Annotated in this window: 57 protein-coding genes (2 of these 57 only partly in view); 25 read left to right on the forward strand and 32 right to left on the reverse strand. The window is 39.9% G+C overall.

All coding sequences use genetic code 11. The features are described 5' to 3' along the window. Positions 1–1,754, forward strand: partial view of a phosphoenolpyruvate carboxylase gene (locus tag BMX11_RS00715; RefSeq protein ID WP_090879829.1) — the 3' portion only. It extends 832 nt beyond the left edge of the window; 1,754 of the gene's 2,586 nt are visible here — the last part of the coding sequence; its start codon lies beyond the left edge, outside the window; its stop codon occupies positions 1,752–1,754. Between the two features lie 470 nt (positions 1,755–2,224). Here the strand turns inward: BMX11_RS00715 and BMX11_RS00720 are convergent, their stop codons facing one another. From BMX11_RS00720 to BMX11_RS00740, 5 genes are all read right to left on the reverse strand, one after another. After that, positions 2,225–2,473, reverse strand: coding sequence for a DUF6952 family protein (locus BMX11_RS00720; RefSeq protein ID WP_090879832.1), 249 nt, complete (start codon positions 2,471–2,473; stop codon positions 2,225–2,227). Continuing rightward, complete coding sequence (locus BMX11_RS00725) at positions 2,473–2,781, reverse strand: thioredoxin family protein (RefSeq protein ID WP_090879835.1); 309 nt, start codon at positions 2,779–2,781, stop codon at positions 2,473–2,475. The genes BMX11_RS00720 and BMX11_RS00725 overlap by 1 nt, the downstream gene beginning before the upstream one ends. A 14-nt stretch (positions 2,782–2,795) precedes the next feature. After that, a complete protein-coding gene (locus tag BMX11_RS00730; RefSeq protein WP_090879839.1) occupies positions 2,796–3,428 on the reverse strand; it encodes a peroxiredoxin in 633 nt (210 codons plus the stop codon). Between the two features lie 315 nt (positions 3,429–3,743). Then, entirely contained in the window at positions 3,744–6,125 is a 2,382-nt protein-coding gene (locus BMX11_RS00735; protein ID WP_175474435.1) for a S9 family peptidase, read from the reverse strand. A 152-nt stretch (positions 6,126–6,277) separates the two neighbouring features. After that, positions 6,278–7,468 carry a hypothetical protein gene (locus BMX11_RS00740; RefSeq protein WP_090879842.1) on the reverse strand — a complete coding sequence of 397 codons (1,191 nt, stop codon included), beginning with the start codon at positions 7,466–7,468 and terminating at the stop codon, positions 6,278–6,280. Positions 7,469–7,571: 103 nt separating this feature from the next. Here BMX11_RS00740 and BMX11_RS00745 point away from each other — a divergent pair, with 103 nt between their 5' ends. The 3 genes from BMX11_RS00745 to BMX11_RS00755 are packed head-to-tail and all read left to right on the forward strand — an operon-like array spanning position 7,572 to position 10,003. Next, a complete protein-coding gene (locus BMX11_RS00745) occupies positions 7,572–8,969 on the forward strand; it encodes an aldehyde dehydrogenase family protein (protein ID WP_090879845.1) in 1,398 nt (465 codons plus the stop codon). A 37-nt stretch (positions 8,970–9,006) separates the two neighbouring features. Then, positions 9,007–9,540: a YfiT family bacillithiol transferase gene (locus BMX11_RS00750; RefSeq protein WP_090879848.1), complete on the forward strand. Its 534-nt coding sequence runs from the start codon at positions 9,007–9,009 to the stop codon at positions 9,538–9,540. Then, positions 9,527–10,003: a DUF6265 family protein gene (locus BMX11_RS00755; RefSeq protein ID WP_090879851.1), complete on the forward strand. Its 477-nt coding sequence runs from the start codon at positions 9,527–9,529 to the stop codon at positions 10,001–10,003. Before BMX11_RS00750 ends, BMX11_RS00755 begins: the two co-directional genes overlap by 14 nt. Here BMX11_RS00755 and BMX11_RS00760 read toward each other — a convergent pair whose 3' ends face one another. From BMX11_RS00760 to BMX11_RS00795, 8 genes are all read right to left on the reverse strand, one after another. Beyond that, a complete protein-coding gene (locus tag BMX11_RS00760) occupies positions 10,004–10,723 on the reverse strand; it encodes a heavy-metal-associated domain-containing protein (RefSeq protein WP_090879854.1) in 720 nt (239 codons plus the stop codon). Between the two features lie 97 nt (positions 10,724–10,820). Beyond that, positions 10,821–11,588, reverse strand: coding sequence for a 4,5-DOPA-extradiol-dioxygenase (gene ygiD / locus BMX11_RS00765; RefSeq protein WP_449421132.1), 768 nt, complete (start codon positions 11,586–11,588; stop codon positions 10,821–10,823). 113 nt (positions 11,589–11,701) lie between these two features. Beyond that, entirely contained in the window at positions 11,702–12,295 is a 594-nt protein-coding gene (locus tag BMX11_RS00770; protein ID WP_090879860.1) for a YceI family protein, read from the reverse strand. A gap of 101 nt (positions 12,296–12,396) precedes the next feature. Beyond that, a complete protein-coding gene (locus BMX11_RS00775) occupies positions 12,397–12,957 on the reverse strand; it encodes a helix-turn-helix domain-containing protein (RefSeq protein ID WP_090879863.1) in 561 nt (186 codons plus the stop codon). Then, on the reverse strand, positions 12,957–13,454 hold the full coding sequence (locus tag BMX11_RS00780) for a DUF3347 domain-containing protein (RefSeq protein WP_090879866.1): 498 nt from the start codon (positions 13,452–13,454) through the stop codon (positions 12,957–12,959). Before BMX11_RS00780 ends, BMX11_RS00775 begins: the two co-directional genes overlap by 1 nt. Before the next feature lie 6 nt (positions 13,455–13,460). Beyond that, on the reverse strand, positions 13,461–14,273 hold the full coding sequence (locus BMX11_RS00785; RefSeq protein WP_090879869.1) for a hypothetical protein: 813 nt from the start codon (positions 14,271–14,273) through the stop codon (positions 13,461–13,463). Between the two features lie 2 nt (positions 14,274–14,275). After that, positions 14,276–14,812 carry a heavy-metal-associated domain-containing protein gene (locus tag BMX11_RS00790; protein ID WP_090879872.1) on the reverse strand — a complete coding sequence of 179 codons (537 nt, stop codon included), beginning with the start codon at positions 14,810–14,812 and terminating at the stop codon, positions 14,276–14,278. 108 nt (positions 14,813–14,920) lie between these two features. Then, complete coding sequence (locus tag BMX11_RS00795; RefSeq protein WP_090879875.1) at positions 14,921–15,322, reverse strand: HYC_CC_PP family protein; 402 nt, start codon at positions 15,320–15,322, stop codon at positions 14,921–14,923. A gap of 93 nt (positions 15,323–15,415) precedes the next feature. Here BMX11_RS00795 and BMX11_RS00800 point away from each other — a divergent pair, with 93 nt between their 5' ends. The 3 genes from BMX11_RS00800 to BMX11_RS00810 all read left to right on the forward strand — a co-directional run bounded on the left by BMX11_RS00800 (position 15,416) and on the right by BMX11_RS00810 (position 18,198). Next, a complete protein-coding gene (locus tag BMX11_RS00800; protein ID WP_090879878.1) occupies positions 15,416–16,144 on the forward strand; it encodes a peptidylprolyl isomerase in 729 nt (242 codons plus the stop codon). A 12-nt stretch (positions 16,145–16,156) separates the two neighbouring features. Next, positions 16,157–16,924: an exodeoxyribonuclease III gene (locus tag BMX11_RS00805; RefSeq protein WP_090879880.1), complete on the forward strand. Its 768-nt coding sequence runs from the start codon at positions 16,157–16,159 to the stop codon at positions 16,922–16,924. A gap of 287 nt (positions 16,925–17,211) precedes the next feature. Continuing rightward, positions 17,212–18,198: a formimidoylglutamase gene (locus tag BMX11_RS00810; protein ID WP_090879884.1), complete on the forward strand. Its 987-nt coding sequence runs from the start codon at positions 17,212–17,214 to the stop codon at positions 18,196–18,198. A gap of 10 nt (positions 18,199–18,208) precedes the next feature. Here the strand turns inward: BMX11_RS00810 and BMX11_RS24195 are convergent, their stop codons facing one another. From BMX11_RS24195 to BMX11_RS00860, 10 genes are all read right to left on the reverse strand, one after another. After that, positions 18,209–18,367 carry a hypothetical protein gene (locus BMX11_RS24195; RefSeq protein WP_175474436.1) on the reverse strand — a complete coding sequence of 53 codons (159 nt, stop codon included), beginning with the start codon at positions 18,365–18,367 and terminating at the stop codon, positions 18,209–18,211. Positions 18,368–18,373: 6 nt separating this feature from the next. After that, positions 18,374–18,937, reverse strand: a complete 564-nt coding sequence (locus tag BMX11_RS00815) for a 5-formyltetrahydrofolate cyclo-ligase (protein ID WP_090879887.1) — start codon at positions 18,935–18,937, stop codon at positions 18,374–18,376. Between the two features lie 181 nt (positions 18,938–19,118). Beyond that, on the reverse strand, positions 19,119–19,679 hold the full coding sequence (gene efp, locus BMX11_RS00820; RefSeq protein ID WP_090879891.1) for an elongation factor P: 561 nt from the start codon (positions 19,677–19,679) through the stop codon (positions 19,119–19,121). Positions 19,680–20,780: 1,101 nt separating this feature from the next. After that, the gene (gene efp, locus BMX11_RS00830; protein WP_090879896.1) at positions 20,781–21,341 is read right to left on the reverse strand and encodes an elongation factor P; all 561 of its coding nucleotides are present in this window, start codon (positions 21,339–21,341) and stop codon (positions 20,781–20,783) included. A gap of 404 nt (positions 21,342–21,745) precedes the next feature. Continuing rightward, on the reverse strand, positions 21,746–22,360 hold the full coding sequence (locus tag BMX11_RS00835; RefSeq protein WP_090879899.1) for an ABC transporter ATP-binding protein: 615 nt from the start codon (positions 22,358–22,360) through the stop codon (positions 21,746–21,748). 18 nt (positions 22,361–22,378) lie between these two features. Further along, a complete protein-coding gene (locus BMX11_RS00840; protein ID WP_090879902.1) occupies positions 22,379–22,834 on the reverse strand; it encodes a GNAT family N-acetyltransferase in 456 nt (151 codons plus the stop codon). A gap of 35 nt (positions 22,835–22,869) precedes the next feature. Continuing rightward, positions 22,870–23,655: an acyl-ACP--UDP-N-acetylglucosamine O-acyltransferase gene (lpxA, locus tag BMX11_RS00845; RefSeq protein ID WP_010599175.1), complete on the reverse strand. Its 786-nt coding sequence runs from the start codon at positions 23,653–23,655 to the stop codon at positions 22,870–22,872. Then, positions 23,655–25,067: a bifunctional UDP-3-O-[3-hydroxymyristoyl] N-acetylglucosamine deacetylase/3-hydroxyacyl-ACP dehydratase gene (locus tag BMX11_RS00850; RefSeq protein WP_090879904.1), complete on the reverse strand. Its 1,413-nt coding sequence runs from the start codon at positions 25,065–25,067 to the stop codon at positions 23,655–23,657. The genes lpxA and BMX11_RS00850 overlap by 1 nt, the downstream gene beginning before the upstream one ends. Next, positions 25,057–26,133: a UDP-3-O-(3-hydroxymyristoyl)glucosamine N-acyltransferase gene (lpxD, locus tag BMX11_RS00855; RefSeq protein ID WP_090879907.1), complete on the reverse strand. Its 1,077-nt coding sequence runs from the start codon at positions 26,131–26,133 to the stop codon at positions 25,057–25,059. The genes BMX11_RS00850 and lpxD overlap by 11 nt, the downstream gene beginning before the upstream one ends. A gap of 122 nt (positions 26,134–26,255) precedes the next feature. Next, positions 26,256–27,479 carry an HD domain-containing protein gene (locus BMX11_RS00860; protein WP_090879910.1) on the reverse strand — a complete coding sequence of 408 codons (1,224 nt, stop codon included), beginning with the start codon at positions 27,477–27,479 and terminating at the stop codon, positions 26,256–26,258. Between the two features lie 110 nt (positions 27,480–27,589). On the opposite strand from BMX11_RS00860, the gene porX reads away from it, so the two are divergent. From porX to BMX11_RS00880, 4 genes are all read left to right on the forward strand, one after another. Continuing rightward, positions 27,590–29,143: a T9SS response regulator signal transducer PorX gene (gene porX, locus BMX11_RS00865; RefSeq protein WP_090879913.1), complete on the forward strand. Its 1,554-nt coding sequence runs from the start codon at positions 27,590–27,592 to the stop codon at positions 29,141–29,143. Positions 29,144–29,270: 127 nt separating this feature from the next. After that, on the forward strand, positions 29,271–29,693 hold the full coding sequence (gene tsaE, locus BMX11_RS00870; protein WP_090879916.1) for a tRNA (adenosine(37)-N6)-threonylcarbamoyltransferase complex ATPase subunit type 1 TsaE: 423 nt from the start codon (positions 29,271–29,273) through the stop codon (positions 29,691–29,693). A gap of 66 nt (positions 29,694–29,759) precedes the next feature. Beyond that, positions 29,760–30,989, forward strand: a complete 1,230-nt coding sequence (locus BMX11_RS00875) for an alanine dehydrogenase (RefSeq protein ID WP_090879919.1) — start codon at positions 29,760–29,762, stop codon at positions 30,987–30,989. An 18-nt stretch (positions 30,990–31,007) separates the two neighbouring features. Beyond that, a complete protein-coding gene (locus tag BMX11_RS00880; protein ID WP_090879922.1) occupies positions 31,008–31,691 on the forward strand; it encodes a M15 family metallopeptidase in 684 nt (227 codons plus the stop codon). Here the strand turns inward: BMX11_RS00880 and BMX11_RS00885 are convergent. The 3 genes from BMX11_RS00885 to BMX11_RS00900 all read right to left on the reverse strand — a co-directional run bounded on the left by BMX11_RS00885 (position 31,686) and on the right by BMX11_RS00900 (position 35,698). Next, complete coding sequence (locus BMX11_RS00885; protein WP_090879925.1) at positions 31,686–32,186, reverse strand: phosphoglycerate mutase family protein; 501 nt, start codon at positions 32,184–32,186, stop codon at positions 31,686–31,688. The two genes, BMX11_RS00880 and BMX11_RS00885, sit on opposite strands and share 6 nt — an antisense overlap. A gap of 1,101 nt (positions 32,187–33,287) precedes the next feature. Next, positions 33,288–34,352 carry an aminotransferase class I/II-fold pyridoxal phosphate-dependent enzyme gene (locus tag BMX11_RS00895; protein WP_090879930.1) on the reverse strand — a complete coding sequence of 355 codons (1,065 nt, stop codon included), beginning with the start codon at positions 34,350–34,352 and terminating at the stop codon, positions 33,288–33,290. A gap of 14 nt (positions 34,353–34,366) precedes the next feature. Beyond that, positions 34,367–35,698 (reverse strand): D-alanyl-D-alanine carboxypeptidase, encoded by a 1,332-nt coding sequence (locus tag BMX11_RS00900; protein WP_090879933.1) that lies wholly within the window; start codon positions 35,696–35,698, stop codon positions 34,367–34,369. Positions 35,699–35,748: 50 nt separating this feature from the next. Between BMX11_RS00900 and BMX11_RS00905 the strand changes: the two genes are divergently transcribed. From BMX11_RS00905 to BMX11_RS00925, 5 genes are all read left to right on the forward strand, one after another. Further along, the gene (locus BMX11_RS00905; RefSeq protein ID WP_090879936.1) at positions 35,749–36,996 is read left to right on the forward strand and encodes an aspartyl protease family protein; all 1,248 of its coding nucleotides are present in this window, start codon (positions 35,749–35,751) and stop codon (positions 36,994–36,996) included. Positions 36,997–37,099: 103 nt separating this feature from the next. Beyond that, positions 37,100–39,616, forward strand: coding sequence for a zinc-dependent metalloprotease (locus BMX11_RS00910; RefSeq protein WP_090879939.1), 2,517 nt, complete (start codon positions 37,100–37,102; stop codon positions 39,614–39,616). An 85-nt stretch (positions 39,617–39,701) separates the two neighbouring features. Next, positions 39,702–40,568: a phosphodiester glycosidase family protein gene (locus tag BMX11_RS00915; RefSeq protein WP_090879942.1), complete on the forward strand. Its 867-nt coding sequence runs from the start codon at positions 39,702–39,704 to the stop codon at positions 40,566–40,568. 200 nt (positions 40,569–40,768) lie between these two features. Continuing rightward, positions 40,769–41,692 (forward strand): hypothetical protein, encoded by a 924-nt coding sequence (locus BMX11_RS00920; protein ID WP_090879945.1) that lies wholly within the window; start codon positions 40,769–40,771, stop codon positions 41,690–41,692. Positions 41,693–41,796: 104 nt separating this feature from the next. After that, complete coding sequence (locus tag BMX11_RS00925; protein ID WP_010599196.1) at positions 41,797–41,988, forward strand: cold-shock protein; 192 nt, start codon at positions 41,797–41,799, stop codon at positions 41,986–41,988. Between the two features lie 1,135 nt (positions 41,989–43,123). On the opposite strand, the gene BMX11_RS00935 is transcribed toward BMX11_RS00925, so the two are convergent. The 5 genes from BMX11_RS00935 to BMX11_RS00955 all read right to left on the reverse strand — a co-directional run bounded on the left by BMX11_RS00935 (position 43,124) and on the right by BMX11_RS00955 (position 46,259). Beyond that, positions 43,124–43,444 (reverse strand): DMT family transporter, encoded by a 321-nt coding sequence (locus BMX11_RS00935; protein WP_090879950.1) that lies wholly within the window; start codon positions 43,442–43,444, stop codon positions 43,124–43,126. A gap of 51 nt (positions 43,445–43,495) precedes the next feature. Beyond that, positions 43,496–44,062 carry a Crp/Fnr family transcriptional regulator gene (locus BMX11_RS00940; RefSeq protein WP_090879953.1) on the reverse strand — a complete coding sequence of 189 codons (567 nt, stop codon included), beginning with the start codon at positions 44,060–44,062 and terminating at the stop codon, positions 43,496–43,498. Positions 44,063–44,151: 89 nt separating this feature from the next. Further along, on the reverse strand, positions 44,152–44,574 hold the full coding sequence (locus BMX11_RS00945) for a hotdog fold thioesterase (protein WP_090879956.1): 423 nt from the start codon (positions 44,572–44,574) through the stop codon (positions 44,152–44,154). Then, positions 44,564–45,073, reverse strand: a complete 510-nt coding sequence (locus BMX11_RS00950; protein WP_090879959.1) for a DinB family protein — start codon at positions 45,071–45,073, stop codon at positions 44,564–44,566. The genes BMX11_RS00945 and BMX11_RS00950 overlap by 11 nt, the downstream gene beginning before the upstream one ends. Then, positions 45,054–46,259, reverse strand: coding sequence for a sensor histidine kinase (locus BMX11_RS00955; RefSeq protein ID WP_090879962.1), 1,206 nt, complete (start codon positions 46,257–46,259; stop codon positions 45,054–45,056). The genes BMX11_RS00950 and BMX11_RS00955 overlap by 20 nt, the downstream gene beginning before the upstream one ends. A gap of 138 nt (positions 46,260–46,397) precedes the next feature. Here BMX11_RS00955 and gltX point away from each other — a divergent pair, with 138 nt between their 5' ends. The 9 genes from gltX to BMX11_RS01005 all read left to right on the forward strand — a co-directional run bounded on the left by gltX (position 46,398) and on the right by BMX11_RS01005 (position 56,585). After that, a complete protein-coding gene (gltX, locus tag BMX11_RS00960; RefSeq protein WP_090879965.1) occupies positions 46,398–47,906 on the forward strand; it encodes a glutamate--tRNA ligase in 1,509 nt (502 codons plus the stop codon). A 187-nt stretch (positions 47,907–48,093) separates the two neighbouring features. Further along, positions 48,094–48,543: a hypothetical protein gene (locus tag BMX11_RS00965; RefSeq protein WP_090879968.1), complete on the forward strand. Its 450-nt coding sequence runs from the start codon at positions 48,094–48,096 to the stop codon at positions 48,541–48,543. Between the two features lie 218 nt (positions 48,544–48,761). Next, positions 48,762–49,604, forward strand: a complete 843-nt coding sequence (gene ypfJ, locus BMX11_RS00975) for a KPN_02809 family neutral zinc metallopeptidase (protein WP_090879974.1) — start codon at positions 48,762–48,764, stop codon at positions 49,602–49,604. A 100-nt stretch (positions 49,605–49,704) separates the two neighbouring features. After that, positions 49,705–50,838 carry a sensor histidine kinase gene (locus tag BMX11_RS00980; protein ID WP_090879977.1) on the forward strand — a complete coding sequence of 378 codons (1,134 nt, stop codon included), beginning with the start codon at positions 49,705–49,707 and terminating at the stop codon, positions 50,836–50,838. A 17-nt stretch (positions 50,839–50,855) separates the two neighbouring features. Beyond that, on the forward strand, positions 50,856–54,440 hold the full coding sequence (locus BMX11_RS00985; protein WP_090879980.1) for a response regulator: 3,585 nt from the start codon (positions 50,856–50,858) through the stop codon (positions 54,438–54,440). 10 nt (positions 54,441–54,450) lie between these two features. Continuing rightward, on the forward strand, positions 54,451–54,822 hold the full coding sequence (locus BMX11_RS00990; RefSeq protein ID WP_090879983.1) for a response regulator: 372 nt from the start codon (positions 54,451–54,453) through the stop codon (positions 54,820–54,822). Between the two features lie 3 nt (positions 54,823–54,825). Beyond that, the gene (locus tag BMX11_RS00995) at positions 54,826–55,644 is read left to right on the forward strand and encodes a CheR family methyltransferase (protein WP_090879986.1); all 819 of its coding nucleotides are present in this window, start codon (positions 54,826–54,828) and stop codon (positions 55,642–55,644) included. Continuing rightward, the gene (locus BMX11_RS01000) at positions 55,629–56,213 is read left to right on the forward strand and encodes a chemotaxis protein CheB (protein WP_090879989.1); all 585 of its coding nucleotides are present in this window, start codon (positions 55,629–55,631) and stop codon (positions 56,211–56,213) included. Before BMX11_RS00995 ends, BMX11_RS01000 begins: the two co-directional genes overlap by 16 nt. Positions 56,214–56,222: 9 nt before the next feature. Continuing rightward, entirely contained in the window at positions 56,223–56,585 is a 363-nt protein-coding gene (locus BMX11_RS01005) for a response regulator (RefSeq protein ID WP_090879992.1), read from the forward strand. An 8-nt stretch (positions 56,586–56,593) separates the two neighbouring features. Here the strand turns inward: BMX11_RS01005 and BMX11_RS01010 are convergent, their stop codons facing one another. Further along, positions 56,594–57,194, reverse strand: partial view of a DUF3137 domain-containing protein gene (locus BMX11_RS01010; RefSeq protein WP_090879995.1) — the 3' portion only. The gene runs 356 nt beyond the window's last position; the window shows 601 of its 957 coding nt (coding positions 357–957); the start codon falls outside the window, past its right edge — the gene reads right to left on this strand; the stop codon is at positions 56,594–56,596.

Here is a 57,194-nt window from a genome sequence, read left to right on the forward strand (position 1 = left end):
ACCGTGATTTCAGGGTAATTAAACGCAGAATTACCTTTAGAGGAGTTGAAGAAAATATTGCTAAGCTTAATGATGTGCTTTATGCCAATGCTTTCGATCAGGGCATCGAGATCGAAGATATTTCTGTGCAACTGAAAGAGGGCTTAAATAAAATTAAGGATACCCTTCTTGAAGAGCATGAGGGTTTATTTGTGGATCTGGTAAACGACCTTATCCGTAAGATTGAACTTTATGGTAACTACTTTGCTTCGCTGGATATTCGCCAGGATAGCCGTGTGTTGAGAAAAGTGCATGAGTTCTGTCGCCAGAATAAACCCATTTCATCATTATACCCTGCTGATTATGATAAGCTTTCTGAGGCAGATAAGCTGAAACACATTTCGTTTAAAGAAGCCTCTATCAACTTTGCATCAGCGCCGGATGAATTGACGAAAGATACCATCGAAACGATCAAGGAAATTAAAGGAATACAAAAGAGAAATGGAGAGCGGGCTTGCCACCGTTTCATTATCAGCAATTGCCAGCAAGCAAGCGATATTCTGCAATTGATGGAATTATTCTTATGGAATGGATGGAGTAAGGATACGCTAACGATAGATTTTGTGCCGCTTTTTGAAACCGTAAACGATTTAAAGGGTGCGGCAGATATTATGGAGACTTTGTACAGCAATCCATTTTATAAGGCACACCTCGCCAGCAGGGGTAATAAACAGGATATCATGTTAGGCTATTCTGACAGTACTAAAGATGGTGGTTATTTAATGGCCAACTGGTCTATTTTTAACGGAAAAACCTCTTTATCTGCTGTTGCAGAGAAGCATAACATTCAATTGGCATTTTTCGACGGTCGTGGTGGCCCTCCTGCACGTGGCGGAGGTAAAACACACCGTTTCTATGCTTCTATGGGTAAGGAAATTGCCAACAAAAATATTCAGTTAACCGTTCAGGGGCAAACCATCAGTTCTCAATACGGATCTGTAGAAAGTGCTGAGTTCAATATTGAGCAATTAATCAATGCAGGGATAACCTCTGGCTTGAAAGAGAAACACAATATTCTTTTAGATCCTGAAAACAAAGTGTTGCTGGATGCAATGGCTGAGGATGGCTATAAAGCTTTCGTTGACTTGCGTGAGCACCCCTTGTTTGTGAGTTACCTGGAAAAACTTTCTCCACTCAAATTATTGTCGCAGGCAAATATTAGCAGTCGCCCGGTAAAAAGAAATGGTGGTGGCGAAATGAAACTCGAAGATTTACGTGCCATTAGTTTTGTAACTGCCTGGAGCATGTTGAAGCAAAACGTACCTGGTTTCTATGGAATGGGTACAGCCATGAAAAACCAGGAAAAGGCTGGTAACTGGGGTAAGGTGGTGAAGGTTTATGAGGATTCTGATTACTTAAAAACCATCGTAGATAACTGTATGATGAGCATGAGCAAATCTGATTTTGCAATTACGGCCCATTTAGCCTCCGACAAGGAGTTTGGTTCATTTTGGACTCAACTACACAATGAGTTCGAATTAACGAAGGAGATGCTCTTAAAACTATCAGGACAGCCAACACTTATGGCTAATTATCCTGTAGATAAGCGATCTATTGCGACGAGAGAAAGAATTATTCTTCCGTTGGTATTGATTCAGCATTTTGCTTTAGAAAAACTGCAGCATGATCAAAATGCAACTGACCAAAAGGCACTTGAAAAGCTTTCGGTTAGAACGGTATTCGGAATTGTGAATGCAGGTAGGAATTTGGCTTAAAAGGTTTAATTGGTTAAAAGCTTAATTGTTTAACTGACCCAAGGTCTGTGACTCACAGACCTTATTTGTTATTAAGTATTTTTAGTGCGTTTCGACAAGCTCAACGTGACAGATTGGAATGGGATTTAATTTAGGGGAAAGCATTAAAGTTCAGCAAGACGATTGGATAAGGTCTTAGATGTACTTAACCCAGTTGTGTATGATAAGCACCTTCGATAGAACCCAAGGTCTGTGGCTCACAGACCTTTTTTGTTATTAAATATTTTTATTTGTTATTAAGTATTGTTAGTGCGTTTCGACAAGCTCAACGTTGACAGATTGGAATGAGAATTTAATTTAGGAGAGCTCCTCTTAAAGTTCAGGAGGGCGATTGGACTTAGCTCAAATTAGCCCCTGTATATTGCCTTTTAACACAAAACCCCTTACAAAATGAATTTGCAAGGGGTTTGATATAAAAAAACGGGATGATATTATCTATCGATTGAGCCCATAACACGCTGCCCGAAAGCATTAAGCGCATCACGCTCTGGAGTACCGTCTTTCACCAATTGGTGAACTTCCAGTGCTCCGCAGATATTGGTAATCATTTCTCCAGCAACATCAACATCGGTTTCACTAACGCCTCTGAATTCGCAAAATGCTTCTAACACTTCTAAGGTAGCCTCAAGCTGTTCGGGTGTTGTAGTTTGGAAAAACTGTCTGATAACTGGAATTTTCATTACTTTATCTTGTTAAAAAGTTCAATTAAACCTTCTTGTTTATTGGTCTGAACCTGATCTACCAAGGCACCACCTTCAAAAGCGGCAAAGGTTGGTAAGTTATCAACGTTTGCGAATTTGCGTGAGTTTGGAAGTTTTTCAGCATCAACAATTAAGAAAGCAACATCTTCATTTTCTGCAGCCAATTTTTTAAACTTCGGTTTCATGATTCTGCAGTTTCCGCACCAGGATGCAGCATACTGAACCATTACCTTGCTGTTATCGGCTAAATATTGTTGAAGATTATCTTCTGTTAATTCTAAAAACATAACGTTTTGTTTTATTAGTTGGCAGCTAAATATTCAGCAACACCAGTTCTGTTAGCGTTCATTGCTTCTTTTCCTTCTTCCCAGTTTGCAGGACAAACCTCACCGTGTTTTTGAACGTGTGCATAAGCGTCGATTAAACGTAAATATTCTTTAACGTTTCTACCTACAGGCATATCGTTTACGCTTTCGTGGAAAACTTTACCAGTTTCGTCGATTAAATAAGTTGCTCTGAAAGAAACATTTGAACCAGAGAAAGATTCGTTTCCTTCTTCGTCATAGTTAACTTCCTGATCTAAAATATCTAAAATACCAGATAATTGTCTGTGTGTATCTGCTAAAATTGGATAAGTAACCCCTTCAATACCACCGTTATCTTTTGGTGTGTTTAACCAGGCGAAGTGAACTTCATTAGTATCGCATGATGCACCAATTACAATTGTATTTCTTTGCTCAAACTCAGGAAGGGCTGCCTGAAAAGCGTGTAATTCTGTAGGGCAAACAAAAGTGAAATCTTTAGGGTACCAGAACAATAATACTTTTTTGTTTTTGCTAACTGCTTCTTCAAATACGTTGATTTTCAAGTCATCACCCATGTCTGACATTGCATCAATACTAACACTCGGGAATTTTTTACCTACTATAGCCATAATTGTTTTTTCTTTTAATTTGTGCCACAAAGGTAAGGCATACGCAGGGGTTAATCAAACCAAATAACCGAATTATTGATCACTATTATTGATGTTGATATAGTTAAAAACTATAATGTTGTTAAAATGTATAAGGCGGTTCTATTGCTGTGCTGTTGAAATGAATGGCGTGTTGGATGTAAGGATTGGTTCACTAGTTCATTCGTTCACTAGTTCATTCCTTCCTTCCTTCATTCATTCTTTCATTCATCCATTCATTCATTTGTACATTCGGCATTGGTTATTTGGGCCTGATTGCATGCCTTCACTACAAGTTTACTTTTTCAATGTGTTTTCATACAACTTAAAGATTCGTTTGTACTCATCAGTCCAGCTGCTGGGCTCTACAAAACCATGATCTTCTACAGGAAAAACCGCAAGTTCCCAATTACTTTTCCCTAGTTCTATAAACCTTTGCGTAATGCGAACAATATCCTGAAAATGAACATTTACATCTACCATGCCATGTGCCATAAGTAAATTTCCTTTTAGCTTATCGGCAAAATAGATAGGTGAACTTTGTTTGTATGCAATAGGATCGTTAAACGGTTCATTTAAAATATTAGAAGTATAACCATGATTATAATGTGCCCAGTCGGTTACCGATCTTAATGCAGCACCACTTTCAAAAACTTCAGGCGCATTAAACATGGCCATTAAGGTCATGAAGCCCCCGTAAGAGCCCCCGTAAATACCCACATGCTTGGGGTTAACGCCGTATTTCTCTACCAATACCTTTACGCCATCTACCTGGTCTGTTAAATCTTTTCCGCCCATGTGGCGATATATCCCTGTGCGGTGATCGCGTCCATAACCAGAGCTGGCAGTATAATCAATGTCAATTACCGTGTAGCCATTATCAGCCAGGAGGTTGTTAAACATGTATTCACGAAAATATTGGCTCCAGCCGAAATGGATATTCTGAAGGTAGCCTGCGCCATGTACAAAAACTACCGCAGGATGATTGGGATGCGGATTTTCAGATTTATATACCCTTGCATATACCTCCGCGCCATACCGATTTTTGAAACTGATCATATCGGGCTGTCTCCAGGCATAAGAATTGAATTCGCTGCTGGTAGAGGTCGTAATTTTTACGGCCTTAGCCTTAGGCGTGTTGGGTTGAATGTAAAGCTCCCATGGTTTATTGAGGTAAGAATAGTTAATGGCGATCCATTTTTCATCGGGCGAGAGGGTGATTTCATTTAAGCCTTTCATCGTGGTGATTTGAATAAGTTCTCCACCATTTGAAGCGATTTTAAATAAATTGGTTATACCCGGGTGCTCTTTGTTGCCCGTTAAATAGAATGTTTTTTTGTCTTTGGATAGCTTGAGGGTTTGTACTTCCCATTTACCGGAAGTTAATTGCTTTTTCTCTCCTTTAGCCACATCTGCAACATAGAGGTGCGAATATCCGGTGGCCTCGCTTTGATAATAGAAGTGATCATTATCAACCCAGCCTACGTTTCCGGCATAATAGCCGCCAACTCCAGGGCCGCCAATCCATGCTTCATCTCTTTGGCGATCTACGAGATTGAATTTTCCGCTTAAAGCGTCCAGTTGCAAAATCCAACGGTCCTTGTTGTCGGTACTGATCGCAATCATGATTCCCTTTGTGCCATTTTCATTCCAAATGGGGCCAAAGAGGTTTACATTGCGGTCTTCATTCTTTTTTTGAAGCGCCTCTTTTTCCTTTGGATAATCTTTCAGATAATCAGGTAAATCTTTTATTCCTGTAATGGTACTGGTTTGGATGGTGTAAACGGTATCTTGTTGGATGTCGAAAATGAAATTTTGTGAAGTACTCTCATTTTCTCCAACTTTGGTCCTGCCCGGAATATCTTCGGTATAACCAGAAGCCGTTACATAGTTTGGTACAATGGTGTTGTGGTTGTTTTGGGCTGCTGTGGTGAGTTTATAAGTAATAAAACGACCGTTTGGACTAATAATCACATTGCTTAAAAATTTATCCTCGGTGTAAATCTCTTTTAAGCTTTTAGTATCGGTGGCGACACTGGCTCTTACTCTTCCAGTTCGGTTGGTATTGTTCTTACCTTCTGCGTTTCTTTTCTTAATGATGTCAAAAAGTGCTGTTTGCTCTGCTTTAAGCCAGTTATCTTGTACTGTCCCTGTTTTTACATCGGCCTTGCCCGGCTTTTTTCCTTTTACAAAGTTGCTTAACTGTTTCGTTTCGGCAGTTTTTAAGTTTAGGGAATAAATATTGTCCTCTTTTTGATAGGCAATACTTCCATCGGTTAAGAAAATGGCTCCAGTTTCTCTCTCTTGCGTATTGGTAAGTCGCCTTTCTTTGTTGCCTTTGAAATCCTGAAGAAAGATATCTCCATTCCGCTCAAACAAGCCTAATGTTTTATTGCTGTTGTAAAGGTAGTTTTGGGTTGGGTTTTTCTCGTCTTCTTTGTCGATCGCCTTAATTATCTTAGTAGAGGATGTGCCAACCTTAAACAGTTCATCTTTCGCTTTTTTATCTGGATTCCAGTTGAAATAAAGCGTTTTGCTATCGGCGGTCCAATGGTAGTTGGAAGGCGATACACCCATCCATTTTGGATCACGCATTATTTTTTCAACCGTTAATGGCCCTAACTGAGCAAACGTATATTGACTGGAACAAAGAAGAATAAAAAGTAAGTGTTTTTTCATAGGTTTTATTAGTATCAAGTAGTTAGTATCGGGTATCAAGAGCGAAGTATCAAGAGTCAAGAGTCAAGTATCAAGAACCAAGTATCGAGACCGTGTAAGGAGCAAAGATCAAATTCAGGATCGCCCACTTTGGACTCCACACGTCCTTTACACTATCGATTCACTCTGCCCGCTTTGTCTACAGTGATTGAATCAAAAGGCTTCAGGTAATCATTAATAATCACCGCAAATTCCCGCCGGCTTAAATTTCTTTGCAAGTCGAAGGTAGATTTAAAGTGATAAGATTTTCCCCATTTTTTTTGGATTTCCGTCTTGGTTGCTTCCACAGATTTGTTGCCCACATAGGAAACTAAAGATATGGTGTTTGTTAAATTAATAGCCACATCTTTATGATCGTCAAACCAAATTTGTGCTTTATAGTAATAATCTTTTATGGGTTGTTTAACTTCATTATAGGTAATTTCTTTTTCAGGATTAAAAAGTGCCTTTCCGTTATTCGTTTCCGCTTTAATTATACCCGTTATACCCACCTTCTGTAGGGCTAACCAGTTTGAATCTGCAACCTTAACATCATCAAAAGGCATAAGTGAAAGTTTATAGTTTAAAAGTTCTCCCTGAACGGCCTTTAGATTAGATTCGCTTGTTTTCTTACCGTAAAAGGCCGCATAAGCAGCTGTTGCCCCAGCCGATTGCCCAACTTCTAAATCATCAGCATTAATGAATAAAATGTTTTCCTGATTCGGGATCAGGAGGTTGTACAAGGACAAGAAACTTGCAGTTGGATTGTTTAAACCTGCAACAGTAGTTCTATAGCTATTTTCGGTATAATTTAAGGGAGTTGCTTTTGCTGGATTGAGCTCGGTTAACTTGAGCGCTGAAATTACTTTTTCCGGATTTCCTGCCAAAACCAAAACTTTGGCTTTTATGCTTTTATCTTTAGTGAGCTTTGCCTCCCAGCCATTTCCTGCGCGCCTAATTTCATAGAATGGCATATTATTAATCACGTTGAACAACTTAGAGCTGTCTGACCACTTCTGGATCACTGCATTTATAACCTGGTTAGTCATTGGTGGCAGGGGGTCGTGCCCTTTTACCCGAAGGGATTTTTTGGCTTTTCTTTCAAACAACCTGATCACTTCAGATGCATCATGTTTACTTAAATCGTTTATCTTAAAACCATCAGATTGGGTTAATATCGTAGTATTTACACCTGATGTAGCGCCTTGAACACCGGCAGCAAATGCAGCGCTACCGTTTCCTATTACCAATACATCTGTTTTTGTAGTTTGGGCATGAGTAATTAGTGGAATTAAGAATGCGAAAACAAAAAACAATTTCTTCATCTGTGATCTTTAAAAATTAACTGCAATATGCTTTAAATGAATGAATTTTTAATTAAATGGAATACATTTTAACTAAATTTAGTTAGAAACCCGGCTTGTAATCATGGATGATAAAATAAATGGCGTATTTGCGGCGCAGCAACAAAACAAATTTTTACTGAGAACTACCGATGCAGAAGTACGAATAGCCAAGCTAAACTTGCTTAAGCAAGCCATTAAAAATTTTGAAGAAGAGATTTTTGCTGCCCTTCAATCTGATTTACGCAAGTGCAGGTTTGAATCGGCGGTTACGGAAGTGCTGTTTATTTATTCGGAAATAGACCATGCCATTAAAAAATTAAAAGGGTGGATGCGGCCCCGAGGGGTGAGCCGAACGATAAGTAATCTTTTTTCGGGGAATAAAATTTATTATGAGCCCAAAGGCGTATGCCTCATTATTGCGCCCTGGAATTATCCCTTTCAACTCCTGATGAGCCCGCTGGTGTCGGCTATAGCTGCAGGGAATTGTGCCATGTTGAAACCTTCAGAGCTCAGCCCTGCAGTGGCGGGGATATGCTCTAAATTGATTGCTCAAACTTTTGACCCTAAAGAAATTGCATGTTTTGAAGGAGATACCTCCATTGCTACAGCCCTGTTGAAGCTTCCGTTCGATCATATTTTTTTCACTGGAAGTACAGCTGTTGGAAAAGTAGTAATGGAAGCTGCGGCAAAGCATCTAAGTTCGGTAACGTTGGAATTGGGCGGTAAATCGCCTGTAATCATAGATCATAGTGCCGATGTAAAAGATGCCGCAAGAAAAATTGCCTGGGGTAAATTGGTAAATGCAGGACAAACGTGTATTGCACCAGATTATGTCCTTATTGCAGAGGAGCTGGAAAAGGAATTTGTGACCAGTTTTAAGGCCTCCGTGGAGCAACTGTTTTTTAATCAGGGAGAGCTTAATCTCACCGAATATGCTAAAATTATCAATCAGAAGCACTTTGATCGATTAAAAGGACTGTTGCACCTTGCATTGCAAGCAGGAGCGAGATTAGAATGGGGAGGGCAGACTACAGCTGAAAATTTAACTATCCACCCAACAATATTGACCGCTGTTGAGGCAGAAAACCCCATTATGGCGGAAGAAATCTTTGGACCAATTTTACCCGTTATCACCTATAAAAACCTTCAGGAAGCCATAGATTTTATAAATAAACGAGACAAACCCCTGGCGCTTTATGTTTTTTCAAATAGTGCTGAAAATCAAAACAAAATAATAAGAGAAACCAGCGCCGGCGGCAGCTGTATCAATGATGTGCTGATCCATATCAGCAATCCGAATTTACCGTTTGGTGGGGTAGGTTCAAGTGGTATGGGAAGTTGCCATGGGATTTATGGTTTTAAGAGTTTTTCGCACGAAAAAGCTGTTGTATTTCAATCCAGGCTTGGCCTTACCAAATTAATTTATCCTCCTTATCATCAAAAAATGGGTTTATTAAAATGGCTGGAAAAAATATTGTAAATGTTTATTTTTACTACAGGAATAATAACTTAACCAAATGAATATAGAGCAGCTTAAATATCCTATCGGGCAATTTATTATGCCGGAGGTTGTTGATGAAGAGCAAATTGGAGCCTGGATTGCTGATATAGATGGATTGCCAGCTCAGCTTAAAGCGGCAACGGAAAAACTGACACGAGATGATCTCGACCAAACTTATCGCCCGGGAGGCTGGACTTTAAGGCAAGTCGTTCATCACCTTCCGGATAGCCACATGAATGCTTATATCCGGTTTAAGTTGGCCATCACAGAGGATATTCCTGTTATCAGGCCCTACGAAGAGCAACTATGGGCAGAAACGGGCGAAGCTAAACTGGGCAACATTAAAATGTCTGTCGATTTGCTTACCAGTTTACACCACCGATGGGTTATTTTTTTAAGCACACTTAAGCCGGAAGACTACCAAAGGCGATATATTCACCCGGCACTGAACCAGGAACTCACCTTAGCCTATATGCTGGGTTCTTACGCCTGGCATGGCAAGCATCATTTGGCACACATTGTTAATACAATAGACAATGAAAAAGATTAATTACCTGACAATTATTTTTATGGTGCTGGTTAGTTGCCCGGCTGCATTTGCACAGAAAAGTCCATTAAAAATGTTCGATTTTATGATCGGAACCTGGGAAATGCCCACCAAAAAGGGGAAAATTGTAGAACAATGGGTTCGCCAACAGGATCAAAGTTTAAGCGGGAAGAGTTTTCAGATTAATGAAAAAGGAGACAGCACACTTACAGAAAGCTTAGTGATCAAAAAGGTTGATGAAGCTATTTTTTATTGCTCTACCGTAACTGGGCAGAACGAAGGAAAAGAAGTTTGTTTTAAATTGGTTTCGATTGAGAATAAGACTTACGTTTTCGATAATCCTGCTCACGATTTTCCTCAGCAAATTGTCTATCAAAATAAAGGCAAAAAACAGTTAATGGCCTGGATTGAGGGCATGAGAAAGGGTCAAAAACGTAAATCTATATTTCAGTATTCTCGTAAATAATTACATCAATAAGAGCATTCCTGCGCTCATCAATATCATGATTGCATCTTCAACAATCGTTACCGTACTCATTGGTAGGTTAAAAACTGCGCCCAAACAGGCACATTGAATCTTTTTCTTGTTGATTACACTTTCCAGTACACCCAAAATGCTTATGGTCATTACAATCAAAGTAACCCAATTCACCACCGTAGGAGAAAGGTTTAAGGCAAAGGATAGGCCTAAACCCAGTTCTACAAAAGCGTAGATGTAACCCCAGGCACTAAATTTTTTCGCAACAATATCATACATGGCATAACTTTCTGCAAAAGCCTTCAGGTTAAGCATTTTGAAAAAGGAGAAGGTAAGGAAAAAGCCGGCCATAAAAGTCCGCATAAATGCCATGAGGCTGATGGTGTTTCCGTCCCAGGACAACAGTAAAGCTAGAACTGATACATAGCCGAAGATGAGTAAAATTGGCTTATAGGTTTCTGCCCAGGACCGCGTTTCTTCCAGGATTTCACTATGGCTTTCGGCAGAAATCTGGTATTTACTGTCCTTGCCACCTAAGGCCTGTTGTAGCGTATCTAAGCCGATGTGCTTGTCCATACTAATGGTGGCAGATTGTGTGTCTTTAGAAACTTCTACAGCCGTTACTTCCGGCAAAATAAGGAGGTTGTTTTTAACTTTATTTTCGCAACCACCACAGGTCATCCCAGTGAGTTGATAGGTATGTGTCATCTTAAATTTTTTATTCAAAATTACAGGTTATTATACCTAAATGTTTACACAATAACTTTAAAGTTTTATAGAATTTAAAGAAAGGGCATTCTTCAGATTAACTCACTAAAACAGAGGTCATGGTTAATGAACCTCCAACCGCTTTATCATTGAAAAATGAGATCTCTTCCTGGTCGCCTTTCATTCCGAGGGTATAAATTAATGGCAGGTAATGTTCTGGCGTAGGGATGGCCAGTAATGCCTCCTTGCCTAAATTACGATAATTGATTAAGGATTGGTGATCTCCGTTGGCGATGAGATTTTTAAATCTATTGTTCATTTCCATCGCCCAGTCATACCCACCACCATTGATCATTTCCCAGCTCAGCATTCTTAAATTGTGAACCATATTGCCGCTGCCAAGTACCAGCACACCCTTTTTACGCAAAGCATAAATTTCTTTCGCAATCTCGTAATGCCTTTCGGGCGATTGGGTGTAATCAATGCTCAATTGCAACACAGGGATATTGGCTTCGGGGTACATATGCCTAACAATAGTCCAGGTGCCGTGATCCAGGCCCCAATCGTGATCTAATCCTACAGCTGTAGAATGAACCATTGTTGGGATTTCTGCCGCAAGGGCAGGAGCTCCCGGGGCAGGATATTGAACGTCAAATAATGCCTGAGGAAAACCTCCGAAATCATGTATTGTACTCGGGAAATCCATCGCTGTAATAAAGGTTCCATGGGTATACCAATGCGCAGAAACCACAAGGACCGCTTTCGGAACGGGAATGCTTTTGGCGAGATCTGCCCAGCTCTGACTAAACTCATTGTGCTCTATGCCATTCATAGGCGATCCATGGCCAATAAAAATAGTGGGCATTAAATCCGTTTTGGGCAGATGCTGAGTAAAATGTCTGAATTGAGATAATGTTGACATGTATTTTTCGAGTTATCCTCATTTCGATTGTTGAATCCGAAATGAGGATGGTAAAATTATTTTGCCTGAACAAACTCCAGGTTTAACCTGATGGCTACATCTTTTGCTACTCCAGCACCTGTAGGATCATATTTTATATGGTAATCTAAGCGGTTAATGGTTGTCGTTGCACCGAAGCCAGCTTTGGTATTTCCTTGCTGATCTTTAGCCGTTCCGCCATAAACGACATTGAACTTTACTTCTTTCGTAACGTCGCGAATGGTTAGTTTTCCTGTGAGGATGTAATTATTGGTAACTTTGCCTGCTGTTTTAGTAGCAACTTTCTTAAAAGACGTGCTTTCGAACTTCATCTCAGGATAGCTCGCAGCATTGAAAAAGTCATCTGTTTTTAAATGATTATCGCGCATTTCAACTCCTGTAGTAATACTATTTACGTCAACAGTAAAGCTGATTTTAGCATCTGTAAGGTCGGGCTTGGAAGCTGCTACCGTTCCATCGAATTTTTTGAAAGAGCCATCTACAAATGAGATCCCCATATGCTTGACAGAGAAATTCACGAAAGAATGCATCGGGTCGATTTTCCAGGTCGTTTGGGCGAATGAGGCTACGCTTACAGCGGTAGCAATCAAGAATAAAAATAACTTTTTCATATCAATTGGTTTTTTAATTGATACAAAGTTAGGCGGGATATGTTTTTAAAGGCTTGATGTATGATAAGAAAAGCCTGCAACTCATTTACGGCCTTCTATGGCTAGATTTCATCAAGTGTTTTGCGACTATCCTTAGCTGTCGTTTTATAGGCTGAGGGCGTAATACCCATTACCTTCTTAAATTGCGCCGATAGATGCGCAACGCTGCTGTAATTAAGCTGATAGGCAATTTCACTTAAGGTAAGTTCTCCGTAGGTGAGCATTTCTTTAGCCTTCTCTATTTTTTGGGCAATAAAATATTTTTCAATGGTTTGGCCTTCTACTTCAGAGAAAACCGCACTTAAATTGGCATATTCTAACTTCAACAGATCGCTTAAATACAGCGATAAATTTATTTTTAGGGGCTCTATTGCATAATGTACCACATTAATGATCGCTGTTTTTATTTGCTCGGCCAGATGGGTTTTTCTATCTGCTAATAATTCAAAGCCAAATGGCTGAAGTGATGCCGTTATCTTTTCTTTGTCGGCCGCAGAAAGATCCTGATTCAGGTACACTTCACCGAGCGTAACCGAAACAGGGTTAAAGCCGAGTTTTTCTAACTCCGCTTTAACCACCATTTTACAACGGTTGCATACCATATTTTTAATATGCAGATTCATTATTTTCCTTTTATCGTTTCAGCAACTTCGCCGCAATCGAACATCATGCTTCCATAATATGGGTTTTCTACGTTTTCTTTTTCATTTAACCAGCTGGCTTTGGCCATTGGGCAATGTTGAACATATACCGTACCCTGATTAAATTTAGTCGCTTTTAAAGTTTTAATCATGGCATAAGAAATTCCTTCGAAAGATTTTCTTTGCGATTTGATGTCTGTTGAAGCTGCAATTTCTTTGGCTTTGCTCTTCATGATTTTAGACTGCTCCATCCACAAAGTATGCTGTGCCGAAGGTAATGTTTCATGTGGAACAGCATCAACCTTGGCCTGGAAAACCTTAATTTTTTCAGCAGCTTCCTCATTTTTATCTGTTGCTAAGGCATTTTTTACATCGTAATAAGCAGATAGTACATCATTCAATGCAACCTTAGCTTTATTTTGTGCAAATGTGATTTGTGTAGTAGCGATTAGGGCTACAATCATTAATATTTTTTTCATTTTGATTTATTTTAATGCGTTAAAGAAATTAAATTCTGTCCTCAGCAGATACATGTTTTTAGTGTAACGGCCATCCATATTTCCAGCTGCCTGAAAACGGTAACCTAAATCGATCCGGGTGGTGCTGTTGATAATCATTTGTATAGCCGGAGCAATATCTAAATAAGACTGCCCACTACTCGGATCAGTTTTTCCCAGTAATTCCATGTAAACGTTAAAATTGGGCTGGTTGTAATCTTTGTAAACCACAGGTAAAACCAGATATCCTGAAGATAGGCTGTAAGAAAACATATTGCGCGGCTGAGGCATACCCACTTGTTGTCTGTCTATATTTTCAAAGGCGTGCGCATAGCCCAATGTGCTCGAAAGGGCCAGTTTGTGTAATAACTGGGTGAAGATTACACCTCCTTGTACTCCGCTATTATCGCCTTCTAAATTGATATCACGCGTATAGGTTGGGCGCTTACTGGTGCTGATTCTTCCGAAAGCAGCTGCTCTGAAATGACTTTGAGCCTCATCTAACGAAAGAAACCGGTATTTGGCATACAAACTTCCGCCCTCTAAGCGGTACTTACCATCCATATCTGAGAGAAAAGCCTGAGCATGCATCATGAGGTTTTTGTTAAAACCAAACATGACCTCAGGAATAGTTCGGCTTACAAAATCAGGGTTGTTAAACATCCCTTCATTGGTAATTCTTACCCCGATAGATTTGGTTGGCATATTGCTGGCGGGTTCGGTAAAAACGTAAAGTTCTTGCGCAAAACCTTTAGTAAAAGCACTGATGCTGATCAATGCCAATACGATAATCCGCTTCATGATTAAGAAATAACTAAATGATAAATACGGGTTTTCTTGCCATTTACTACTCCGGTACCATTGGCATAAGCATCAGATTTAATGGAAGCTGATTGTTTTTTAAATGAAGACCCTGAAATGAAATCTTTATCTACTACACTTGCTTTTACCGTTCCGTTAAGCGTTTTATTTTTTGCATTTACAAAGCGGTAAACTGTGCCATCAACAACTGCCTGACCTTTGTCATCTACTTTAACCTGATCAAAATTGAAGTTTGCGGTTAAGCCACCAACAGAAAAACCTGCATCCTGAACTTTTTTACGTACCAGATCCAGATTGATGTCTTTATCCTGTTTGAATGTTAAAATAAAGACGTTTTTGTTTAGATCAGGTTTAATTGAGCTGATGAAATCTAAGGTTTGCAGCGATTTTTGAGTAGCATTTGAACACATAGAACAAGTTAAACCTGTTACTTGTAAATCTGCCGTGGTAATTTTTTGAGCCGATACACTAACGGCGAAGAAAAGCATTAGAATGCTGAATATTTTTAAAGTTTTCATGATTTTTTAGATTAGAATTAAAAATTGAGCCTCTCAGGTATTGAACTTCCAATAACTGCAGGCAAAACTGAATGCTGAACAAAGTCGAGCATAGGGAGATTTAAAATCCTAATTCCTAAAAATACAATTGAAAATGTGAAGGGGGATGCGTGACGATAAGGGCGGGGCCTTATTGGTAATTTTGCTGAAAAACCGGGGCGTAATTCCCTTTACGAAATCTAAAACAGGCGGATGAATGAAAACCTGAATAGAAAAGAGTTTAGGAAGCTCAGTTTTAGCCTCAATTTGGTGGCTGTCTTTAACTTTTACCGTAAGATGGGTGTTTTTGCAGCAGCCATCATCTTTCTTTTCGGCAGGAATTTCTTTACAGAATTTGCAGGAAACTTCATTGCTGAAAAGTTTAACGTTGGCTAATTTTCCGCCACAGAAATGAAAACTCAGGGCCAAACCCATTACACTAACCGCATAGAATACGGCCAAATAAAGGGCTATTTTTTGTCTCAGTTTCATTTATACAAAGGTAAAGCAAAATATGTGGAATTACAGTGTCATTTATTTAATGAATTTCATTTTTTAGCTTAATTTAGCCTCAAACACAATCAAATGAAGAAATTAATTCTATTCATCTGCACTTTTTCTGTGCTGAATGCCTTTGCTGCAAAGCCAAAATATCAGTATGTGCGCATCAAAACAGCCTTAGGCGAATGCATTGTTAGGCTTTATAACGAAACACCGCTCCACAGAGATAATTTTCTAAAACTAACCAAGGAAGGCTATTATAATGGAACCCTTTTTCACAGGGTAATTAAGGATTTTATGATTCAGGGGGGGGATCCTGATTCTAAAAATGCTAAGCCCGATTCCCTATTGGGTGAAGGCGGTCCAAAATATACCATCCCAGCCGAATTTAATGATAGCCTGTTCCACAAGAAAGGGGTATTGGCTGCGGCGCGGGAAGGGGATATGGTAAACCCGGCCAAGGCATCCAGTGGTAGTCAGTTTTATTTAGTAAAAGGGAAGGTTTTTACCGATGAGCAGTTGAATAGCCTGGAGGCGAAAAGATTGAAGTTTAAAATCCCAGATTGGCAACGGAAGGTTTACACTACCATTGGTGGAACACCTCACCTGGATCGAAATTATACTGTTTATGGAGAAATTGTAGAGGGTTTGGCACTGGTAGATCTCGTATCAGTAGTAGAAACCAATAAGAATGACAGACCGAAAACGGATGTGAGCATGGAAATTACCATTTTAAAGAAACGTGAAGTTCGAAAGCTGGAAAAACGACTCCTGCAGCAGTCATTTAAGGAGAAGTTGATTATGAAATCTTAGAAGAGGTCTAAAATGAAAATCATTTCTTATAATGTGAACGGGATCCGTTCGGCGAGTACAAAGAATTTTTTCGGATGGCTACAGGCAACCAATGCCGATATGGTTTGCCTTCAGGAGGTAAAAGCTTTACCTGTTCAAATCCCAGAAATTATTGCCCTGATAGAGCAATTGGGGTATCATCACTATTGGTTTCCTGCAGAGAAAAAGGGATACAGTGGTGTGGCTATATTAACCCGAATTAAACCCAACCACGTTGAATATGGCTGCGGTGAAGAGTGGATTGATCGGGAAGGCCGGATTCTCCGGGCAGATTTCAACGATTTTTCCTTAATGAGCCTATATATGCCCTCGGGATCCAGTGGTGAAGAACGACAGGCAAAAAAGTATGCCTTTATGAGTTTCTTCGATGTATATATAGGCAATCTGAGGAAAGAATTTCCCAATCTTATTGTGAGTGGTGATTATAATATTTGCCATACTGCTATAGATATTCATAATCCGAAATCTAATGCAAACTCTTCAGGTTTTTTGCCAGAGGAAAGAGAATGGATGCAATTGTTTCTGGATAATGGTTTTATAGATACCTTTCGTTATTTCAATAAAGACCCACACCACTATACCTGGTGGAGTTTTAGAGCAGGATCAAGAGGGAAAAACTTAGGTTGGCGTATTGATTACCACCTGGCTACGCATCCCATGGAAGCAAGGTTAAAAAATGTGAAAATTCTCCCTGATGCCGTACATTCAGATCATTGTCCGGTGTTGCTGGAGTTGGTTTGATGAAAGAGGGGTGAAGGCCCAACTGAAAGCACACATGAATGATGAAATGGTTTAAGGCGAATGGTTAAAGGTCTGGGTGCAGACAGGGTTTTCTTACCTTCCTTAATGGTGAAAAAAAGGACAATTATCCCTGAATTTTGCCTGCCACAATAAAACCGAACAGAATAAAAACAGGCAAATTGTAACATTAATCCCTTGCTCCTCGTTTTAATTGGGCACTGCTTTTGCAGCCATAAGGGAGGGTTATTGTAAATCCTGATTAGAAAAAAGATAAACATAAAGTTTAAATGGATAGCTTTAAGATATATGCACAAAAAGACATCGACCAATTAATTCTTCGCCGGGAAGGTGAGGTTAAGTTGGGCGAGAAGGTAGCGTTGTGTGCGGTTAGTGAAAACGATTCGCTACCAATGGCATTAGAGAAGTTAACGCTTTCTTCTGCAAAATTTGTGCTCTTAGGCATTCCAGAAGATATTGGTGTTAGGGCCAACGGTGGCATTGCGGGGGCTTCATCAGCCTGGAAGACAAGTTTGACGGCCTTTTTGAATATTCAGAGTAATCGCTTTTTAACCGGAGCGGAAATAATGATATTGGGGCATTTCGAAATTAATGAGCCCTTGGCCGATGATTTAACGGAACTCAGAAATAAGGTTGCTCAAATAGATGCCTTGGTTTACCCTGTGATTCAAAAGATTGTGGCTGCAGGGAAAGTTCCAATCGTTATAGGAGGAGGTCATAATAACTCTTTTCCAATCATAAAAGGCACTTCATTAGCCCTGAAGAAAGCTATTGATGTTTTTAATGTTGATGCCCATGCAGATTTGCGTGAGCAGGAGGGTAGACACAGTGGAAACGGATTTACCTATGCTTTAAGCGGTGGTTATTTAGACCACTACTTTATGTATGGCCTGCATCAGAATTACAACAATGAAGCTATCCTGTCGCGTATTGATCGTGATGAACACCTGCACGCAGCTTTTTTTGAAGATATTTTGGCTGGATCGGAAAATGAAAACTTTTGGGGGGCCTGGAAAGACCGAACAACTATTGGTTTGGAGATCGATTTAGACAGCATTCAAAATGTACTTTCAAGCGCAGAAACACCCTCGGGGTTTGCGGCAAATGATATCCGGAAATTGATCATGACCACAGAAAATAAATTCGCCTACATGCATATTAGCGAAGGAGCAACCAGAATGTTGGATGGGAGAGTGAGTAGGTTAACTTCGAAACTAATATCCTATTTGATTAGTGATTTTGTTAAAACGCAATAAGCTTTAAGCACTAAAGATGCTCGTCCTCATACTTTTCGCCCGCTTTTAGCATCAGGGCGATCTGCTTTTTGTCGGCCTCAGTAAGTTCTTCTTTTTCTTGAAGCTCAAAAAGGGCAACCATGTTTTCTTCGTATTGTTTCTCTGTTTTGATAACGATTTCTTTTTCCATGATTTCTTAAAAAGCTATTGTATTAGTTGGTGTTAGGCAAAGATCTAAACGGACGTCGTTTGCATTAATATCGTCTATTTTATCAATTGCAGGGAACAAAGATACACCTATTTTTTGAGCATTTTTCAAGGGTTCCAAAAAGCGATCGTAAAAGCCTTTTCCGTAACCTACACGGTATCCTTGCTGGTCGAAAGCGAGTAAGGGTACTAAAACCATATCTATTTCACCATCGTGGATTTTACCCTTTTCCGGCTCCAGGATATTGTAAATGCTTTTCTTCAGGTCCTGATCACCCAAATATTCGTGGTGGGTAAGCAAGGCCGTTTCAAAATCGGCTTTAGGTACAATAATTTTTATTTCTGGATGATTTTGCTCAAGCCACTCAATAAATAAAAAGGTATTGGGTTCTTTCTTTTCGGTTATAGGTAGGAAAACGTGTACCGTTTTAACACCATTAAAGCCCAATAGCGTAAACTGACGGAGCAATCCGTCGTTGTACAACTGGTATTGCTCTTCGGTTAATGAATCCCTTTGTTCTGAGGAAACTTTCCTGATCTGATTTTTAAGCATGGCGTTAATTTTCTTGTTCAGTTATAACAAGCGATGCTTCGCCTTGTTTGAGTAATTTTGGTTAAAAGAAAAGCCTTTGGGTTTAAGTCAAAGGCTTTTCTTTTAATTATTGAATGATAGAATTAGGAATGAGAGATTGGGGTTTCCAGCTTACTCATTCGATCCTAAATACTAAATGTTATTATTTTACACGTTCTACGTACTCACCTGTACGGGTATCAATTTTAAGTTTATCGCCTACGTTAACAAACATAGGTACTTTAATCTCTACGCCGTTTTCCAATGTTGCACTTTTTTGTGCGTTGGTAGCGGTATCTGCTTTAACTGCTGGTTCAGAATAAGTCACTTCTAACTCGGTAAAGTTAGGGAGCTGAGCCATAATAGGTTCTTCACTTTCTACAGATACAATTACGCTCATTCCTTCTTTCAGGAATCTGATTGCTGGTCCGAACAAAGCTTTTTCTACATTAATTTGCTCGTAGGTAACGTTATCCATCACCACTAAATAATCACCATCTTCATAAAGATATTGGTAATCATTAGTTTCTACGCGGCAGATTTCTACTTGCTCGTCGGTATTCATACGCGCCTCTACAATTTTGCCTGTTTTAATGTTGCGAAGTTTGCCAACATAAAATGCGCCTCCTTTACCTGGAGTACGGTGGATAAATTCTTCTACGGTTACTAATTCGCCGTTTAGGCGTAAGATATTTCCGTTTTTTACATCTGATGCTTTTGCCATAATTATAATCAAAACGGCTTTTGGTTATCTCGCCTATTTTGGGTTTGGCAAAGGTAAAATTATTTTAATAAAAATGCACGACCAATTTGGTTGCGTATTGTGCCCCGTGGTCCGTGGCCCACGGACCAGCTATGTGTGAGGGGGGTGACTTCCTTTCTATTTAAAGCGTCTCCAATGCTATTAAGTTAAGCTAAATGCTGTCTGAGCTTGTCGAAGACATTCTTAATAAGTTGAAAACTAAAATGGATTGTCCTTCGACAGGCTACTACTATTGACGTTATTTTGTAACTACTTATTAGTAAGATGTTTAGTTCGATATATGTTCCCATATTTTCTAGTCGTAGCGTTTCGCTACAACTTAATAATTTCTCTTTTCCTCGCCGCCGGAAGGGCTCGTACCTTTTTCTTGGCAAAAAGGTACCCAAACCGAGCCTTAGCGAGCTCATGAATGCCATTGAAAACAATGTGTACTAATGAATAAAGCCAAGGCTTGCATCCTTTCTTGGCTAGAAGCATCCGAATGCCATTAGCGGTAATAAGAGGCTTAGACCTTTGCACTTTAGGCCAGCCCTCGCTGCTTATTCCCTTGAACAGTGGGGACCCCTTTGAAACTGCAAGCATTCGACTGTCCTATCCTGCGAAATGCTGCTAGGCCGGGGTCGTACTTGGCATTGATAGTGCTTTATTAACGGCAGTTAGCATGGCGCATAACCCTCGGTGGTCGTCATTCCCTCGCAGGAGGGAATCTTGATGCGGTTTTAGGATATGAAAGTGTCTTCGGCGGCGGCGAGCCGGGGAAAGACTGTCTAGCAGGGTAAAAAAATGTCCCTTATATTGATTTGTTTGAAATAAATTATTCCTCAGGATGACAATCCATTTTAGTTTTCTCCTTAAGTTAATAGTATTGATGGTGCTTCAAACCCCTGGTCCGTGGCTCACGGACCAGCATTAAAAAGTAGAGGAGTTGCCGGGGCGAGGTTCGCTTCTTTGTTATGTAAATAAGGAAGCCGTGTTAATTTTGGTTTTCTAAGGAGACTTAGGGGGTAAAATAAAAAAAAGCCTCCCAGTGTTGTTGGAAGGCTTTCGTTATGATGATAAATGTTATTTTACGCGCTCAATGTAATCACCGGTTCGGGTATCCACTTTAACTTTGTCTCCCTGATTAACAAACATGGGTACTCTAATTTCTACGCCGGTTTCTACCGTAGCATATTTTAGTGCACTGGTTGAAGTATCGCCCTTCACTGCAGGTTCGGTGTAAGTAATTTCCAGTTCAACTGTATTTGGTGTTTGCGCCATAATAGGCTCCTCGCTTTCGAATGCAATTACGACATTCATGCCTTCCTTTAAGAACTTGATAGATGGGCCAAAGAGTAGTTTAGGGATATTATATTGCTCGAAGGTGTTGTTATCCATTACCACTAAGAAATCGCCATCCTCGTAGAGGTATTGATAGTCGCTGGTTTCTACACGGCATATAGTCACCTCTTCATCGGTACGGAAACGGTACTCGACCAGTTTACCTGTTTTAACGTTTCTCATTTTGGCCTGATAAAAGGCCCGTAAGTTTCCAGGGGTACGGTGTAAAAATTCTTCCACGCTCACCAAATCTCCGTTAAAACGAAGAACATTTCCTGTTTTCACTTCTGATGCTTTTGCCATGTTTTATCTTCTATTTCGTTTTGCTAATTAAGGGCACAAAGTTAAAAACTATTTTTAAAAGATTTATCTGGCGCTAATGGTGAATATCGGGGTTTGTGGGGGTGTTCGGGTTATAAAAGGATATTAAAAAAGAAATGCCTTCGGGAACCACTCCGAAGGCATAATCAACCTAAACCTCAAACTAAACTATGAAAAAAATCTTTTCCCTTTCGGGTATATATTGTTTCTACCGCAGTAGAATTTTAATCATTCTTTAAAGAGAAAAATATTAAATTTTGTTCCCCTTTTTCGTGCCGCAAAGGTAAGAAGAATATTTTAATTGCAAAATAATTATTTAAAAAATAATTTTTAATACAATAGGATGACAAAAGATGGTGTTTTTGGTAGAATTTTGTCGTTGTAATTTATTTAAAATCAGCTATTTGGAGTTGGATGGTGCAAAAGTCATACTCATGTATCTGGTTAGACCCAATAATTGTCAGCTTGTTTTTGGCGAATTTCTCTATCAGCTCGCGGTACCAATCAATCCCTTGAACGTCTAAATTGCTGGTAGGTTCATCTAAAAATAAGATTGGAGTAGAGGAGCAACAGGCCAATGCAAGCTTCGTTCGCTGCTTCATACCAGAAGAAAAGTACTTAATTTCTTTGTTTGCAGATTTCTCCAAACCTAAAATGGAAATGAGTTCTTTCGCATTGAGACCAGCCGTAAATGGTTTAAACTTAAAGTGAAAGTCGATAATTTCTCTAAGCGTAAATGTTTCTACCAGTTCGAGGTAAGGTGCAGCCAGGCTAATGTGTTTGTATATCTGTTCTACTTCAATTTCCTGGTCCTGGAAAAACTTAATTTTTCCCTCAGAAGGCGAGAGGTTCCCGGTTAATATGCTGATTAAGGTTGATTTTCCAGATCCATTGGGGCCTAATATAGCATAGCTGTTGCCAGAAACAAATTCGGTACTGATGTTTCTGAATATCCATTCTTTATTGAATCTCCTGCCGACCTCTGCTAAGCTAATCCTCATTTTGTTGCAATCTGGGTATTATAATTCTTTAGCCATGCATACGCTGTTATCAACACCAACGTATTGGCCATAATTGGGTGTTATTTTATAACCTGATTTTTGATAGAGCGCTATGGCTTCGGGTTGTTTCTTGCCGGTTTCGAGCACGCATTGGGAATGGCCGAGTACCTTAGCCCATGTTTCCAGTTCGCCCAATATCTGTGCGGCAATGCCTTGTTTTCTGTAATCCGGGTGCACAAACATTCTTTTCGCTTCCACAGATTGATCTGCAAAGGGTTTTATTGCGCCACACCCAACCGGAATATCATTTTGATAAGCAACGACCACCTCTTTTATGGCATCAATCTTATTAAATTGGGCGTAAAAGGAGTGGTCGTCACCATCTCTAACCGCTAAATCTTTATCCAGCAAGGTTACCAATGTTCTAAAATCGGCATTGTCTGAATTTGTTCTGATCAGCGTTAGCGTACTCATATGTATTTAAGATTTATGATACTGTTGGAGACAGGTTAGCTACCCATCCCGAAGCCCTTCATCACCCCGCGGTTTGAATTGCGGATGAAATCTACAATTTCATCACGGATTTCCGTTGGTTTAAATTCAGCTTCGATCATATCTAGTGCTTTGGTTACGTTATTGTGTTTAACGAAAAGCACCCGGTAAATTTCCTGTATCTCGTCAATTTGTTCGTTGGTAAAACCTCTTCTACGTAACCCAACAGAGTTGATTCCTGCATAAGAAAGCGGTTCGCGCGCTGCCTTTACATAAGGAGGAACATCTTTACGTACCAATGAACCACCGGTCACAAAAGCATAAGAACCCACCTTTACAAACTGGTGAATGGCCACTAAGCCAGCCAGTACCACGTTGTTTCCAATAGTGATGTGCCCGGCAAGTGTAGTACTGTTAGAAAAAATACAGTTATTACCTACTTCGCAATCGTGAGCAATGTGCGAATAAGCCTGAATTAAGCAGTTACTGCCAATAACGGTTTTCCATTTGTCTTTTGTTCCACGGTTAATGGTTACGCATTCGCGGATGGTTGTATTGTCGCCAATTTCAGCAGTAGTTACTTCCCCTGCAAACTTAAGATCCTGAGGTTCTCCAGAAATTACCGCTCCAGGAAATATGCGACAGTTTTTACCAATTCTTGCTCCATCCATGATGGTTACATTGGATCCAATCCAGGTTCCCTCGCCAATTACCACATCTTTATGTATCACTACAAAAGGTTCGATAACTACGTTTTCGGCAATTTTTGCCTGAGGATGTATATATGCTAATGGTTGTATCATTATTGAGCGGTTTCGGGTTGTTTAACTTTAGAGATCTGGGCCATCATTTCTGCTTCTACGACGATTTTTTCGCCCACCATACCAACGCCTTTCATTTGGGCAATGCCTCTTCTGATTGGCTCGAGCAGGTCGCAGCGGAAAACAATGGTATCGCCCGGTAAAACCTGGGCCCTAAAGCGTACGTTATCTATTTTTAAGAAATAGGTTAAATAGTTTTGCGGATCCGGAACGGTACAAAGCACCAAAATCCCACCAACTTGAGCCATGGCTTCAATCTGAATCACACCAGGAAAAACTGGTGCCCCAGGAAAATGGCCCTTGAAGAACTCTTCGTTCATGGTTACGTTTTTAACGCCAACAACATGGTTTTTAGAGAGTTCAAGAATTTTATCTACAAATAAGAAGGGTTGGCGGTGGGGTAAAATCTCCATAATCTGTACCACATCCATAATTGGCTTTGCACTCGGATCGTAAACCTTTTGCACTTTCTTGTTTTTTTCTTTTTTGATAGCAGCTTTAATTTTTTTAGCAAAAGCTACGTTTGCCGCGTGACCCGGACGAGCGGCCATGATATGTCCTTTTAAGTGCATGCCTACCAAAGCCAAATCGCCAATCATATCCAATAGTTTATGTCGGGCAGGTTCATTTTGGTAGCGAAGCTCCATGTTGTTTAAAATTCCCTGAGGAGCAACATCAATATCCTTACGGTTAAATAGCTTGGCCAAATGGTTCAGCTCATCTTTAGTTACTTCTTTATCAACAATTACGATCGCATTGTTTAAATCGCCGCCCTTAATCAGGTTGTGCGATAACTGATATTCTAATTCATGTAAAAAGCAGAAGGTACGGCAAGAAGCAATCTCTTTTTTGAATTCTGCAATGGTATTAATTCCGGCGTGTTGGCTTCCCAAAACCGGAGAGTTATAATCAATCATGCAGGTAAAGCGATAATCGTCCAAAGGCATGGCTACGATTTCTACTTTTCTGTCTGCTTCCGTATAAGTAATGTTATGAGGGATAGTGAAGTACTCCCTGTCTGCATTTTGCTCTTCCGCTCCAGCTTCTTCCAAAAGATCTATAAACTGGATAGAGCTGCCGTCCATAATTGGCGTTTCAGGTCCATCAAGTTGTATTAAAACGTTATCCAGATCCATTCCGATCAAAGAAGCCATAACGTGTTCTACCGTGCTTACGCTCGCGCCATTTTGAGTAATGGTAGTACCCCTGGAGGTATCAGTAACATTATCCGCATCGGCATCAATAATCGGCATACCTTCTAAATCGGTACGTTGAAACTTAAAGCCGTGATTTTCTGGTGCGGGGCAAAAGGTAAGGGTAACATTTGCACCTGTGTGTAAGCCTACTCCAGATGCAGAGATTTCTCTTTTAATCGTTTTTTGTCTAACGTTCATTGTGTATTGTATTCTTTTCCAGTTCAGATGTGAGCCTTTTCAATTCTTGTTCGAGCGCATTTATTCTTTTTTCTACATCAGGAAGGTGCTTAAAGATAACGGAGGCACGCATCCAGTTGCGTAATGGCTGTGCAGGGCTGCCATGCCATTGTTTGTCTTCTTCGGTGATATTGAAGTTTATTCCGGCCTGGGCACCTATCTGTGTTCCTTTAGCTAAGCTTAAATGCCCGGCAATGCCTACTTGTCCACCTATAACGCTATTTGGCCCCACTTTGGTACTTCCGGAAATGCCTGATTGAGCGGCTAAAACGGTGTTTTCTCCAATTTCAACATTGTGTGCAACCTGGATAAGATTATCCATTTTTGCGCCTTTTTTGATAATGGTAGAACCCATTGTGGCGCGGTCGACAGTGGTGTTGGCCCCAATTTCAACATCATCCTCTATAATAACATTACCTATTTGAGGGATTTTATTGTAGGTTCCATCTTTTTGTGGTGCAAACCCAAAGCCGTCACTACCAATTACGGTATTGGCATGAATAATTACCTTATTGCCAATTTGTGAATTGTGATAAATTTTCACTCCAGGAAAAAACACACAATTTTCTCCAATTTTACTGTTGGCCCCTATATAGGTTTGCGTATTGATTTTACTGTTGTCGCCAATAATAACATTTTCGGCTACATAAGCGAAAGCATCAATAAATACATTTTTACCTATTTGTGCGGTAGGATGTACGTAGGCCAGTTTATCAACACCAGATTGGCTATCCTGAGCATTTACTGCTTCGTTATACTTATCCAACAGAATGGTAAATGCACTGTATGGGTTTTCAACACGAATTAATGTGCTGGTAAATTTTTGAGTTGGGGCAAAATCCTTAGATACAATAACAGCCGAAGCCTGAGTAGAATACAAAAAGTTTTCATACTTGGGGTTCGACAAGAAGGATAAAGAACCCTTTTTTCCGTCTTCTATCTTAGAAAGTTCTGTAACAGCAACATCAGGGTCGCCATCAATGGTACCGTTTAAAAACTCGCTTATCTGCTTGGCAGTAAATTGCATCGTACAAAGGTATATGTTAAATTGATATGAACAAAAAAACCTACAAAGGTTATTCATGGTGTATTGAATACAATAATAAGACTTAAAACGGGGTTGAAAGTCAATTATTTTGTTAAATAACCTTAAATTCCCCTAGGGTAGCACAGAATATATTTTTCTACTGTTTTCTGTAAAGATTCCAGGTTCGATAAATCTGAAGCTTTGGCAATATCTACGATATCGTTATTTTTCATCAATATTTTGATATTACCTACTCCGGCATTATAGGCCCTGTTTTGTATAGAATCGGCAAAAACAAAGTATTTGGCTTCTTCAGCAGTAATGTCTAACAAATCTACCACCGCATCCTTAAGAAAGGCGATTCTATCATCATCTGTTTTCTGATTGCCCATTTCAACCCTGTACAGGTTGCGCGAGGTAAGCATTTTGCAGAGTGTAGCAAGAATCTTATCCGGATGTTGTACCCAAACTTTAACAGCGGCATAAATATCCTGGTCATCCAGATTGGTGAAATGAGCTAAGTTCTCCTGCTGGCTAAAGAAGTTTTTTTCGTTAATATTATTTTTTAAGAAGTGATTTAAGGAAGGTGCGGCAAACAACTCTTCGCCCTTAGCGGCTAAATACTTGGCCCGCTCCAATAGCTTAACCAAAATCATTTCTCCGGCAATTACTGTTTTATGGAGGTAAACCTGCCAGTACATCAGCCTTCGGGCAATTAAAAATTTTTCTATCGAATAAATGCCTTTTTCTTCAATAACCAGGTCATCATCAAATACATTGAACATTTTGATAATCCGGTCAAAACTGATTACCCCTTCGCTCACCCCTGTAAAAAAGCTATCCCGGTTAAGGTAATCCATTCGATCTAAGTCTAACTGCCCGGAAATTAACTGATGAAGAAACTTTTTAGGATAGGTGCCATTAAAAACCTGAATGGCATGTGTTAATTTCCCCTCAAAATGATCGTTCAGCTCATGCATTAATTTGGAAGAAATATCTTCGTGGCGGATTCCCGTTACTAAAGAGTGTTCCAGTGCATGAGAAAAAGGCCCGTGTCCTATGTCATGTAGTAAAATGGCTAATATTGCCGCTTCCTCTTCACCTTCGGTAATGTGATGACCTTTGCTGCGGAGTATTTCTACCGCGAGGCCCATCAAATGCATGGCACCTAAAGCATGATGAAAACGGGTATGCAGGGCTCCCGGATATACCAGGTGGGTCATTCCAAGTTGCTTGATGTAGCGCAAACGCTGAAAATACGGATGCGATATGACATCATACACTAAGGCCGATGGAATACTGATAAACCCATACACAGGGTCGTTAATGATTTTCTTCTTGTTCAATCGTTAAAAATAGTTAAATAGCCAGATACGGTACAAAAATTGCTATTTTTATTCATAGTTTAATTTACCTGCCAAAAAATAAAGGCATTACACCCAATTTTTACAAAAACATGCAAGAAACCAAGATATTATGGGCCGATGATGAAATCGACCTGTTAAAACCCCATATATTATTACTGAACGATAAAGGATATACTGTTGATACTTATACCAATGGTAACGATGCGTTGGAGGCGTTTGGTAAAGCACATTTTGATCTGGTTTTTCTGGATGAGAATATGCCGGGGATGAGCGGAATTGAAACGCTTTCGGCAATTAAAAACCTGAATCCGGATGTACCCGTGGTATTGATTACCAAGAGTGAGGAAGAGAATTTGATGGAAGATGCCATTGGGAGCAAAATTGACGATTATTTAATTAAGCCAGTAAACCCTAAACAGGTATTGTTAACCATTAAGAAGCTGATTGATAACAAGCGCCTGGTGAGTGAAAAAACCTCTATGGCCTACCAACAGGATTTTAGAAGGTTGGGCATGACTTTAAGCGATCGCTTAAATTACGAAGAGTGGATAGAAGTATACAAAAAGATCGTGTTCTGGGAACTGGAATTGGAGAAGTTAGATGACCCTCAGATGCATGAGATTTTAACGATGCAAAAACAGGAGGCCAATACCCAGTTCTCTAAATTTATAGAAGAGCATTATTTAGGATGGATCAAAGAGAAGGATAAAGCCCCCTTGCTTTCTAATGAATTGATGAAGAAGAAGGTTTTTCCGCATATCAATGATACTACTCCTGTATTTTTTATACTGATAGATAACCTTCGATACGATCAATGGAAGATCATTAACCCTTTAATTACGGAATTTTTCCGAATTGATGAGGAAGATATGTATACCAGTATTTTACCTACAGCGACCCAGTATGCAAGGAATGCCATCTTTTCCGGATTGATGCCTTTGGATATGGAAAGACGTTTCCCTCAGCTTTGGCAAAATGATGACGATGAAGGTGGAAAAAACTTACATGAAGAAGCCTTTCTGGCAGATCAGATTAAAAGGAGCCTGCGTAAGGATTGCAAATTCAGCTATAATAAGATTTTAACCTTTGAGCAGGGTAAAGATCTGGTAGACCAGACGAATAACTTATTGAAGAATGATTTTAATGCCATTGTGTTCAACTTTGTTGATATGCTGAGTCATGCCAGAACCGATATGCAGATGATTAGGGAGTTGGCAAATGACGATGCCGCCTACCGTTCGTTAACACTTTCGTGGTTTGAACATTCGCCGCTTTTTGATTTACTGAAAAAGATTTCTCAAAAGCAGGTAAAAGTCGTAATTACAACAGATCATGGTACCATTCGGGTTAAAAAACCGGTTAAGGTGATTGGAGATAGAAGTACCAATACCAATTTGCGTTATAAACAAGGCAGAAACCTGAACTTTAATGCTAAAGAGGTATTTCTGATTAAAAATCCTCATGATGCTTTGTTACCTAAAGTAAACATTAGCAGTAGCTACATTTTTGCCCGTGAGGATAGCTACTTTGTATATCCAAACAACTATAATCAATTTGTAAACTATTACAATGAAACCTTTCAGCATGGAGGGATTTCTTTGGAAGAGATGATTATTCCGGTGGTGACTTATTCGCCGAGGTAGGTAATTATCGAATGAGAGAATGATTGAATGAGTGAATGATGGAGTGGGTGGATAGCAGAATATTACGATAAAAATTTAGGCAAAAGCAATGCATTTTATGTATTACTTTTGCCTTTATTGTTTTAAAATGGAAATACAAGTAAATAATCTTTCAGATTTACCAGCTGTTGCGCAAAAACTGATTGATTTTGCCGGAGATGAAAAGATCTTCATTTTTGAAGGCCACATGGGGGCTGGAAAAACAACATTCATTAAGGCTTTTTGTAAAGCCCTTGGTGTATCTCACGTGGTTTCTAGTCCTACTTATTCTATTGTTAATGAGTATCCGGGTTTAAATGGAAATATTTATCACTTCGATTTCTACCGCATAAAAGATATCCGGGAGGCTTATGATTTAGGCTATGAAGAATATTTCTATGGAGGAGACATTTGCTTAATTGAATGGCCTGAAAGGGTAGAGGAATTATTGCCCGATGAATACATCAAGGTAGAAATTAAAGCCCTAGATGAAAGCCAGAGGGTTTTTAAATTTTCCAGAGCCGAGGTTTAATTAACGGTAATTTAACAGATTATTCGTATCTTGAACAACCTAAAACTAAAGAACTTATAACAAATCATGGCTACAGGATTACGCGAAGGAATGGCCGACATAGCTCGTCAGGGTTTACTGCAAACACAGGAAGCCATGCTCGAAACCCGAAACCGGAAAAACAGTTTAAATATTGGAATCCCTAAAGAAATTTCCTTTCAGGAAAACCGAATTGCACTTACCCCGCTTTCTGTTGCGCTTTTGGTTAATAATGGCCATAGGGTTGTTTTAGAGAGCGGCGCGGGTACAGCTGCAAACTTTTCCGATGCTGAGTATGCGGAACAAGGCGCTAAAATCAGCTATGATAAGAAAGAGGTTTTTGCTTCTGATATTCTGGTGAAAATTGCGCCGCCAACCTTAGATGAAATTGAGTTGATGCACAAAGGGCAGACCTTAATTTCTTCTTTGCAAACCGGAACGCTGAAGCAAGAATACCTGAAGGCTTTGATGCACAAGAAAATTAATGCCTTGTGTTTTGAGCGCCTTCGTGATGAAGGTAATGTACTGAGTGTAGTTAGGGCCATGAGTGAAATTGTTGGTTCAACTTCAATCTTAATTGCGGCAGAATATCTGAGTAATGTTACTGGTGGAAAGGGATTAATGTTGGGAGGCTTCACCGGTGTTCCGCCAACCGAGATTGTTATTTTAGGAGCAGGTACGGTAGGAGAATATGCTGCCAGAACTGCCCTGGCGTTGGGCGCTGAGGTAAAGGTTTTCGATAGTTCTATTTATCGTTTAAGGCGATTACAAAATAACCTGGGCAACAGCAGGGTTTTTACATCTGTGATGCAGCCTATTGTTTTAAATAAGGCTATAGTAACCTGTGACGTGGTTATTGGTGCCATTAGGGCCAGCCATGGCAGAAGTCCTTGTATTGTGATGGAAGAAACTGTGGCTAAGATGAAACCTCATTCGGTGGTTATTGATGTCAGTATTGATCAGGGCGGTTGTTTCGAAACCTCTGAAGTGACTAATCACACCAATCCTGTGTTTAGAAAATACGACGTTATTCATTATTGTGTTCCAAATATTGCTTCCAGAGTGCCCAGGACAGCTTCTTACGCTTTAACCAATATATTTGCGCCTATTTTAATTGATATTGGCGAATACGGTGGCTTAACCAATATGATCTGGAATAACCCGGGTATTAGGGAAGCGTTATACATTTTTCAGGGAAATGTAACCAATAAGGATTTATCAGATATGTTTAACTTACCTTACAAAGATTTGGAACTGCTGGTGCTTTCCAATCAGTAACCGCCAGCCATCTCCGCTATGAAGCATTTTCTTTCTTTTTTTTTAACTTTTGCCTGCCTGAACGCTTTTGCCCAGGAGAAAACTAAAACGAAGCAAAAGCTGGTGGTAGTAAGTTCTTATAACCAATATCTGGCATCTGTTAAGCACAACCCGAATAATGAGCTGGTAGAGATTAAAAAAGCTATTCCTTCCATTAAATTGGATATTCGCTATGCTACCAAAAACAATTTTATGCAGCAGGTGATGTACAATCAGGCAAGGGCATTTGCCCGAAAACCTGTGGTGGCATCCTTGAAAAAGGTTCAAACGGAGCTGCTTAAGAAAGGCTACGGACTAAAAATATTTGATGGTTATCGTCCGTATGCGATCACGGTGGCATTTTATCAAAAGGCGAGCGATAAAAATTTTGTGGCAAACCCTGCCAAGGGCTCGAAGCACAACCGAGGTTGCGCCATTGATTTAACGTTAATCAACCTTAAAACGGGCAAAGAATTGGTGATGCCCACTCCTTATGATAGTTTTTCTGCCGCTGCGGCTGCAAAATATGCTTCGGTTTCCCCTGAAGCCAGGAAAAACCGCGATTATCTTATTGCCGTAATGGGGAGACACGGTTTAAAAGTGCTCGACAATGAGTGGTGGCACTATGACTATATTGGCTGGCAAAATTACGATCTGATGGATATCCCTTTTGAGAAGTTATAGGTGGTGTGGCCTTCCGTATTGATCCATTTTTACTTTTCCTTTGTCTCCCTTCACCGTTAAATGGAAGATGTAGTCATAATCATCATCCGTTAATTCTTCTTTAGGTTTTTTAGCCCCAAAGGCTTGTAAAATTTCAAGAACAGTATTGGAATGACCAGCAATCATAATGGTTTTACCTGCGTAGCTGTTTTTTATTTGTTCTACCAAAGAAGGAATGTCTTTATAATCTATCACCTTCGGGATAATTAATGAGTCTAGGGTTTGGTGTGTTCTTTTGGTGGGCGTGGAAAAGGCTAAATCAAATTTAACCTTTTTAAGATAAGTGGCTAAATCGCCTGCTCTTATTCTTCCTTCATCAGATAGATTGGGGTCTTTATCCTCAGGATTTGTTTTGTCTTTTTCTGCATGGCGCACCACCCAGATTTCTGTAGTTTGAGCCAGGCTGAACTGTGTAAAGAGAAACGTTATGCTTAAGAATAAGATTAGTTTTTTCATGTTATAAATATTCAAAAAAAATACGGAAAACGCTTTATCTAAAATCCCGTCATGCTAGATTTATTTCGGTATCTGTTTTGTGAGACCCTGAAACAAGTTCAGGGTGACGATCGTGTTAGGGGTTTATTAAGAGATCTTATTCCTAAATCTCGTCATGCTGATCTCAATACTATTAACTTAAACTAAACGCTGTCTGAGCTTCCCGATGTGAAACCGGGACAAGTAGTCGAAGACCTTTTAATAAGTCGAAAACTAAAATGGATTACCCTTCGACAGGCTATTATTGACGTTATTTTATAACTATTTATTAATAAGACATTTAACTCAGTCTGTATTCCCGTCTTTTCTAGTTGTAGGGTCTCGCTACAACCTAATGTTTTTCTCTTTTCCTCGCCGCCGGAAGGGCTCGTACCTTTTTCTTGGCAAAAAGGTACCCAAAAGCCAAGGCTTGCACCCTTTCTTGGCTAGAAGCATCCGAATGCCATTGGCGGTAATAAGAGGCTTAGGCCTTTGCACTTTAGGCCAGCCCTCGCTGCTTATTTCCTTGGTGAGTGTGTACCCGTTTGAAACTGCAAGCATTCGACTGTCCTATCCTGCGAAATGCTGCTAGGCCGGGGTCGTACTTGGCATTGATAGAGCTTTATTAACGGCAGTTAGCATGCGCATAACCCTCGGCGGTCGTCATTTCCTCGCAGGGAGGAATCTTAAAGCAGGTAAAAAATGTCCCTTATATTGATTTGTATGAAATAAATTATTCTACTATTGAGGTTATTTTGTAACTATTTATTAATAAGATGTTTAGTTTAATATGTATTCCCATATTTTCTAGTTGTAGCATCTCCAATGCTATTAACTTAAGCTAAACGCTGTCAGTCTAAGCCTGTCGAAGACCTTTTAATAAGTCGAAAACTAAAATGGATTGCCCTTCGACAGGCTCAGGATGACAATCCATTTTAGTTTTCTCCTTAAGTTAATAGCATTGATGCTGTCCTGGAACGCAGTGGAAAGGTCCACAATTATTTATTTTAGCACTTTTTTTGTGAGATCCTGAAACAAGTTCAGGGTGACGATATATTAGGGGCGTATTAAAAAGACTCAAGTTTAAATCCCATCTTCGATGTCCTTTACTGCCTCAATTAATTGTTCAACATCGATATAACTATGCCAACTGCTCAGTACAATTCTATTAATCGGGGGGCTATTTTGATCAGGGTAAGGAAAGGAAGAAATCAAAATGTGCTTATTTAATAATTCTTCTCCAGCTTTTGGGTTCTGCGATAAAAATGCAGGAAAGCCAGGAGCATAATCCCAGGTTGAACCTAAGCCGGCACGCAATTGCCGGATATTTTCGTTGAGTTTTTCCTGTGCCTCTGCGTAAATTTCCTTCGCCTTGATAAAAGCAAACAAGCCAGCTGCTGCCGGCGGTGAGGCACCTACAAAAATAGAGGTATCCTTCAATTCTTTAATGATTTGGCCTGAGGCCAATACCAAGCCTGCATCTACTCCAAGCGCTTTGGCCATCGAAGCCACAACTACCAACTCAATGTTTTCTTGTTTGGGTAATTGTGAATATGATCCCAAGCCTTTATGATTTACCCCAATACCATGTGAGTCATCCACAATCAGGATTAATTGCTTATCTACATTAATTGCTTTTAAAAAGTTAAAATCATAAACTTCCGGGAAAAGATTATTCATGGAGTTGCTGACAAGCACCCAGTTTTTGGAAGAAGATGAATTAATCATCTGAATGGTTTCTGATGCCCAATATTGGAAAGAACCCTTACTGCTTGGTTGTTTGTCAAGCCACAATGCCGGATGGCTAGCCGGAGCATGGATTACTTCTCCAAATGATGCAAGCGCTTTAACCGTTAGCTGAGCAGCTAAGTATCCACTGGATGTGATTAGGGCAGCTTCAGACTTATATCTTTCTGCGGCAATTTGCTCAGCAAGGTCGTAAATACCCAGCTGGATATTGTTATTTCTGCTGGTTCCATTGTTTAATCCGAATTTTTTAATCCCTTCCAGGTAAAAATCAATAAATTCCTGGTTTTGTGGGATCCCCAGATAAGCCGTGCCACCGAAATAAAGATAGCTATTTCCATTCAGCACAATGCGATTGGAAAAGGGCTGCGGTATCGACTTAAAATCCAAGGGCTCTTTCATAAGGGTAGGAGCAGTTAAAAGTTATTATGAATATAAGTCATGATCCTGACCATCTCTGCTCTTACTTCGGCTGTAGGTTTTACAAATCCGTTATTCATAAACGAGTAGATGTATGTTTTTCCCTTTTTGGTGATGACGAACCCACTTTGATTATGAACGCCTCCTAATGAGCCTGTTTTACCAAAAACAAATGGGTTGTCGGTTTTTGGGTAGGCATTTTTCAGTGTTCCGGTTTTTCCGCCGGCAGGCATCATATCAAATAACCTGTTCCGATCATTTACCTGCTTGTAAATGGAATCTAAAAGGTATACCATGTCTCTTGGGGTAAATAAATTTTGGCGAGATAAGCCCGACCCATCTACCCACTTTACTTTGTCGGGTAAAAAGGAAAGGTAATTCTTTACAATATGCTGGATGGCTTTGGTGGTGCTGAGTGTGTCGCCCAATTCATTTGAACAAACTAAAAGCAGGTGTTCGGCAATGAAATTATCGCTGGGCAGCATCATGTGTTTTAAAACCGAATCCCGTTTAGCACCGTAAAGCGTTTTGGCGTTAGCGGGCAGCCTCAAATCTATTAAGCCAATCGGCTTGTGTAGCGTGTCTGCAAGTACTTCCACTGTAACCTGTGGGCTCGTTTTATATGGGTTTTGCTGGTTGTAGCCAGGCTTCACCGCAACTGCGGGATAATGAAATTGGTTGGTTAAAAAGTCTCTCGTTACCTGAAAGTTTCCTGTCGTTTTTGTCGAATCTATCTTGAAGCAGGGAGCAAAAACCTTAGGTGAGATGTTAATTTTATTATTAGGGCCCGCATAGGTAGAGGTTACCATATTATCCATAATGGGCATTTCGGTAATTTCTGGTTGATAGTAGTAGTCGTAATCATCCCAGGCCCATCCATCGCCAAAAAAGTTTCCGGAATATCTACCCGGGGCAAAAAACAGTTTTTTATTACTGGACAGGAGAAAATTATAGGCCGACTGGTCTTTTACTGCAAACTGCAGGAAAGCCGGATCGCCGGTTCCCCAAAAAATTAGTGAGTCGTTTTTTTCAATGTATTTTAATGCAGGCAACCTTTCGGGAAGCATTTTTAAGCTGGCAAAGAAAGTATATAATTTGGTGTTAGATGCGGGAGTGAAGTATTTATCGGCATCTTTCTGATAAATCATCTTTTTAGCCTCCATGTTGTAAAGGGCAAAGCCTACCTGATATTGCTTTATTACTTGCGAATTCTTGAACTCTTTGCTTACTTTTTTGGCAATTATGTGATCAGTTGAGCAGCCTGTTACCAATATCGTATATATGCCGAGCAAGAGTATGCAGGTGGCCTTTGTTTTTGTACCAATCATGTTTTGAGTTAGAGATGAGAATTATCAACTAATTTATTAAATTTAATTTAATGTTAACCAAGTATAGAAGAGTTGTAATAATCTGTTTACGCAAGATGCTTTTTTGTGCAGTTCTCCTATTGTCTTTTTTGGTTTGCTTTGGTCAGGATTTCCACTTACCGCGCAAACAGCAAAAACAATCTATCACTTTTAGAAACATTAAAAACCTCATCGTTATCCCGGTAATGGTAAATGGAAAGGGCCCCTATAATTTCGTGCTGGATACGGGTGTGGGGCCTATGATTATTACCGAACCCAGCATCATAGATTCGCTCAATTTTAGCAAGTTGCGTAAGATTGTAATTTCAGGTTTGGGGGTGGAAACCGTTGAGGCCTTTGTTTCTCAGAATATACATGTTCAGATTGGGAGAGCCCGGGCAGATTACATGCCAACGGCTATTTTGAAGGAAGATTTCTTTAATCTTTCCGGTCACCTGGGAATTAAGATTTATGGTTTAATTGGATATAATTTTTTCAATAGTTTCATTGTGGATGTGAAGTACAGCCAGAATAGGGTGGTTTTTTCTGTTTTCGATGCAAAAGTAAAATACAAGGGCAATAAGATGCCTATCGATATCGAAAATCAAAAGCCTTATTTAACTACGGAAATTGAAATACCTGAAATTGGAGTTGTTTCTGCAAGGCTATTGATGGATACCGGTGCGAGCCATGCTTTATCAATGGAAATGTTAAATGGACAAGCTTTCCCACTTCCTGAAAAACGGATTAAAGCGAACCTGGGAATGAGCTTAAGTGGCCAGATAAAAGGATACGTTGGTAGAATAAACCGGATTACTTTAGGGAAGCATGAGTTTAATGAAGTGGTTTCGGGATTTCCGGATTTTGATGCCATTTCAAAAAAAATCGATCTGAAATTTAGAAATGGAAACCTTGGTGGAGAGCTGCTCAGAAAGTTCGATGTTCAGTTTAACTACCGGGAAAAATTTATTTATCTCAAACCCAATAGCTTTAGCAAAGTGCCATTTGAACACGATATGCTTGGCCTGGTGGTTTACCTGGATCAGAATGAATTTAAAAGGGTGATTATTGGAGAGATTGATGAAGATTCGCCCGCTGAGAGGGCCGGTTTGTGCCCGAACGATGAAATTTTAGGAGTTAACTTTAAATCGATAGAATTCTACTCACTCAATGAACTTACTGAAATGTTCAGATCCAAAGCAGAGAGAAGTTTGATTTTTGAAATTTATCGTGACCAGCAAATCCTCTATAAAGTTGTACGTCTGCAAAAACGAATTTGATTGTGCGTAATTTTCCGGTTACATGCAGAGGCGCTATGTAACAAGGATTTAACTTTGTACTCTTATTACCAAAATTACCAGACAAAAAAATCATTCAGTACAGATGAAAAGAAACATTAAAGTACTTGCATTTGCAGGTATCGTTGCTTTTGGTATGGCCGGAACAAATACCGTTTATGCTCAAAAGAAGCCTGCTAAAGGTAAAGCAGGAGCACCAACCACCCCTTCTGCAGCTCCAGCAGCAGCGCCGAAAAAAGAAGGAATTAAACCTTTTTCAGAGGTGATAACTTCGAAAGCAAAAGCGACCAATGGTTTGTTTAAAACCTACCGTTTAGAGGATAAGTGGTATTTCGAAATCCCGGATTCTATCATTAGCCGTGAAATGTTAGTAGTAACCCGCCTGGCAAAAGTTCCTGCGGGCGTTAAGGTTGGCAACCAACAATATGGCGGCGAACAGCTAAATGAGCAGGTATGGAAATGGGAGCGCAGAGGGAAGCAGATTTACATCCGTGTACCAAGCTATTCAACCAAAGCCGATCCAAACAGCGATATGTACCAATCGGTGCAAAACTCCAATCTGGCTCAAATATTAGCCAGCTTTGACATCAAGGCTTATAATAAAGATACCACAGGTGTAGTGATTGATGTAACCGATTTTTATAATGGCGATGTGATGGCCATTGGTGCAACAGATCAGATTCGTAAAGCTTACAAAGTAACGATGTACGATGCAGCAAGATCTTACATAGATACGGTAAAAACCTTCCCGATTAACGTGGAGGTAAAAACGGCTAAAACTTATCGTGCGGCAGAATCGCCAACAGACAATAGCAATGGTGCTGTAACTTTTGAATTTAATACTTCGATGTTGTTGCTCCCTAAAATACCTGTTAAAGCAAGGATTATGGATAGTCGTGTGGGTTTCTTTGGTCAATCGCAAACCGATTACGGAACGGATGCCCAAAAGGCTGAACGTACAGCATACATTCACAGATGGAATTTAGTGCCTAAAGATACCAACGCATACAAGCGTGGGGAGTTGGTAGAGCCGGTAAAACCTATTGTAATTTATATCGATCCGGCAACACCGAAAAAATGGGTGCCATATTTAATTCAGGGGATTAATGACTGGCAGGTTGCTTTTGAGTCTGCAGGGTTTAAAAATGCCATTTATGGTAAGGAAGCACCTACTCCACAACAAGATCCTGAATTTAGTGTAGAAGATTCGAGATATTCTGTTGTACGTTATTTTGCATCGGATATTGCCAATGCTTACGGTCCGCACATCAGCGATCCACGTACCGGACAGATTTTAGAAACACATATCGGTTGGTACCACAACGTAATGAGCTTATTGCGCAACTGGGTTTTTGTACAAACAGCAGCTACAGATCCAACCGTGCGTAAACCTAAATTTACCGACGAACAAATGGGAGAATTAATCCGTTTTGTATCCTCACATGAAATTGGCCATACTTTAGGCCTTCCTCATAATTTTGGTTCAAGTTATGCTTATCCGGTAGATTCTTTGCGTTCAAAATCATTTACAGATAAACATGGAACAGCGCCATCCATTATGGATTATGCCCGTTTCAATTACATTGCACAGCCGGGTGATGGCGTAACCAAGCTTCATCCACAAATTGGTGAATATGATAAATGGGCTGTAAAATGGGGTTATTCATGGATTCCAGGAAATAAAACCGCAGAGCAGGAAAAGGAAATCCTGAATCAGTGGGTACTCAAAAATGCAGGAAATCCAGCGTATTTCTATGGTAGACAAGGCACAACTCTTGATCCTAGATTACAAAGTGAAGACTTAGGAGACAATGCCATGAAAGCAAGCGCTTACGGTATTGCAAACTTGAAACGTATTCTTCCAAATGTAGAAAAATGGACTTTCCAAAAGGGTAAAGATTATAGTGATTTAAAGGAAATTTACACAGAAATCGTTAGTCAATATAATCGCTACATGGGGCATGTTACCACTAATGTAGGTGGTTTAAGTGAGAACTTTAAAACTTACGAACAGGCTGGGCCGGTTTATGCTTACTTGCCTAAAGCCAAGCAAAAAGAAGCCATCGCCTTTTTCAATCAGCAATTATTTACTACACCGCTATGGTTAATCAACAATCAGGAATTAAGCAAGTTTGATAATGGTGTGTTGTTAAACCGTATAAAATCTGTTCAAACCAATACATTAGGTAACTTATTATCTCCTTCAAGGATAGCGCGTTTATTAGATAATGAGGTTAAGAACGGCAGCGCAAGTGCCTATACCTTGCCAGAACTTTTCAGAGATTTGAAAACAACAGTGTTTGCGGCGGGAAGAGCAGATGCCTTTAAACGCAATTTACAACGCGCATATGTTGATCGTTTAGCAGATTTAATGACCAAAGAAAATGAGATGCCTCCAGGCTTCCCCGCTGAATATGCGGCAAGCTATGGATTGACACCAATTAACGTTGGTTTGTCTGATATCCGCCCATTGGTTAGAGCAGAGCTTAAAACACTTTTAGCCACAACAAAAGCGAGAGCTGTTGCTGGTGATGCCATTACCAAAGCGCACTACGAAGACCTTAACATTCGCATTAAGGATATCTTAGATCCAAAGAAATAAGACAGCTTATATTGTTACATAAACGGGGCAAATCAGTAAAATGAATTGCCCCGTTTTTTTTACTTTTATCGCAAATCAATCCCCAATGCGTCATCAATTTTTTCTCCTCCTTGCCTGTACTATTTTCAGCTTTAATGGCTTTGGCCAGAATCAAGACTCTTTAACTCTTGTAAAAGCCAAATGGCAGAAGCATCGGATTTCTAAACAGCTCAGGCTTTTTAAGTATCATTTTACAGATCAAAAGCTATTTAAGGCGAACGAAAACATCTCCTTTTTAGAAGTGAAAAATACCGGTAGAAAAGCTGTTTTCGCTTTAGCTGCCGATGAAAAGGAGTTAATAACAACGAGTACTTTTGCCGAAAGCAATGCCGCAATAGCGGCCATTAATGGTAATTTCTTTGATGTGAAGAATGGTGGTTCGGTAGATTATGTGAAAGTTTCAGGGCAGGTGATTAATACCAACAGATTGGATAAAAATGGAGAAAGAGCCCGGCATCAACAAGCAGCAGTAGTGATAGGTGATGGAAAATTAGCGATTCAAAAATGGGATGGCACTGCAGATTGGGAAAGCCGAATGAGCGAACAGAATGTGTTACTGAATGGGCCGCTTTTAACTTTAAATTATACGGATGAAGTATTGGATACCACTTCTTTTACCAGGCTAAGACACCCCAGAACCGCAGTTGGGATTAAGCCAAACGGGAGGGTGATTTTGTTGGTTGTTGACGGGCGCAATGAAAATTCGGCGGGGATGAGCTTATCCGAATTAACTAAAGTAATGAAGTGGCTGGGTTGTAAAGACATCATCAACTTTGATGGCGGAGGATCTTCCACCCTGTGGGTAAAAGGAGCAGGAGATAATGGTGTGGTTAACTATCCGACTGATAATAAGAAATGGGACCATGAGGGGCAGCGTAAAGTGGCGAATGTGGTGCTAATTAAGGCTAAGTAGTTTCTTTAACAGGTTGGAGTTCTGGTAGCGCAAACTGGAGTTTGGTTTGAAGCGTTTTATGTAGCTAAATTGATAGACAATTAAGCAATTAAACAGTTCAACAATTAAAGTTTTTGTTTGTGTTACAGCCATCTTACTTCTCAATACTTGTCTCTTGCTTATCAATATTTCTTTATTTTAGCCGCAGAATTTTGCCAGAAATGATTAAAAACCTGATCTACCTATTTTTTATTGTACTTTTTTTTACCGCTTGCGGGCGTACAAAATCTACTGATGCCACTTTGCGTGAATTTACCTTTGCACCGGTAAAAGGGATTCGTTATGAAGAAGTAAAACGTCGCTTTAGCAATAACCTCTCATTCAATAAGGAAGGTTTTATGCAAAAACCCTCCTGGATTATTGAAGTGGCTGCTGAAGACACGATGATGGCCTGGAGCCCGCAGAAACAAATTATGCAGAAATTTTACCTGCAATATGATCATGGGAACGTATATAACTTTGCTGCAGAATTTTTTAAGGTGAAGCACATTAGTAAAGATAGCCTTGTTTTTCAGCGGATACAGGTAGATGGCAAGGAGATCGCTTCAGATATTCGCTCTGATGTGAACATGACTTTTTACGCCCAAAGCTATATTAAAAACAGACTCAAAACCATTGCAGAGAAGCTCCAGAAACCGAGCCGGGCAGATACCGCTTTCATTGAAAAAAGAGCTACAGAAGTTAATGCAACTAAAGATAGCGCTTTCGCAGCAACAGAGCCTGTTCAATTTATTCCGAAAAGTAAGGTGGTAACGGCAGAGAAAATCAGTACGGTTGACCGGTTAAATAAAAGAACAGAATCTTACGACTATATGTTCCCACAATACCGGATTGTAATTGATCGGGCATATAAGGATTTTGCCTATGAAGTTTCTGCCATTGTAGATTTTCAGGGAGGCATACACATTACTACCGTTTATGGCGTTTTGCCGGATGTTGCAGAGGGGAAAAAAAGAATGATGCAAGGGGTGGCAGATATCTACCTGAAAAACCTGTTTAATGTTATTCCCGGAACTACGCTTGGAATTCCACATAACAGCCAAATAACGATGACCCTCGTTGGCAAGGCTCTTAAAAAGCCTTAATAATCATATCTTTACGAAATTTTAACGTTAAAAAAATGTTAAAATTTATTTTGATTATAAAATTTAAAACTTACCTTGCAGACTTAATTTTAATATTTAATACAATGCAAGAAGGCACAGTAAAATTCTTCAATGTAACTAAAGGTTTTGGCTTTATCATCCCTGCTAACGGCGATAGCGAAATCTTTGTTCATTCAACAGGTCTTATCGACGAAATCCGTGAAAACGACAAAGTACAGTACGAAGTTGCTAACGGTAAAAAAGGCTTAAATGCCGTTAATGTGAAAGTAATTTAATTTATTATCATATTTACAAAGAAGGCTGCTTTCTCATCGATGGCGGCCTTTTTTTGTTTTAAAGATTTTTTCTTTCCAGGAAGAGGGAAGCGCCCTTCTGGCGGAGAAGAAAGAGATTGTTGAGTCGTAGCGAGACGCTACCAATGCTATTAACTTAAGGAGAAAATTAAAATGGTTTGTCATCCTGAGCCTGTCGAAGGGCAATCCATTTTAGTCTTCTCCTTATTAAAAGGTCTTCGACAGGCCACTATTGATGTTTCTTTATAACTATTTATTAATAAGACATTTAACTCAATCTGCATTCCTGTCTTTTCTAGTTGTAGGGTCTCGCTACAACCTAATATTTTTCTCTTTTCCTTGCCGCCGGAAGGGCTCGTACCTTTTTCTTGGCAAAAAGGTACCCAAAACCCAAGGCTTGCATCCTTTCTTGGCTAGAAGCATCCGAATGCCATTAGCGGTAATAAGAGGCTTAAGCCTTTGCACTTTAGGCCAGTCCTCGCTGCTTATTTCCTTGGTCAGTGTACCCGTTTGAAACTGCAATCATTCGACTGTCCTATCCTGCGAAATGCTGCTAGGCCGGGGTCATACTTGGCATTGATAGTTCTGTATTAACGGCAGTTAGCTTGGCGCATAACCCTCGGAGGTCGTTATTTCCTCGCAGGAGGGAATCTTAATGCGGTTTTAGGATATGAAAGTGTCTTCGGCGGCGAGCCGAGGAAAGACTGCCTAGCAAGGTAAAAAAATATCCCTTATATTGATTTGTATGAAATAAATTATTCCTCAGGACAGCATTTAGCTTAACTTAATAGCATTGGAGACGCTACGACTAGGAAAAGATTTATTTTTGTCCTGGCCGGACGGGCTCCTTTCTTTTGACACCAAAAGAAACAAAAGTGTCGGCTTAAAACTTTTCTGTTCAAGTCAGTGCGTTGGCGAGGTAACTGCATCCCGAAAACTTTATCAGGCCGATCCGAGCTGAACGGAGAAACAGTGGTTTGGCCTTGTTGGATGGCAAAGCAAGATGGCTAAACATATTGCATTACGATAGGGAATGACGGCCGCCGAGGGGTTGTGAACCTTGCTCACATCCAATTAATAATGCACCGCCGATACCAGCTTTACCACCAGTTTAAAATTAGTGTGAGGCAAAAAATTTAAGCCCAACAATAGAACCTATTAACGTGCAAATGAAGAAAAGTCTCCAAAATGTTGCAGGTTCATTAAAATATAGAATGCCAATAATCACCGTCCCTACGGCTCCAATGCCTGTCCAAACGGCATATGCTGTACCCATAGGTAAATTTTCTAATGCCTTATTTAAGAAAACAAAGCTAAGCACAGCACAAACCAAAAAGCCTAAACTCCATTTTAATACCGTAAAATTTTTCGAAAGATTTAAGCAGGTAGTGAAGCCAATTTCTAAGCAGCCTGCAATAATTAGGTATATCCAACTCATGCTGCAAAGATAGGGGCTAATTGTTGCGCAGGATTTTACAAATGTTAAAAACTACTTCACACTGGCTCTGATTCGGCTTAAGGTAACTTGTGTTACACCTAGGTAAGAGGCTATAATTCCCAGGGGAATGTTTTTGATGAGCTCGGGGTATTGAAACAAGAGCGCTTTATACCTTTCTGTAGCCGTTTTAAATTGTCTGGATATAAAACGTTCTTCTGTTTTAATCAACTCATGTTCTGCAATTTTTCTACCCCAATTGGCAAGGTCGGCATGTTTAAGGTATAGTTCATGCAGGCGGGAAGATTTTATCCGATATACTACAGCATCCTGCAAGATATCAATGCGTTCGTAGCCCGGTTTTTGATAAACATAGCTGTTAAATGACAGGCAAATATCGCCACTAATGCCGAACCAAATGGCTATAGGTTTACCATTAATCAGTATTGATGCCCTCGCTACGCCGCTTTCTAAAAAGTAGAAGGCATCTTCAAATTTTTCTTCTCTAATGATTATCGTACCCTTTTTCACTTCCAATCGTTCCAGTTCATCGCTCAAAAGCGCAAAAGAATTTTCGCTTAAGGCAGAGGTGGAACGGATGCGGCTGAGGGTGTGGTGCATTGAAAGATAGAATTATTGAATGATAGAGTTGTTGAATGATAGAATGAATGAATTATTGAATGACGGAATGATCTGAACTATTGAACCAACTATTTTTGCTGCGGAATGATGGCCACTGTTAATCTGCTGATGCAGTTCATTTTTCCACGTTCATCATAAATTTTAATTTCCCAAACCATCGTTTTGGCTCCTACATGAAGCGGTTTACAGATTCCTTTTACCAAACCACTTTTTACCGGACGCAGGTGATTGGCATTTACTTCCAAACCTACAGCCATATACTTTTGAGGATCAATACACATGTAGGAAGCAATACTCCCCAAGGTTTCGGCTAATACTACCGATGCTCCGCCATGTAAAATACCGGCTGGTTGGTGGGTACGTTCATCTACGGGCATTGTTGCCACAATAAAATCTTCGCCAATCTCGCTGAATTTAATGTCTAATAATGCTCCAATATGGTTTTTTGGGCGATCATTCAATTCATCAACAGTAAAGTTCTTAAACCACATGGTAGCGCTCTTTTAAGATGGAAACATGGTGAATAATATGGCCGGCAACAATAAAAAGGATCGATTTTACATTGATTTCGCGTTGGGAAGCAATTCCTTTTCTATTGAGCTCCGTTTCGTCGAGTGTTCTAAAAAGATAGAGGTTGGCCTTTCGCAGGGCTGCAAACTCTTCAATCAGATCTTCCAGGTCGCGTTCTGCGAAGCGGGCATGCAGCACGTAATCGTCTTCATCAAAACCGGGTAGGGCTTGTTGTTCATTTCTGGCAAAGCAGGTTAGCCTGTAAACCAAAATCCTTTCTGTATCGATGATGTGGCCCAACATTTCCTTTAGTGTCCACTTGCCTTCAGCATAAGCATAGTTGGCCTTGCTTGCATTATTTCTAAACAATTCGGGGATGCTGGTTACCTGCTGATTCAGGATTTCAAAAATATCTCCATCAACTTTGCTAATATAGGTTTCGCCCCAAATCGGGTATTCATTAGGCTGTGGTCGGTTCATACGTTAAACTGCTTTTTAATATTATTCTGAAGGTAGTTCCTTTTCCAAGATCGGATTCTTTTACAAAAATTTCGCCACTGTGGTAGTTCTCTACAATTCTTTTGGTTAAGGATAAGCCGAGTCCCCAGCCCCGTTTTCGGGTAGTGTATCCTGGTTGAAAAACGGCATCAAACTTAGATCGAGGAATCCCTCTTCCGGTATCAGAGACATCAATAAATACCTGTTCTTTGGCCAAATTTTCGATGATATTGATGGAAATTGTTCCCTCATTTTCAATAGCATTCGCCGCGTTTTTTAAGAGGTTTTCAATCACCCAATCAAAAAGCGGAATGTTGAGCATGGCCCTAACCTGATCATCGCCGGTAATTTTAAATTTAACCTTATCGGATGTTCTAACCTTGAAGTAATCTAAGAAATTGTTGATGACAATATAAACCGTATGGTCTTCCAGAATAGGCTTTGAACCAATTTTAGAGAAACGATCGGTGATAATTTCCAAACGCTTCACGTCGTTTTCCATCTCGGCAATTAAAGGGTCATCTTCCGCATCAAATTTAGACTTCATGAGCTCTATCCAAGCCATAAGCGACGAAATGGGCGTACCCAGCTGGTGTGCCGTTTCTTTTGCCAAACCTACCCAAACATGGTCTTGCTCTGCCTTTCTTGATGAACTGAAAGCGGCGTAAGCGGTGAGGAGGAAAAGGAAGATCACAATCATTTGGATATAAGGGAAATACCGCAATTGCGTTAAAACAAACGAATCACGATAGTAGGCCATATATTTATCACCAAAAATATTGAGTTCGGCTGGAGCGTGCTGACTTTTCATATTTCGAAGCTGCCGAACAAAATATAAGCTGTCAAACTCTAGTTTATCTGCTCCCGGGTTAGGTGTTTTAGTGGTATCTAGTCCGGTGGATGAAATAATTACCCCATCTTTATTCAGTAGAATTACGGGCATTTTAATGTTTTCACGAACATCATTCACCAAGCTTTGCGATAGGGGATCGTCAAATAGAAGCATGGCTCTTTCTTGAACACGTACCCATAATTTAAACTGTATGGCTTCTTCGCGTTCCATTTTCTTTACGAATGAATCGGTGTAAAATACTGATGCTATGCCGATTAGGATGGCAAAAATAAGGAGGAAAAATTTCCAGCGGCGTTTCTTTTCGTAAGGATTCATGCTTTAGATAGGCAAATTACGATAACAAAACGAAAAAAACATAAAAAACATATCTTTGTGCCGAGCATGGTGCATGACGTATAGCACTGTAATATTCCAGATCGCTAAGCTATTAACTGCCTGCTCGTTGCTAAAATCATGGATAAAAAAGTTAGAGTAAGATTCGCCCCTAGTCCAACAGGAGGCCTGCATTTAGGCGGTGTCCGCACGGCTTTATTTAATTATCTGTTCGCTAAAAAGAACAATGGAACCTTTGTTCTTCGTGTAGAAGATACCGATCAAAACCGTTTTGTGGCTAGTGCCGAAGAATATATTGTAGATTGTTTAAACTGGTGTGGCATTACGCCTGATGAAAGCCCGAGCCATCCCGGCAGCTATGGCCCGTATCGTCAAAGTGAACGTAAACCCAGTTACAGGAAATTTGCTGAGCAGCTCATTAGTGATGGTTATGCTTATTATGCTTTTGATACAACTGAAGAGTTGGAGGCTAAGCGAAAAGAGTTTCCTAATTTTCAATACGGACAAGCAACTCGTATGCAAATGCGTAACTCGCTTACGCTTACCATTAGCGAAGTGGAAGCGCTTTTAGCCGCCAAAACACCACATGTAATCCGCATTAAAGTTCCGGAAAATGAAGTGGTACACTTTAACGATTTAATCCGTGGCGATGTAAGCTTTGACACTTCATTGGTAGATGATAAGGTTTTATTGAAAGCAGATGGAATGCCGACTTATCATTTGGCCGTTGTGGTGGATGATAAAGCAATGGAAATTTCACATGCTTTTCGTGGTGAAGAATGGCTGCCTTCTGCATCGATTCATATTTTGCTTTGGAAATATTTAGGGTGGGAAAGTGATATGCCAAGCTGGGCACATTTACCACTCATTTTAAAACCCGATGGACACGGGAAATTAAGTAAGCGTGATGGTGATCGTTTAGGTTTTCCGGTATATGCGATGAACTGGGCTGATCCTAAAACCGGTGATGTAACCAAAGGTTTCAAGGAAATGGGATTTTTGCCTGAAGCCTTCATTAATATGCTTGCCTTACTCGGCTGGAACGATGGTACAGATCAGGAGTTGTTTAGTTTAACAGAACTGGAACAAAAATTCTCGGTAGAGCGTATTAGTAAAGCAGGCGCAAAATTCGATTTTGAAAAAGCCAAATGGTATAATCACGAGTGGATTAAACAATCACCTGTAGATAGCTTGCAGTTACCCGTTAAAAATGAATTGTTAAAGGCAGGTATTGAGGTAAACGATAATACCTTTTTGAATACCGTAATTGATTTAATTAAAGATCGTTGCACTTTGTTGCCTGATTTTGTTGCACAAAGCCGCTACTTTTTTGCTTCTCCTACAGAATATGATATAGCTTCGGTAAAACCAAAATGGACAGCAGAGAAGGCCGATTTCTTTAACACTTTTGCCGAAAATTTAACCTTAACCGATGCCGCAACAGCAGAAAGCGCTTTTAAAGCCCTGGCAGAAGAAAAAGGATTTAAGCCAGGTGAATTAATGTTGCCTTTCCGCATTATGCTGGTGGGTGGTAAGTTCGGTCCTGGTGTTTTTGATATTGCTATTTTGTTGGGCGTTGAAGAAACGAAAGCTAGAATTGCTCAGGCAATTACTGCCTTTAACAGCTAATAAAAGATATAACTTGAGCCTTCCGATTTCTGTCGGGAGGCTTTTAATAATATTGCCACTAGCGTTGGCAATACCTTGCCAAAACTTCAAAATACACTAAACGATTATAAACGTTTATTCCCGGCTATTTCTTAAAATATTTTTTATTTTGGTGCCTCATCATCCCTATTAGTTCTTAAAACTAATAATGATGAAAAAAGATCAAGAATGGCTTGAAATCCAGGAGCTTATAGCTGCTCACCGTACGGTAAATGATAAATCTATTAATAATGATTTGTTTGTGCCTATGTCCGATTTCAATGAGATGGCTATAAAATCAACACAATTACTTGAAACGGCTTTATTACTCAAACCCAATAGCCTCAACTATTCTCTAAAGAGTTTGTGTCGATTAAGTAGTGACATCAAGAAAAGAGCACAGTCCTTAAATGTTGATTTTTTTGATTTACCTTTCTCTTTCTTAATCCATATTTATTGCGGAGAAGTAATTCGTAGACTGGTAGGGGGCGAATGGTTTATCAAGGAACATGAAAACGGGACTTTCGAAGATGCTTTAATTATAGAAAAGTGGGAACCCGGGGCCATTTACAATCCAAGAATGTTCGTCACTAGCCTGTTAAGTAATGTGGGGTCTTAATTTTAAGCACCTTAAAATGCTCATATATCTTAGTTTTAGGCAAAATACGCGTGTTGTCGCTGGCCATTTTACATCCAACCAGTTTCCATATTACCCCTCTTTTAAAGCCTTTTTTGATTTCAACACAATTAAGAATAAAGCGATTAAAATAATTTCTATTTTAGTATAACAATTGACCTGTAATTGGGGTTGTTTGTTTGGACTTAAAAATTAATACTATGCAATGGTTTGGTAAAGGAAGCGGAAACGTTGAAGACGGCAGAAGTGGAGGAGGAGGAAGAACAGCTTTAGGCGGTGGTATCGGGTTAATCGTTATCGTTTTAGGCTTGTTCTTTGGGAAAGATTTAACGGGTTTAGTAGGGCAGCTTCCTGCAGGGGCTGAAAATACAGAAGTTAAGCAAGGAGTGCCGGCGAACGATCCACAAGCGCAATTTGTTTCCGGGGTATTGGAATCTACAGAGCAGGTGTGGGACCGCGAATTCCAGGCGATGGGTAAAACATATGAATATCCTAAACTCAGACTTTTTAGAGACGGCGTTCAAACGGCTTGCGGTTATGCGCAATCTAATGTGGGACCTTTTTATTGCCCTGGCGACCATAAGGTATATATCGATCTCTCTTTTTACGATGATTTAAAAAATCGCTTTGGCGCTGCCGGCGATTTTGCTCAAGCTTATGTTATTGCCCATGAAGTGGGGCATCACGTGCAGAATATATTGGGCATATCTGCCAAACTGGATGAGGCCCGTGGAAAGGTTAGTGAAAAAGAATACAACCGCCTATCGGTTAAACTAGAATTACAGGCCGATTTTTTTGCAGGTCTCTGGGCTCACCATGCTCAAAATTTAAAAGACTTTAAACTCGAAGAAGGCGATATAGAAGAGGCGCTAACCGCGGCAAATGCCATCGGTGATGATAAGCTTCAAAAGCAAGCCACAGGAGATGTTCAGCCCGATTCTTTTACCCATGGCACCTCTCAACAGCGGATGTATTGGTTCAAAAAAGGGTTTGAAACCGGAGACATCAGGCAAGGGGATACCTTCAACTCAAATAATTTATAAAATTTAAAACATTTTTAAAACCTTTTTGTTGGTTTACAGTTAATGAGCATTGTGTCTCTAAACCAAGCATATTGTCCCGACCTTAAATTGTTTTATATAAATGATCCTTATAGTTGATGACAGGCCTGAAAACCTGATCTCCTTACAGAAAGTACTACAAGCACACAATTTCGAAGTCGATACCGCTTCCTCGGGAGAAGAGGCGCTGAAGAAAGTCTTAAAAAACAACTATGTCCTGATTATCCTCGATGTTCAAATGCCAGATATGGATGGATTTGAAGTGGCTGAAGCTATTTCTGGTTTCAGCAAAGCGAAGGATACAGCCATCATATTTCTATCTGCAGTAAATACCGAGCTTAAATTCATCACCAAGGGATATTTGAGTGGGGGATTGGATTATATCACTAAACCTGTAGACATTAATGTGCTTTTGCTTAAAATCAAAACTTTTTACCGCATTTACGAGCAGAGCCGAAAACTGAATGAAGTGCAGGAGAAATTGCTGGAAGAAATTGAGTTTAGAAAACAGGCTGAAAATAAAAAGGATGAATTTATCAGTATAGCAAGCCACGAACTTAAAACGCCTTTAACCAGTGTAAAAGGATACATTCAATTGCTTCAGCGCAGTTTGGATAAAGATAATAAGGCTATGGCGATAAATCACCTGGAAAAAGCCAGTATTCAATTGGAAAAACTGAATGATTTGATCGTCGACTTGCTTGATATTTCGAAGATTGAAAGTGGGAAGATGAAGTTCAATATGCAGCATTTTTGTGCCGATAACATGGTAAATAATGCCATCGAAATGTTGCAGCAATCCAATCCTAACTTTATCATTAACAAGTTAGGTAAAACCCATGAAATGATTTTTGGAGATGAGATGCGACTGGAACAGGTTGTGATCAATTTTATCACCAATGCAATTAAATATGCACCCGGTACCAACCAGGTAAATGTAACCATCAACATCAAGGATGGTAAATTATATCTGGCGGTAAAAGATTTCGGTATCGGGATCTCTTCCGAGCAGCAAAAAAGAATTTTCGAGAAGTTCTATCGTGTTGAAGAAAATAGCAACCGCTTTAATGGTTTAGGGATCGGATTGTACATCTGTTCAGAGATTATTAATCGCCATGGCGGCACTATTGGTGTAAATAGCGTTCCGGATGAAGGTTCTGAGTTCTATTTTATCATTCCCATTACCGAAGAAGCCATCCTCCAATCCCAAAGCTAAAATCTCATTACTTATAAATGAAAACAACTCTTAAAAACAATCTGCGTTTAGGCCTGGGCTTGTCGTTAATTATCCTTTTTATCAGTTCGCTTGCCTCTTACGTTAGTATCAGAAATTTAATTAAGAGCACCGAACTGGTTAAGCACAGCGATGAGGTTATCCTGAATGTCGAAAATCTTATCTCTTCTTTGAAGGATGCGGAAACAGGACAACGGGGATACTTGTTAACCGGGAATAAGGTTTTTTTAGAACCTTACACTGGTGCCAGTGATAGTGCTGCTCATATTCTAAATAGATTAAGCACCTGGACAAAGGACAATGCACTTCAGCAGAAATATGTCGCGGAATTAAGGAACATCTTAGTGAAACGCCTGGATATTATTAAGTCTACGGTTGAAATTAAGTCGCTGGGCGGGCAAATTGATCCAACAGTGCTATTTCAGGGTAAAACCTATATGGATCAGGCCCGGGATATTGTGAAGCGGATGACTGACGAAGAGAAGCGCTTATTGGAAGAAAGAACGGTTGAGCTGAATAAATTAACTGCTTTCACTCCCATATTGATTATGATCGCTGCATTGTTAGCGGTGCTCATTACCTTGTTTTTTTACCGCAAGGTATCCGTTGATTTTGATGAACGCGTAAAGCTCCAGCATGAAATTGAAGAGAAGAAATACGAAATGGAGAAACGTATTGTGGCCATCAAAGAAATTGCTCATCAAATTTCGGAAGGCAACTATGGTGTTACACTGGATAGCCAGACCAGAGATGATATCGGAGAACTTTCCGAATCGTTAAACAACATGTCTGCATCCTTAAAAAAATCTTTCGATACCCTGGAGGAGAATGAGTGGCTGCAAACCGGAGTGGCCAATCTGAATGTTAAAATGGTTGGCGAGAAGGATGTTTTCCATCTTGCAGATGATATTATTGAATTTTTAGCCGCCTATACCAAAAGCCAAATCGGTGCAATTTATTTGTTTAAGGATGATGGCTATTTGCATTTAAAGGGGAAGTATGCCTTGCAAGCACAGCAGCTGGACCCGGTTTTGGAAATAGGGCAAGGTTTGGTTGGTCAAGTGGTTAAATCGGGTAAAAGAATCTTGTTAGATGATGTACCTCAATCGGAATTAACGATTACCCACGCCACGGGGAAAATTAAGCCCGCTCAATTGGTTATTCTGCCTATTATCAGAAATGAAATCACCATTGGCGGGATAGAACTCGGAACTATAAATGCATACAGTGATTTACAGTTACACTTTTTAAACCTGATTATTTCTGATGTAGGTACGGCATTATTAGGTGCACAAAACAGGCAGAAACTACAGCAATTGCTGGAAGAAACCCAGGCACAGTCGGAGGAGTTACAAGTTCAGCACAATGAACTGGAGGGGATGAATGCGGAGCTGGAGGCCCAGGCACAGAAACTTCAGGCATCAGAAGAAGAGTTAAGGGTTCAACAGGAAGAATTACTGCAGAGCAACCAGGAATTGGAAGAGAGAAGCAGCTTGCTGGAAGAGAAAAATGAATTAATTGAAGAGCGAAACATCGAAATCCAGCAAAAAGCTGAAGCGCTGGAGCTCAGTACCAGATATAAATCGGAGTTTTTGGCCAATATGTCTCACGAGTTGAGAACGCCATTGAATTCCATTTTACTTTTGTCGAGATTGATGGCCGAGAATGAGGAGATTGATAGCGAGCATAAAGAATATGCCGAGGTTATCCAAAGCTCGGGGCAGGGTTTGCTCAGTTTGATTGATGAAATTTTAGATCTTTCTAAAATTGAGGCCGGTAAAATGGAGCTTGACCGGGCAAACATTAAAGTAGAAGAGGTGGTACTCAATATGCGTTCACTTTTTAATCCGCTTGCCAAAGAAAAGAATTTAGCCCTGGTTATCGATCAGGCTGCAGATGTACCCGAGTTTTTTCATACCGATAGAATGCGCCTGGAACAGATATTGAAAAACCTGCTTTCCAATGCGATAAAGTTTACCACCGAAGGCTCAGTTAAACTAAATATTACCAAAAATGAGAAGCTGGATGCCCTGATTTTTAAGGTAGCGGATACAGGCGTGGGGATTGCTCCAGAGAAGCAGGCCATGGTGTTTGAGGCTTTCCAGCAAGCAGATGGCTCTACCCGTCGCAAATTTGGTGGAACAGGTTTAGGCCTTTCTATAAGCCGCGAATTAGCCAAACTATTGGGCGGATATATCGATTTAAAAAGTAAGGAAGGAGATGGAAGTGTATTCACCCTAACCTTGCCTATAGATAAAAATAAAGGTATTGAGCAGTTTGATACACCAGTAGAGAAATTGGCGCCACCAGTTTCAGATCTTACCCCAAAAACAAGTAACCTAACAGTTCACCATATCCCACAGGATGTGGAAGATGATAGAGATAACATCCATCCAGACGATAAAGTGATTTTGATTGTGGAGGATGATACACCTTTTGCCAAAACCTTGCTTGATTTTACCCGGAAAAGAAATTACAAAGGGCTGGTGGCCGTGCGTGGTGATGCGGGTATAGAGTTAGCAAGGGCCTATAAACCCCTGGCCATATTGTTAGATATACAGTTGCCCGTAAAAGATGGTTGGCAGGTTATGGAAGAGCTGAAATCTGATCCGGAAACGCGTCCTATTCCTGTACACATCATGTCTTCTCTACAGGTTAAAAAAGAAAGCTTGTTGAAGGGGGCAGTAGATTTTATCAATAAACCATTCGCTTTTGAACACATGCAAGAGGTTTTTCAAAAGCTGGAACATGCCCTTAGCCGTCACCCTAAAAAGGTATTGATTGTAGAAGAGAATGAGCAACATGCAAAAGCCCTGAGCTATTTCTTAAGCAATTTCAATATTCAAACCGAAATTGTAAATCAGGTAAATGAAGGCGTTTCTGCCCTGCATAAACCAGAAGTCAATTGTGTAATCCTGGATATGGGTATTCCGGATAAGCATGCTTATGAAACCCTGGAGGTAGTAAAGAAAACTCCAGGACTAGAAAACCTGCCGATTATTATTTTTACAGGAAAGAACCTATCCAAGGGAGAAGAGAATAGAATTAAGCAGTATGCAGATTCTATTGTGGTTAAAACGGCACATTCTTACCAGCGTATTTTAGATGAAGCCGGTTTATTTCTGCATCTTGTAGAAGAAAAAAATAAGGATAAACGCAAAACACCTAAAAAGTATTCGGAGTTACAAGATGTTTTAAAGGATAAGACGGTGCTGGTGGCTGATGATGATGTGCGTAACATATTTTCACTGACCAAAATACTGGAACAACACCAAATGAAAGTTTTGGCCGCTACAGATGGCAAGGAAGCCCTTAAAATGCTGGAAGAGCATGAAGTGGTTGATGTGGTGCTGATGGATATGATGATGCCAGAATTGGACGGTTATGAAACTACTACCGCCATCAGGCAGAATATTAAATACCGGAATTTACCTATTTTAGCCGTTACAGCCAAAGCTATGATGGGAGATCGTGAAAAGTGTATTGCAGCCGGAGCTTCTGATTACATCAGCAAACCAGTAGACATGGATCAACTGGTATCTCTTTTACGAGTTTGGTTATACGAAAATCATCACAACGCTTAATTATTATTTTATGCCTCTAAAAACAGTATTGATAATAGATGACGATAACCGAAACATTTTTGCCCTAAAAGCTGTATTAAAAGCCAAAGGTTTTGATTGCTTATCCGCTACTAGTGCGCAAGAAGGTTTCACCCTTATCGAGAATAAAGAAAAGGTAGACATTGTATTGATGGATATGATGATGCCGGATATGGATGGTTACCAGGCTATTTCTGCGATGAAAAAATCAGGACATATGCAAAATATTCCGGTTTTGGCGGTAACTGCACAGGCCATGGTAGGCGATAGAGAGCGCTGTTTAAGTGCCGGTGCTTCGGGCTATGTTTCAAAACCTATAAATGTTGATGAGTTGTTAATGCAGATAGAAAAGTTTACTTCCTAACCCGTGATAGTGGATGCAATAGATAATGAACAGGTTAACCTGTTGCTGAATGATGTACTGGAAACTCATGGTTATGATTTTTTAGCGTATTCTCCTGCTTCAATAAAGCGGAGGATTACCCGTTTATTTGCGCTCGATAATTTTGTCAGCTTTGCCGAATTTCGCTATACTGTTAGAACAGATAAACAGTATTTTAAACGTTTCCTCGAAGAAATCACAGTTAACGTAACCGAGATGTTTCGTGATCCTGGATTTTACAAAGCCCTGCGCAATGAGGTGCTCCCCAATTTGGGTACCTATCCCTTTATCAGGATTTGGGTGGCGGGTTGTTCTACTGGTGAGGAAGCTTATTCTTTAGCCATTGTACTTAAAGAGCTTAATTTGTTAAGCAAATCGTTAATTTATGCTACAGATATCAACCCATCTGTATTGGAGAAGGCAAAAAAGGGTATGTTCCCTTTAAATTATTTGAAGGGCTATTCTGAGAATTACCGCCAATCTGGGGGGGCAAAAGACTTTACAACTTATTATACGGCAAATTACTCTCTGGCAAAATTCGATGAAGGGTTAAGCAGCAAAATGATATTTTCTACGCATAATTTAGTTTCAGACCACTCCTTTAACGAGTTCCAGTTGATTATGTGCCGGAATGTACTGATTTATTTCGATAAGGACCTTCAGCATAAAGTTTTTAACTTGTTTGATAATAGCCTGGAAAATCTCGGATATTTGGCCTTAGGCAGTAAGGAGAGTCTGGATTTTTGGCCCAGGGCTAAGGAATATAAAAGAGTAAAAACGGAGAAAATATGGCGGAAACTTTAAAAGAACCCAAATGTGGTGCCATTGTTATTGGCGGCTCTGCCGGGAGTTTAGACGTGCTGTTAGAAGTTTTCCCTGCGCTAAAGGCCGACCTTAACATTCCCATTATAATCGTGGTTCACCGCAAGGGCAGTTCCGAATCTCTTTTAACGGACCTTTTGCAGAGTAGAACTGCTTTAAAAGTTCTGGAAGCCGAAGAAAAATCCCTGCTGGAAGGCGGAAAAGTTTATATTGCTCCGGCAGATTATCACCTGCTTGTTGAAGATGATCATACTATTTCTTTAGATTATTCTGAAAAAATAAATTATTCAAGGCCATCTATTGATGTTACCTTTCAGTCTGCTGCAGAGGTGTTTAAGGGCGATTTGGTATGCATTTTGCTTTCTGGATCTAACGCCGATGGAGTGGAAGGATTAAAAATTGTAAACAATTTCGGCGGGAGAGTGGTTATACAGAATCCAAATACCGCAATAATGCCGTATATGCCGCAACAAGCCAGTATCGCGGTAAAACCCAATTTGGTTTTAGATAGTTTTGAGATGGCTGAATTTATAAATGGTTTACGTGGATAATAAAAATTAATGGCAGTGAAGAAAGTATTTGTTTTTGACGATAATAAGGATATTCTCGATTTATGTACCTTCATTCTGGAGGATGCGGGTTATGAGATCAGAACATCCGAAACGGCTAATAATATCGAGCAGCAGGTTTCAGAATACATGCCTGATCTCATTTTTATGGATAACTGGCTTCCTGATCTGGGCGGAATTCAGGCCACTAAGGCCATCAAACAAAACCCGGATTTAAAGCATATCCCGGTAATTTATTTCTCTGCAAATAATGATATCTCTGCTTTGGCCAATGAAGCTGGTGCAGATAGTTATTTATCCAAGCCCTTTGATATTTCCACTTTAGAAGAGATTGTAAAGAAACACCTCAGCTAAAGGGCAGATTAATTTTCACCCCAAATTCTGGTGTTCAAATCAAGTTCCTGAACAATATCGTACATAAACTTGATTGCCGCAATATCGTCATCCAGCAGTTGCGGATTAAGCAAGGTTTTAAAAATAGGGGCTTCGAAATAATTTCTGTCTAAGGGAAATCCAATGTACATCCTCGATTCAATAAAAGAGAGACTGATGGCATATTTGGCGCTGTTGTGGAGATTTAGAATCCTTTCCATCATGGCTGGTGTTAGAATATACCTGGCCTCTACCTGATCTGTGGCGTACGTTACAAAGGCTTTGTCAAAATCGGTATTTTCCAGTTTTACCAGGTCTTTATTTCCAAAAGAGAATAAGTTACTGGAAAACCAGGCTCCCAAAGCGGCACCAAAATCTTTCGGTCGGATAACGGTAACCCCCTTAAAGTTTTTATTAAAATCGGCTACGAAGATCATGCCTTTAAAAATGTCGTGCCATTCGGTTCGGGTACCGTTTTTGGTTTGGTGAACGGTTTTATACTCGGCATGTACCTCTGCAAAGTAAAATCCGGTTTTTCCGGCAATGCCACTTACTAAATCTTCTGTTTTATAACGGTCGGGATTTTTGGTA

Origin of the sequence: Pedobacter rhizosphaerae, from assembly GCF_900111155.1 — a bacterium.
In the GTDB taxonomy this organism is placed as follows: Bacteria; Bacteroidota; Bacteroidia; order Sphingobacteriales; family Sphingobacteriaceae; genus Pedobacter; species Pedobacter rhizosphaerae.

What these genes read in the sequence shown, in the direction of transcription:
- BMX11_RS00720 (WP_090879832.1), bottom strand. Translation starts at nt 2,473, where the DNA reads ATGAAAATTCCAGTTATCAGACAGTTTTTCCAAACTACAACACCCGAA.
- BMX11_RS00725 (WP_090879835.1), bottom strand. Translation starts at nt 2,781, where the DNA reads ATGTTTTTAGAATTAACAGAAGATAATCTTCAACAATATTTAGCCGAT.
- BMX11_RS00730 (WP_090879839.1), bottom strand. Translation starts at nt 3,428, where the DNA reads ATGGCTATAGTAGGTAAAAAATTCCCGAGTGTTAGTATTGATGCAATG.
- BMX11_RS00735 (WP_175474435.1), bottom strand. Translation starts at nt 6,125, where the DNA reads ATGAAAAAACACTTACTTTTTATTCTTCTTTGTTCCAGTCAATATACG.
- BMX11_RS00740 (WP_090879842.1), bottom strand. Translation starts at nt 7,468, where the DNA reads ATGAAGAAATTGTTTTTTGTTTTCGCATTCTTAATTCCACTAATTACT.
- BMX11_RS00745 (WP_090879845.1), top strand. Translation starts at nt 7,572, where the DNA reads ATGGATGATAAAATAAATGGCGTATTTGCGGCGCAGCAACAAAACAAA.
- BMX11_RS00750 (WP_090879848.1), top strand. Translation starts at nt 9,007, where the DNA reads ATGAATATAGAGCAGCTTAAATATCCTATCGGGCAATTTATTATGCCG.
- BMX11_RS00755 (WP_090879851.1), top strand. Translation starts at nt 9,527, where the DNA reads ATGAAAAAGATTAATTACCTGACAATTATTTTTATGGTGCTGGTTAGT.
- BMX11_RS00760 (WP_090879854.1), bottom strand. Translation starts at nt 10,723, where the DNA reads ATGACACATACCTATCAACTCACTGGGATGACCTGTGGTGGTTGCGAA.
- ygiD (WP_449421132.1), bottom strand. Translation starts at nt 11,588, where the DNA reads ATGCCCACTATTTTTATTGGCCATGGATCGCCTATGAATGGCATAGAG.
- BMX11_RS00770 (WP_090879860.1), bottom strand. Translation starts at nt 12,295, where the DNA reads ATGAAAAAGTTATTTTTATTCTTGATTGCTACCGCTGTAAGCGTAGCC.
- BMX11_RS00775 (WP_090879863.1), bottom strand. Translation starts at nt 12,957, where the DNA reads ATGAATCTGCATATTAAAAATATGGTATGCAACCGTTGTAAAATGGTG.
- BMX11_RS00780 (WP_090879866.1), bottom strand. Translation starts at nt 13,454, where the DNA reads ATGAAAAAAATATTAATGATTGTAGCCCTAATCGCTACTACACAAATC.
- BMX11_RS00785 (WP_090879869.1), bottom strand. Translation starts at nt 14,273, where the DNA reads ATGAAGCGGATTATCGTATTGGCATTGATCAGCATCAGTGCTTTTACT.
- BMX11_RS00790 (WP_090879872.1), bottom strand. Translation starts at nt 14,812, where the DNA reads ATGAAAACTTTAAAAATATTCAGCATTCTAATGCTTTTCTTCGCCGTT.
- BMX11_RS00795 (WP_090879875.1), bottom strand. Translation starts at nt 15,322, where the DNA reads ATGAAACTGAGACAAAAAATAGCCCTTTATTTGGCCGTATTCTATGCG.
- BMX11_RS00800 (WP_090879878.1), top strand. Translation starts at nt 15,416, where the DNA reads ATGAAGAAATTAATTCTATTCATCTGCACTTTTTCTGTGCTGAATGCC.
- BMX11_RS00805 (WP_090879880.1), top strand. Translation starts at nt 16,157, where the DNA reads ATGAAAATCATTTCTTATAATGTGAACGGGATCCGTTCGGCGAGTACA.
- BMX11_RS00810 (WP_090879884.1), top strand. Translation starts at nt 17,212, where the DNA reads ATGGATAGCTTTAAGATATATGCACAAAAAGACATCGACCAATTAATT.
- BMX11_RS24195 (WP_175474436.1), bottom strand. Translation starts at nt 18,367, where the DNA reads ATGGAAAAAGAAATCGTTATCAAAACAGAGAAACAATACGAAGAAAAC.
- BMX11_RS00815 (WP_090879887.1), bottom strand. Translation starts at nt 18,937, where the DNA reads ATGCTTAAAAATCAGATCAGGAAAGTTTCCTCAGAACAAAGGGATTCA.
- efp (WP_090879891.1), bottom strand. Translation starts at nt 19,679, where the DNA reads ATGGCAAAAGCATCAGATGTAAAAAACGGAAATATCTTACGCCTAAAC.
- efp (WP_090879896.1), bottom strand. Translation starts at nt 21,341, where the DNA reads ATGGCAAAAGCATCAGAAGTGAAAACAGGAAATGTTCTTCGTTTTAAC.
- BMX11_RS00835 (WP_090879899.1), bottom strand. Translation starts at nt 22,360, where the DNA reads ATGAGGATTAGCTTAGCAGAGGTCGGCAGGAGATTCAATAAAGAATGG.
- BMX11_RS00840 (WP_090879902.1), bottom strand. Translation starts at nt 22,834, where the DNA reads ATGAGTACGCTAACGCTGATCAGAACAAATTCAGACAATGCCGATTTT.
- lpxA (WP_010599175.1), bottom strand. Translation starts at nt 23,655, where the DNA reads ATGATACAACCATTAGCATATATACATCCTCAGGCAAAAATTGCCGAA.
- BMX11_RS00850 (WP_090879904.1), bottom strand. Translation starts at nt 25,067, where the DNA reads ATGAACGTTAGACAAAAAACGATTAAAAGAGAAATCTCTGCATCTGGA.
- lpxD (WP_090879907.1), bottom strand. Translation starts at nt 26,133, where the DNA reads ATGCAATTTACTGCCAAGCAGATAAGCGAGTTTTTAAACGGTACCATT.
- porX (WP_090879913.1), top strand. Translation starts at nt 27,590, where the DNA reads ATGCAAGAAACCAAGATATTATGGGCCGATGATGAAATCGACCTGTTA.
- tsaE (WP_090879916.1), top strand. Translation starts at nt 29,271, where the DNA reads ATGGAAATACAAGTAAATAATCTTTCAGATTTACCAGCTGTTGCGCAA.
- BMX11_RS00875 (WP_090879919.1), top strand. Translation starts at nt 29,760, where the DNA reads ATGGCTACAGGATTACGCGAAGGAATGGCCGACATAGCTCGTCAGGGT.
- BMX11_RS00880 (WP_090879922.1), top strand. Translation starts at nt 31,008, where the DNA reads ATGAAGCATTTTCTTTCTTTTTTTTTAACTTTTGCCTGCCTGAACGCT.
- BMX11_RS00885 (WP_090879925.1), bottom strand. Translation starts at nt 32,186, where the DNA reads ATGAAAAAACTAATCTTATTCTTAAGCATAACGTTTCTCTTTACACAG.
- BMX11_RS00895 (WP_090879930.1), bottom strand. Translation starts at nt 34,352, where the DNA reads ATGAAAGAGCCCTTGGATTTTAAGTCGATACCGCAGCCCTTTTCCAAT.
- BMX11_RS00900 (WP_090879933.1), bottom strand. Translation starts at nt 35,698, where the DNA reads ATGATTGGTACAAAAACAAAGGCCACCTGCATACTCTTGCTCGGCATA.
- BMX11_RS00905 (WP_090879936.1), top strand. Translation starts at nt 35,749, where the DNA reads ATGTTAACCAAGTATAGAAGAGTTGTAATAATCTGTTTACGCAAGATG.
- BMX11_RS00910 (WP_090879939.1), top strand. Translation starts at nt 37,100, where the DNA reads ATGAAAAGAAACATTAAAGTACTTGCATTTGCAGGTATCGTTGCTTTT.
- BMX11_RS00915 (WP_090879942.1), top strand. Translation starts at nt 39,702, where the DNA reads ATGCGTCATCAATTTTTTCTCCTCCTTGCCTGTACTATTTTCAGCTTT.
- BMX11_RS00920 (WP_090879945.1), top strand. Translation starts at nt 40,769, where the DNA reads ATGATTAAAAACCTGATCTACCTATTTTTTATTGTACTTTTTTTTACC.
- BMX11_RS00925 (WP_010599196.1), top strand. Translation starts at nt 41,797, where the DNA reads ATGCAAGAAGGCACAGTAAAATTCTTCAATGTAACTAAAGGTTTTGGC.
- BMX11_RS00935 (WP_090879950.1), bottom strand. Translation starts at nt 43,444, where the DNA reads ATGAGTTGGATATACCTAATTATTGCAGGCTGCTTAGAAATTGGCTTC.
- BMX11_RS00940 (WP_090879953.1), bottom strand. Translation starts at nt 44,062, where the DNA reads ATGCACCACACCCTCAGCCGCATCCGTTCCACCTCTGCCTTAAGCGAA.
- BMX11_RS00945 (WP_090879956.1), bottom strand. Translation starts at nt 44,574, where the DNA reads ATGTGGTTTAAGAACTTTACTGTTGATGAATTGAATGATCGCCCAAAA.
- BMX11_RS00950 (WP_090879959.1), bottom strand. Translation starts at nt 45,073, where the DNA reads ATGAACCGACCACAGCCTAATGAATACCCGATTTGGGGCGAAACCTAT.
- BMX11_RS00955 (WP_090879962.1), bottom strand. Translation starts at nt 46,259, where the DNA reads ATGAATCCTTACGAAAAGAAACGCCGCTGGAAATTTTTCCTCCTTATT.
- gltX (WP_090879965.1), top strand. Translation starts at nt 46,398, where the DNA reads ATGGATAAAAAAGTTAGAGTAAGATTCGCCCCTAGTCCAACAGGAGGC.
- BMX11_RS00965 (WP_090879968.1), top strand. Translation starts at nt 48,094, where the DNA reads ATGATGAAAAAAGATCAAGAATGGCTTGAAATCCAGGAGCTTATAGCT.
- ypfJ (WP_090879974.1), top strand. Translation starts at nt 48,762, where the DNA reads ATGCAATGGTTTGGTAAAGGAAGCGGAAACGTTGAAGACGGCAGAAGT.
- BMX11_RS00980 (WP_090879977.1), top strand. Translation starts at nt 49,705, where the DNA reads ATGATCCTTATAGTTGATGACAGGCCTGAAAACCTGATCTCCTTACAG.
- BMX11_RS00985 (WP_090879980.1), top strand. Translation starts at nt 50,856, where the DNA reads ATGAAAACAACTCTTAAAAACAATCTGCGTTTAGGCCTGGGCTTGTCG.
- BMX11_RS00990 (WP_090879983.1), top strand. Translation starts at nt 54,451, where the DNA reads ATGCCTCTAAAAACAGTATTGATAATAGATGACGATAACCGAAACATT.
- BMX11_RS01000 (WP_090879989.1), top strand. Translation starts at nt 55,629, where the DNA reads ATGGCGGAAACTTTAAAAGAACCCAAATGTGGTGCCATTGTTATTGGC.
- BMX11_RS01005 (WP_090879992.1), top strand. Translation starts at nt 56,223, where the DNA reads ATGGCAGTGAAGAAAGTATTTGTTTTTGACGATAATAAGGATATTCTC.